We start from the raw sequence: 55,932 nt of genomic DNA, 5'->3' as shown, positions 1-55,932 counted from the left end.
GGACTGCGGGGCGCATACCTTCCCGTATGTTGAGTGCCGCAATAACAGCGCCCAGCTGGAACACGAAGCGACAACCTCGCGGATCGGCGAAGATCAGCTCTTCTACTGCCTGCAGCGCGGCATCAGCGAAGAGGATGCCATCTCGATGATTGTGAACGGCTTCTGTAAGGATGTGTTCTCTGAACTACCGCTGGAGTTTGCCGTGGAAGCACAAAAATTACTGGCGATCAGCCTCGAACACAGCGTCGGCTAAGGATTAAGGAAAGCACATGTTAAGCATTAAAGATTTACAGGTCAGTGTGGAAGATAAAGCGATCCTGCGCGGCCTGAGCCTTGAGGTCCGCCCGGGCGAAGTGCATGCGATTATGGGCCCTAACGGGTCGGGCAAAAGTACGCTGTCAGCCACCCTTGCCGGGCGCGAAGATTACGAAGTGGTCGGCGGTTCGGTCGACTTTAAGGGCAAAGATCTGCTGGAGCTGTCACCGGAAGAGAGAGCCGGGGAGGGCATTTTTATGGCCTTCCAGTACCCGGTAGAGATCCCAGGCGTCAGCAACCAGTTCTTCCTGCAGACCGCCCTGAATGCCGTGCGCAAATACCGCAGCGAAGAGGAGCTGGATCGCTTTGATTTCCAGGATCTGATGGAAGAGAAGATCCAGCTGCTGAAGATGCCGGAAGATCTGCTCACCCGCTCGGTCAACGTCGGTTTTTCCGGCGGGGAGAAGAAGCGCAACGACATTCTGCAGATGGCGGTGCTGGAGCCGGAGCTGTGCATCCTCGATGAAACCGACTCCGGGCTCGATATCGACGCCCTGAAAATCGTCGCCGACGGCGTTAACGCCCTGCGCGACGGCAAGCGGTCGTTTATCATCGTCACCCACTATCAGCGCATCCTTGATTACATCAAACCCGATTATGTGCATGTGCTCTATCAGGGGCGGATTGTGAAATCGGGTGATTTTACGCTGGTCAAACAGCTGGAGGAGCAGGGCTATGGCTGGCTTAGCGAACAGCAGTAACGCGCTGCAGCAGTGGCACCGCCTGTTTGAGGCACAGGGCGGAACCCGCTCTGAACAGGCCCAGCAGCACCTGCAGCAGATGCTGCGCCTCGGGTTGCCGACGCGTAAGCACGAAAACTGGAAATATACCCCGCTGGAAGGGTTGCTTAACGGCGAGTTTGTTTCCCGACCCGCCAGGGTGGCAGCGAGCGATCGGGATGCCCTGGCGCTTACTCTCGACGCCACGCGGCTGGTCTTTGTTGACGGACGCTTTAGTCCGGAACTGAGCGACAGCACCGACGGCAGCGGGTTTGAGGTGACCATTAACGACGAGCGGCAAAGCCTGGCGGCACCGGTTCAGCCGGAGCTGTTCCTGCATCTGACCGAAAGTCTGGCCCAGAGCGTGACGCATATCAGCGTGAAACGTAACGCCCGTCCTGAAAAGCCGCTGCTGCTGATGCACATCACCCAGGGACTTGAAGGTGAAGAGATCAACACTGCTCACTCTCGTCACCATCTGGAACTGGCGCAGGGCGCAGAAGCAACCATCATTGAGCATTACGTGAGTCTCAATGAGATGCACCATTTCACCGGCTCGCGCCTGACCATGAACGTGGCGGCCAACGCCCGGCTGCACCATATCAAGCTGGCTTTCGAGAACGCGGCGAGCCACCACTTCGCCCATAACGACCTGTTGATGGCCGCCGATGCGACGGCATTCAGCCACAGCTTCCTGCTGGGGGGCGCAGTACTGCGCCATAACACCAGCACCCAGCTTAACGGCGAAAATACGACCCTGCGCATCAACAGCCTGGCGATGCCGGTGAAATCTGAAGTGTGCGACACCCGTACCTGGCTTGAGCACAACAAGGGCTACTGCAACAGCCGCCAGCTGCATAAAACCATCGTCAGCGATAAGGGGCGGGCCGTCTTCAACGGGCTAATCAACGTGGCGCAGCACGCCATCAAAACCGACGGTCAGATGACCAACAACAATCTGCTGATGGGGCGACTGGCGGAGGTGGACACCAAACCGCAGCTGGAAATTTACGCCGATGATGTGAAGTGCAGCCACGGCGCCACCGTGGGGCGGATCGACGATGAGCAGATGTTCTATCTGCGCTCCCGCGGGATCGATAAGCAGGCGGCCGAGAAGATGATTATCTACGCCTTTGCCGCCGAACTGACCGAAGCCCTCGACGATGAAACGTTAAGACAGCAGGTGCTGGCGCGTATCGGCCAGCGTCTGCCTGGAGGTGTGGCATGATTTTCCCTGTAGAGAAAGTGCGGGCGGATTTTCCTGTCCTGACCCGTGAAGTAAACGGTCTGCCGCTTGCCTATCTCGACAGCGCCGCCAGCGCGCAAAAGCCCACGCAGGTGATCGAGGCCGAGGCGGAGTTTTACCGGCATGGTTACGCGGCGGTGCACCGGGGGATCCACACCCTCAGCGCCGAGGCGACGCAGCGGATGGAGAATGTCCGTACCCGCGCGGCAACATTTTTAAACGCCCGCTCGCCGGAGGAGCTGGTCTTTGTGCGCGGTACCACCGAAGGGATCAACCTGGTGGCGAACAGCTGGGGCAGCGCCGAAGTGCACGCGGGCGATAACATCCTCATCAGTCAGATGGAGCACCACGCCAATATCGTGCCCTGGCAGATGCTGTGCGAGCGCGTCGGGGCGGAACTGCGGGTTATCCCGCTTAACGAGGATGGCACGTTACAGCTTGAACAGCTGGATACCTTGCTGGATGAACGCACCCGGCTGGTGGCCATTACTCAGATCTCCAACGTGCTGGGTACCGAAAATCCGGTGGCGGAGATTATCGCCAAAGCCCACCAGGTGGGGGCGAAAGTGCTGATTGATGGCGCCCAGGCGGTGATGCACCATACGGTGGATGTCCAGGCGCTGGACTGCGACTTCTATGTCTTTTCCGGCCATAAGCTCTACGGGCCTACCGGTATCGGCGTGCTGTACGTCAAAGATGAGATTTTACAGGCGATGCCGCCGTGGGAAGGGGGCGGGTCGATGATCGCCACCGTCAGCCTGAGCGGAGGCACAACCTACGCCCGGGCGCCGTGGCGCTTTGAGGCGGGCACGCCTAACACCGGCGGCATTATCGGGCTGGGCGCGGCGATGGAGTATGTGTCAGGCATCGGCCTTGATGCTATCGCCGAATATGAACAGATGCTGATGCGCTACGCTCTGGCGGAACTTGCCAGCGTGCCGGATCTCACGCTGTATGGCCCGGCGGACCGTCAGGGTGTTATTGCCTTTAACCTTGGCAAACACCACGCCTATGACGTGGGCAGTTTTCTCGATAACTACGGGGTGGCGGTGCGAACCGGACACCACTGCGCTATGCCGCTGATGGCGTTTTATCAGGTACCGGCGATGTGCCGCGCATCGCTGGTGATGTACAACACACTGGAAGAGGTCGACAGACTGGTGGCCGGGCTGAAGCGTATCCACCAGCTGCTGGGCTAAAAAGAGGGCAAGAGATGGCTGCATTGCCAGACAGAGATAAATTGCTGCGTAATTTTACGCGTTGCGCAAACTGGGAAGAGAAGTACCTCTACATCATTGAGCTGGGGCAGCGTCTGCCTGCCCTGAGCGAAAGCGACCACGTCCCGGAAAATAGTATTCAGGGGTGTCAGAGCCAGGTGTGGATAATAATGCACCAGAATGAAGCCGGGGTGATTGAATTAGCGGGCGACAGTGATGCGGCAATAGTCAAAGGCCTTATTGCCGTCGTGTTTATTTTATATCAGCAGATGTCCGCCCAGGATATTGTCGCTTTTGACGTCCGCCCGTGGTTTGAAAAAATGGCGCTCACCCAGCATTTAACCCCCTCCCGATCCCAGGGGCTTGAGGCGATGATCCGCGCAATCCGCTCCAAAGCCGCCAACATTAGCTAAACTATCAGGACAGCCCTCATTCTGCTCCGCGAGACGGCTCCCGCCTCGCGGATTTTTCAGCTTTCTGACGTTCTGTCAGTGAATAAGGAATCTCAGTATGAAGCGCGCGTCTTTATTAACTCTCATTCTTTTAGGTTCGCTCAGCGCGCTTAATAGCGCCCGGGCGGTGGATTATCCTTTGCCACCGGCGGGTAGCCGGTTAATCGGGCAAAATCAGACCTATGTTGTTCAGGAAGGTGATAATAACCTGCAGGCCATTGCGCGCCGATTTAATACCGCTGCGCATTTAATACTCGAAGCCAATAATACTATCGCCCCGGTCTATCCGGCGCCGGGAACGGTGATCACCATTCCGTCGCAAATGTTGCTGCCGGATACCCCTCGGGAAGGGATTGTGGTGAATCTGGCGGAGCTGCGGCTCTACTTCTATCCCCCGGGTGAAAATAGCGTGCAGGTCTATCCGCTGGGTATTGGACAGCTGGGGCTGGACACGCCGGTGACCACCACCCGCATCAGCCAGAAGATCCCGAATCCGACCTGGACGCCAACTGCGGGCATCAGAGCGCGCTCGCTGGCCCAGGGCATCAAACTGCCGCCGGTAGTACCCGCAGGGCCAAATAACCCGTTAGGACGCTTTGCGTTGCGTCTGGGCGTGGGTAACGGTGAATACCTGATCCATGGCACCAGCGCGCCGGACAGCGTGGGGCTGCGCGTCAGTTCCGGTTGTATGCGTATGAATGCGCCGGATATCAAAGCGCTCTTCGCCCAGACCTCTGTCGGCACGCGGGTGCAGATCATCAATGAGCCGGTGAAGTTCTCGGTTGAGCCGGACGGTAAGCGCTACGTTGAAGTGCATCGTCCGCTCGCGACGATGGAAGGAGAGAATCCGCAAACGCTGGCGATCGCCCACTCCAGTGCGCTTGCATCCTTTATGTCGCAGAGTGGCAGCGATAAGACGTTAGTGAACAAAGCGTTGTCGCGTCGGGCGGGTATCCCGGTGGAGGTCTCGACAGGTGCCGGGGCGAATGTGAACAGTAGTGGGCTTTCAGCGAAGAACACGCTTTCGTCGGTGGGGCATGAACAGGCGATTCAGTAAAGCGAAATGCGGGGCAAAAAAAAATGGCGCACAATGTGCGCCATTTTATTAACACAGGTACTATTACTTACGGTATTTAGTAGCCTGGTTGTCCAGACGCTGGTTAGCGCGAGCTGCGTCGTCTTTAGCAGCCTGAACGTCGGAACGCATTGCGTTCACGTCGTTGCTCAGCTGGTCAACTTTAGCGTTCAGAGTCTGAACGTCAGAAGACAGCTGATCGATTTTAGCGTTGCTGGAGCAACCTGCCAGCAGAGTAGAACCCAGGATTACCGCGCCCAGTACCAGTTTAGTACGATTCATTATTAATACCCTCTAGATTGAGTTAATCTCCATGTAGCGTTACAAGTATTACACAAAGTTTTTTAGGTTGAGAATATTTTTTTGATGGGAATATGCCTATTTTTGATCGTTCGCTCAAAGAAGCACCTGTTTTGACTATTTCATGAAAAATATTGTGTTAAAACAGACAATTTTCATCGGATTCATCTTAGAAAACGACCCCGTTAAATAGAAAAACCCGATTTGCTTTTTTAATAACTTTGGCTGATAGCGGAAATAAAAAAAGCGCCCCGAAGGACGCTTTTTATACAAACTAATTCGTTCGAAATTATTACAGCACGTGAACAGATGCGGTATTAGTGGTGCCGCTTGGAACCAGTGCACCAGAAACCATCACCACAACGTCGCCTTTCTGCGCCAGGCCACGTTCAACCAGCTGCAGGGCCACTTCTTTACCCAGGCGGTAGAAATCGTCAGTAGAGGCGATCTCTTTTACCAGGTGTGGAACCACGCCTTTGCTCAGCACCAGCTGACGCGCAGTGGTTTCGTTGGTGGTCAATGCCAGAATGGTCGCGTCCGGGAAGTATTTACGCACTGCGCGAGCTGATTTACCGCCCTGGGTGGCGACGACAATCAGCGGTGCTTCCAGTTTCTCGGCGGTTTCTACCGCGCCACGGCACACGGCTTCGGTGATGCGCAGTTTACGGCTGTCGTTGTTGTAATCCAGACGGCTTTTCATCACGCGGTCGGTACGCTCACAGATGGTCGCCATGATAGAGACCGCTTCCAGCGGGTACTTACCTTTAGCCGATTCGCCAGAGAGCATTACCGCATCGGTACCGTCGAGGATGGCGTTCGCCACGTCGCCAGCTTCTGCGCGGGTAGGGCGTGGGTTTTTGATCATGGAGTCCAGCATCTGCGTTGCGGTGATAACCACTTTACGCGCGCGAACACACTTCTCGATCATCATCTTCTGCGCGAAGATCACCTCTTCAACCGGGATCTCAACGCCCAGGTCACCACGCGCAACCATGATGCCGTCAGAGGCTTCGAGGATTTCGTCGAAGTTGTTCAGGCCTTCCTGGTTTTCGATTTTGGAGATGATCTGGATGTTTTCGCCGCCGTGGGCTTTCAGGTGCTCACGGATTTCAACAACGTCAGAACGCTTACGGATAAAGGAAGCTGCAACGAAGTCAACGCCTTGCTCGCAACCGAAGATCAGGTCCTGTTTGTCTTTCTCAGCCAGGGCTGGCAGCGCGATGGAAACGCCTGGCAGGTTAACGCCTTTGTTTTCGCCCAGGTCGCCGTTGTTCAGCACTTTACAGATAACTTTGTTACCTTCGATAGCGGTGACTTCCATACCGATCAGGCCGTCGTCCACCAGAACGGTGTTACCGACGGACAGGTCGCTGGTGAAGCCTTCATAGGTCACAGCAACGATTTCACTGTTGCCGACAACAGACTTGTCTGTAGTGAAGGTGAAAGTCTGTCCCGCTTTCAGCGAAACGTCGTTGCCGCCTTCCAGTTTAATGGTACGAATTTCTGGACCTTTGGTATCCAGCAGGATTGCTGCTTTTTTACCGGTCTTGCTCATCACGTTGCGCAGGTTCTGGATGCGCTGGCCGTGTTCAGCATAGTCACCGTGAGAGAAGTTCAGACGCATCACGTTCATGCCGGCGTCCAGCATTTTGGTCAGCATCTCTTCAGATTCGGTTTTCGGGCCGATGGTGCAAACAATTTTCGTCTTTTTCATGACAGTCTTAGTCTTTAAGTTGGGAAGGATATGGAAATCTCGCTCCGGGGGCGCAGAGCCCTGGAGTCAAACCTGTGTTGCGAAATTTTTTATGGCACGCAGTAAGGATAGGTGACATCAATTGAGCGTGCAGAAGAATGTGTGCCTGTGTTTCAGCCCAGGGAGAGAGGTTAAGTTGTATGCGTTGTTTTTTGTAGTCCAAGCGCTGAAACCATTCATCAGAAGACAGGCGCGCATTATACGCTGAAAGATGCGCAAAAGGAAAATGAAAACAGCGTTTCAAAAATTATATATGCAGTTTTACAAGGGGTTGTTATCAATGCGTTAAGGTTGACCGCGTAGATGTTGCACTCGCGAAAAACCTTCAGGCAAATGCCCCATTTTTATGGCGTTTCGCTATGGCGACTTTTTAGCTATCGATTGCAGAAAATTAGCAAAGGCCTTCTCCCCAGGTGTCACGCCTCTTATCACTCAAAGTTATAAGATATTCCTTTTCATTCATTCAAAAGCTAATAACGCCTGTTTACTATCGTTTGGACATCCATACTGCTAAACCGCCACAGGCGAACGGATTACCCGAAGAATGATTGTACTCAGGAATATTTCGAAGATTTTTGACAACGGAAAAGTGGCGCTGACAGCCGTTGATAACGTGAACCTGACGATAGAGCAGGGGCAAATTTATGGAATTATTGGCTACAGCGGCGCGGGTAAAAGTACCTTAATCCGCCTGCTCAATGGCCTGGAAAAGCCGACCACCGGCAGCGTGACGATTAACGGACACGACATCTCCGCGGCGAAAGGTGAAACCCTGCGCCAGGCGCGGCTGAAGATCAGTATGGTGTTTCAGCACTTCAATCTGCTGTGGTCGCGCACCGTGAGCGAGAACATCGCCTTTTCAATGCAGATTGCCGGGGTGCCTAAAGCCAAAATCAAAGCCCGCGTGGCAGAACTGGTTGAGCTGGTGGGGCTGAAAGGCCGCGAACAGGCTTATCCGTCTCAGCTTAGCGGTGGGCAAAAGCAGCGCGTGGGCATTGCCCGCGCGCTGGCCAACAACCCGGACGTGCTGCTCTGCGACGAGGCCACCTCGGCGCTGGATCCCCAGACCACCGATCAGATCCTCGATCTGCTCCTCGACATCAACCGTCGTTTTAAGCTCACCATTGTACTCATCACCCATGAGATGCACGTGGTGCGCAAAATCTGTGACCGCGTGGCGGTGATGGAAAACGGCAAAGTGGTGGAAGAGGGCGACGTGCTGCAGGTCTTTACCCATCCCCAGCAGCCGATTACGCAACAGTTTGTGCGTCAGGTCAGCCAGTACGCCGAAGACGAAACCTTTAACAGCGAGCTGGCAAACGAACTGGAAGGCACCGTTATTAAGCTGACCTTTACCGGCCACAGCACCCACAAACCGGTCGTCGGGGAACTGACGTTGCGCTACGGCCTGCCGTTTAACATCCTGCACGGCAAAATGACACAAACCGCCCACGGCGTCTTCGGCCAGCTCTGGCTGCACGTGGTGGCAACAGATGAACAACTGAACAATATCCTCGCCGATTTGCAGCACAGTGATATTGAAGGCGAGGTAATTAAACATGGCTGAGAATCTCTTCCCGCACCTGAAATGGGACCAGCTCTGGGCCGCCACCCTGGAGACGCTGTATATGACCGCGCTCTCCGGCGTTGCGACTTTTGTGCTCGGGCTTGTCCTCGGTCTGGCGCTCTTTTTAACCGCACGCGGTGGCATGTTCCATAACCGCACGGTCTACAGCGTCATTTCGATTGTGGTGAACGTCTTCCGCTCCATCCCGTTCATCATTCTGATTGTGCTGCTGATCCCCTTCACCAAAACCGTGGTGGGGACCATCCTCGGGGCCAACGCCGCACTGCCTGCGTTGATCGTCGGTGCCGCGCCGTTCTACGCCCGTCTGGTGGAGATCGCCCTGCGTGAAGTGGACAAAGGGGTGATCGAGGCGACGCGCTCAATGGGTGCCCGTCTGAGCACCTTAATTTTTCGGGTTTTACTGCCGGAATCCTCACCAGCCCTGGTCTCAGGGATCACGGTGACGCTGATTGCCCTGGTGAGCTACAGCGCCATGGCGGGGGTGATTGGTGCCGGTGGTCTGGGAAATCTGGCTTATCTGGAGGGATTCCAGCGCAACCATGGTGACGTCACGCTGGTGGCAACGGTGACCATTTTGATCATCGTTTTCATTATCCAGTTCTGCGGCGACATCATTACTTCCATTCTTGATAAAAGATAAACACAACAATACACAGGAACCATCATCATGAAAAAGACACTGACGTTGATCGCCGCAGCAACCCTGAGCGCCCTGAGCTTTGCCTCCTGGGCTGATACCCTGACCGTGGGAGCCTCCAACACCCCGCACGCCGAAATTCTGGAGCAGGCGAAGCCGATTCTGGCGAAACAGGGTATCGATCTGGAGATCAAACCGTTCCAGGACTACATCCTGCCGAACACCGCGCTGGCGGGTCGTGACATCGATGCCAACTACTTCCAGCACATTCCATACCTCAACAGCGTGCTGAAAGATCACGCCGGGGATAAAGAGTACGATTTCGTCAGCGCCGGGGCGATCCACATCGAGCCAATCGGTATCTACTCCAAAAAATACAAGTCGCTGAAAGATCTGCCGGAAGGCGGCAAAATCATCATGCGTGATGCGGTCTCTGAAGAGGGACGTATCCTCTCTATCTTCGAGAAAGAGGGCGTGATCAAGCTGAAGCCGGGCATCGACAAAGTGACCGCGCGCATCAGCGACATCGTTGAGAACCCGAAAAAGCTGCAGTTCACCCCGAACGTAGAAGCCTCCCTGCTGCCGCAGATGTATAACAATGACGAGGGCGCGGCGGTTGTCATCAATGCCAACTACGCCATTGACGCCGGTCTGGACCCGGTTCACGACCCGATTGCGGTGGAGAGCGGTGAAAACAACCCGTACGCCAACATCATCACCGTTCACCGTGGCGATGAGAAGAAGAAAGACATCGTGGCGCTGGTGGACGTGCTGCACTCTAAAGAGATCCAGGACTGGATCCGCACCAAGTATAAAGGCGCGGTGATCCCGGTTAACAACTGATTTATCCGTTTGATTTCAAAGCCCGGCGAGTCTCTCGTCGGGCTTTTTTGTATAACGGCGATGAATCTATTAAGCTGGCCTTTTAAGGCAACGGAGTGAAAGTCATGGGCAATGTAACCAAAGACGAAGCGCTGTATCAGGAGATGTGTCGCGTGGTAGGCAAAGTCGTTCTTGAGATGCGCGATTTGGGGCAGGAGCCGAAGCATATCGTCATCGCCGGGGTACTACGCACCGCACTGGCAAACCAGCGGGTGAAACGCAGCGAATTAACCACCCAGGCGATGGAAACCGTCGTTAAAGCGCTGGCCGGTTAAGCCGCCAGCGTTTCGCCAGCTGTTCAACGCCACAGCACAGCAGGTAATAGACCACGCCAGTAAAAATAAAAATAGCCGCCGGGTAGATCTGCACCCGGTTGTTCACCTGGCCTGCCACGGTGGTCAGCTCCGGCACGTTGACAATAAAGGCCAGTGAGGTGTCCTTCAGCAGGCTGATAAAAATCCCCATTAGCGAAGGCAGGGTGTTGCGCAACGCCTGCGGCAGCAGGAGTAACCCCAGCGTTTGCAGCGCGCCAAACCCCTGGGCCTGAGCGGCTTCATATTGTCCCCCAGGCAACGCATTCAGCCCGGCCAGCACGGAGTGCATCACGGCGGCGGCGGTAAACCACGCCAGCGCGAGAGTAACGGTCAGCGCCCCCGGCAGATCGCCTCCGGTGATGAGGGGTAACAGATACCACAGCCAGAAAATGACAAAAATCAGCGGGATGCCGCGGATAATCTCAGCCCACAGGAACAGGGCTTTGCGCAGGCCACCCGGGAAACGCCACGCCAGCCCCGCCAGCGCTATTCCAGCCGGGAACGCCAGCGCCGCGGCACCCAAAGCCATCAGTAGCGTCAACAGCACGCCGCCCGGCTCTCCGGTCGCAGTCCGTCCCCAGAGCAGATAATCCAGGTTATCGGTAATGACAGTAAGTCCGGCTAACATCTCTCTTCACTCCGGGGGGTGATGGCGGCTTTACGGCGCCGTTCGGTTGAAGGTCCCAGTCTGGTCAGCAACACCCCCATCGCCACGCCGGTGAGCAGGTACAGTACCGTGCCGATGCTGAAAGCCTCCAGCGCGTGGGCGTTATAGCTCTCTGTCTGCCGCACCTGGTAGGTGAGCTCCGCAAAGCCGATGCCGCTTGCCAGCGAAGAGAGTTTCATCAGATTGAGGTACTGACCCACCACCGGCTGCCAGGCGTTCGCCAGCCCCTGCGGCAGCAGGATATACCGCAGCAGCGGCCAGGGGGAAAAGCCCTGCGCCAGGGCGGCTTCCCGCTGCCCGGCGGAAACGGCGCGTAGCCCGGCGGTGATCTCCTCTGTCAAAAAGGCCGAGGTAAAGACCCCCAGTCCCCAGGCGGAGCAGAGAAACTCTGGCGTAAACCACCAGACCTGACCCGGCAGCACCGCCCAGGCATGATCGTCCATCACAAAGGTGCGAAACCCCTGCGGCAGCCCGTTCCAGGCGGCGAAATACCAGAACAGCAGCTGCACCAGCAGGGGCGTATTGCGAAACAGCGATACCCACAGGGCGACGATATGCGCGCCGATGCGCCCCCCGGCGAGACGCAATCCCAGAGAGGCGAGAGTAATAAGGCTGGCGACCACCATCCCTGCCAGCGTCACCCACAGGGTGGTGAGAAAACCGGACAAGATCCACTGCAAGGGCTGGCCGGTCAGCACCCCTTGCCAGTCGAGGTTGGGCATCACACCCCTCCCGGATGCAGCGGGTTAAGCACCTTCTGCAGAAAACGCTGGGTGCGCGGATGGGCAGGATGCTGAAAGAACTGTTCCGGCGGAGCCACCTCCAGAATGTGCCCGCCATCGATGAACACCACCCGGTCGGCAATCTCCCGGGCAAACTGCATCTCATGGGTGACCACAATCATGGTGATCCCGCTGTGGGCAAGGGCTTTCATCACCAGCAGCACTTCGCCAATCATCTCCGGATCGAGGGCCGAGGTGGGCTCGTCAAAGAGGATGATCTGCGGCGAGGAGGCCAGGGCCCGGGCGATCGCCACCCGCTGCTGCTGCCCACCGGATAACGCCTCCGGATAGTGATCGGCTTTATCCGCCATCCCCACCTGCGCCAGCAATCTATCGGCGCGGGTGTCGGCCTCTGCCGAATGCCAGCCATGAACGTGCCTCAGCGCCAGGGCGATGTTTTGTCGGGCCGTCAGATGGCTGTAGAGATTAAACTGCTGGAAGACAAAACCGACCCGGCTGCGTAGCTGGCGCAACGCCTGGCGGGGGAGCTGGCGCGTAGATTTCCCGTCAATCAGGATGTCGCCGGAGGTGAGATCTTCCAGCTGGTTGATCAGGCGAATCAGCGTCGATTTACCGGAACCCGACGGGCCGAGAATAGCGACCACCTCACCGGGCGTCACGCTGAGGTTGATGCCTTTCAGCACCGGGCGGTCGCCGTAACGTTTCACCACCTCGCAAAAGGTGACGCTGGCCTGTTGCAGATGTGAAAAATCCGCGGCACGGGCCGCGGAGCGAGAGAATAAACCTGACAGCATATTACTGGGCTTCTATTTTAAAGGCGCGAGGCTGCGGGGAGGGCGTCTGTGGACCAAACCAGGCATCGTAGATTTTTGCCGCGTCGCCTGTATTCTCCAGCTTCACCAGCTCATCGTTCACCACCTTTAACAGCGCGGTTTCGCCTTTTTTCACCCCGACGCCAATCTCTTCTTTACTTAGCAGATCCGGGAGGATCTTAAAGTTGGCTTTATCCGGCGCCTGGGCCAGCAGACCCGCCAGAATGGTGCTGTCCTGGGTGATCGCCTGCACGTTGCCGTTGCGCAACGCCGTCAGCGCCAGCGGAATATCGTCATAAGAGAGCACGCGGGACTGCGGGAAACGCTGATGCAGCGCCTGCTCCCCGGTGGTGCCTTTTACCGCCCCGATACGCGCCTTGCTGTAGGCCTCCAGTTTATCCGCGCCCTTGGCCGGAACCAGGAACTGCTGCCCGGTCACGAAATAGGGGGTCGAAAAGTCGATCACCTGCGCCCGTTCCGGGGTGATGGTGATATCCGCCACAATCAGATCCGCTTTCCCGGACTGTAGCAGCGGGATGCGGTTTGCCGGGTTAGTGGCGACCAGCTCCAGTTTTACCCCGAGTGATTTTGCCAGCGCTTTGGCGAAGTCGACGTCATAGCCGACGATTTCGTGGCTTTTTGCATCAACCGATCCAAACGGCGGATTGGCATCAAACGTTGCGACTTTCACCACACCCGCCGCCTTAATATCCGCCAGCTGGTCTGCCTGGACCTGGGTGGAAACCATCCCGACAGCGGCCAGTAAAGCCAGTGCCAGCGTCCGTTTTGTGTGTATTGCCATAGGTTCCTCTGCTTCTGTTTTTATTTTGTCCTCATACGCTCCCATACCCGGCGCAGGTAGCCAAATGCCAATATTGTCTTTGCTTAACGAAAAAAATCATTAGTGAACAGCGCGTTACCCAGCGGTTAAAGCAGCGTTGCTTTTGCGCCTGGCGCAAATCCTCTGCCGGAATCGGCATTTCCATCGCCGACGGATTGCTGTTGTACTGCTTTCAGGTTGAGCACATGAGGAACAGGGCAATGGACAAACTGATGAGTACGTTACGGCGGTTTTTTACCGCACGATCGGAAGAGAACAGCGCGCAGCGTATTATTGAATCCATTCTGCCTGTCGCCAGCCTCTACGGTGTGGATATCGCCAATATTGACCCGGAGTGGTTCCATGACCAAACGCCACGCTGAACACCGCCTGGTGCGGGAAACATACTGGAATGAGGTGTGCGTTCTTCACCGCACCATCTGCCATTCTGGACGCTAACATCCAAAAATCGCCGCAAGTTTTGTCCACGGCTTAGCTTCCTGCTAAGGTCTCTGGCGTCCTTTTTCTGCGCCAGTTAAATGAATGAACAGCAAAAACTATCTACAACGAGGGCTCCTGTTTTGGCTCACGCTCTGCCTGCTCAGCAGCGTGCTGCTGTATGCCGAGCAGATCCGCCGTCAGTACTGGGCACTCGACCGGGAATTTGCCACGGCGTTTACGGAGATCGGCGCGGTTCTCACCCAGAATGAGTCAGTGCTGCCGCTGTTGAATGGCGATGAAGATCTGACGGCGCTGCGTAAAAAATTCCCGCAAATACTCGACCTGCAAACCACCTCTGGTCGCGCACTCGACGCCGCCCGGGTTGAACCGGTGACGGGCACGCAGTACTGGCTCTACAACCCCTGGCGACAGATCCGGGTGCTGATTGACCCTTCGCCGGTCCTTAACGCCTGGCCCCGCTTTTCCCGCCTCACCCTGAATCTCTCCGGTGAGGTGCAGCCACCGCCAACAGAGGCTTTCTGGCACTGGCAGCGACAGTTTTCTCAGCATACCCAGCAGTTTATTCTGCTGGTCGAGGCCCAACCGGCGTGGCTGAGCGTGGCGCTGCTGCCGTTTGTCCTGCTGTTTGCGGGCTGGGCTATTGTGGTCGCGGCGGGTGGCGTGATCCTCTGGCAGCGTAAGCAGCGCCAGAACGCCGACCAGCGCGCCTGGTACTATCAACATGCCCGGCTCAATACCCTGGGGGAGATCACCGCGGGCATTGTGCATGAGATCAACCAGCCTCTCACGGCGGTGCAGACCTGGATCCAGGGGGCGCAGCGCCAGGTGCGCCAGGATAACCCTGCGGCGGTTGCTCAGGCGCTGGGCTCGGCGCTGGTGCAAACCCAGCGCATTAGCGCGCTGCTGACCCGCTTTCGTGAGCACGTGACCCAGGAGGCTGTCACCTTAGAAGCAGTAGATCTGGCCGAGTGCTGGCGGCATGTCAGTAACCTGCTGGAGCATGAGCGCACCGCCAGTCCTGTTCGTCTTACCCATGATTTCGCCGCCGATGCCCGCACGCTCTGCGCCGACCGGCTGTGGCTGGAGCAGGTGCTGCATAACCTGCTCAGCAACGCTATTCAGGCCCAGCAGGAGCGCGCCGCAGGATGGGTGCATATCCGCAGCCATCGCGAAGGCGAACGCATCCATATAGCGATCACTGACGGTGGCCCGGGCTTTACCCCGGAAGCGCTCCACAACGCCTTTATGCCTTTTTATAGCGGGCGAGAGGGCGGCACGGGGCTGGGAATGACCTTAACGGAGTCGTTGGTCACCCGGATGAATGGCACGCTGGCTCTGGATAATGCCCCGGAGGGCGGGGCCAGGATCAGATTGCAGTTTGCTCACCACGGAGGTCAGGTAAATGGATAACGTCATCTGGTTGATTGATGATGATGCGTCAGTCAGAGAGTCGCTGGTTTTTCTTTTCACCGGTATGAACTGGCATGTGGAGCCTTATGACAGTATTGCTGCATTTACCGCGGCGCAGGGGGCGGAAAAATCCCTGACCGGCTGTCTGCTACTGGACATGCGCATGCCGGGCAAAGGTGGGCTCGCCTGGCTGGAGGAGGGGGTATGGCCGTGGCCGCTGCTGCCGGTGATCCTCATGACCGGTCATGGCACCATTGATGCCTGCCGCCGCGCGTTTCACAACGGCGTGTTTGAATTTTTCACCAAGCCGCTGGATGCTGACAGGCTGATCGAATCCATCACCGCCGCCCTCGCCGAGAGCCAGCGGCGCCTGGGCGTCTGGCAGGAGGCCACGCGGGTCCGAGCGCGGTTTGAACAGCTCACCACCCGGGAGCATGAGGTGCTGCAGGCGCTCATGGAAGGCAGCAGTAATAAAGCGGTCGCCGCCCGGCTTAATCTCTCCCCAAGGACAGTGGAAGCGCACCGGGCGGCGGTGTTCGCCAAGCTGGGCGTCTCAAGTCTGGTGCAGGCCATCCGGGAATATGACAAATTACAATCCGTATAACTACCAGGATCACCGCGTAGTCAACCGAATAACATTTCATCGCACGACTGGATACGCTGCAAGGGTTCCCACTTACAAGAGGATGTGCGATGAAAAAGTTAATGATGGCGGCAGCGTGTGTAGCAGGGATGGTCAGCGTATCGGCGCATGCACAGTCTGTGGCGCAAAAAAATCTCTCCCTGGCCCAGGCGAATGCGTTAGCCAGCGCGGCGATCCAGGCCTGCACAGCAAAAAATTATCAGGTCAGCGTCACAGTGGTGGATCGCGCCGGGGTGGTAAAAGCGGTGCAGCGCACGGATAACGCCGGTCCGCACACCCTGAAAGCCAGCGAAATGAAAGCCTTTACCGCCCTCAGCACCAAAAACGCGTCGGGGAAGGTGATGGAGTCTGCCCAGAGCAACGCGGGCGCGCAGAACCTGCGCGATATCCCGGGCTTGCTGCTGCTGGCGGGAGGAGTACCGGTCAGGGAAGGGGATGAGGTGATTGGCGCCATCGGCATTGGCGGCGCGCCGGGTGGTCATCTGGATGAAGCCTGCGCGCAGCAAGCCATTGATGGCCTGAAGAAGTCGTAAAAACGCCCGGCGGCGCTGCGCTTACGCGGCTCTGAGGGAAGGGTGTTGTAGGCCGGGTAAGCGTAGCGCCACCCGGCATAAAACTAAAAGCCCCGACGCGAGTCCGGGGCTTTTTACATCAGATCTTGCAGGCGTCGCCGCAATCATCATCCGCTACGATCGCCTGGGCTTTTTTATCCGCATCTTCAAGGCGTTCAGCGTTACGTTCTTCGGCTTCGTCCAGCCCGTCAAACACCAGATTGTTGAGATCAATTTCCATCGTTTACCTGCTTTGTTCGGTTTTTGTTCCAGGTCGTATTATAGAGCAAAACAGAGGGAGGAGGCACCCCAGCGCACATAAGGATAATCCTTGCCATACTGATGACTCACCCGGACTCAGGAGGCGTTGTGATCGTCTTATGTAAAACCTGCGGCACGTCTTATGACGCCGACCACGAACCGCAGCACTGTGCCATTTGCGAAGATGAGCGCCAGTATGTACCCGCGACCGGCCAGGAGTGGCTTGATTTTTCCGCCCTGACCCGCACGCACACCAACAAGTGGCAACAGCTTGAACCCGACTTATTGGGTATCAAAACCGTGCCCGCGTTTGCCATCAACCAGCGCGCGATCCTGCTGAGAACCGCGCAGGGTAATGTGCTGTGGGACTGCATCGCCAATCTCGATCCCGCCACCCGGGCGCTGGTGAACGCGCTGGGCGGTATCGACGCCATCGCCATCTCGCACCCGCACTACTACACCACCATGCAGGATTGGGCAGCGGCCTTTAACGCCCCGGTATACCTGCACGCCAGGGATCGGCAGTGGGTGATGAGGAGCAGCCCGGCGCTGCGCTTCTGGGAGGGGGATTCGCTGGAGATCGTCCCTGACGTGACGCTGCACCGACTGGGCGGCCATTTTGCCGGCGGGACGGTGCTGCACTGGCACCGCGACGGCGGTATTCTGCTGGCCGGGGATATTCTGCAGGTCACGCCGGGCAAAGATGCGGTGTCGTTTATGTGGAGCTACCCGAACATGCTGCCGCTCCCGGCAGGCGTCGTGGCTGAGATCGCCGCCCGGCTGGAAAAGGTTTCCTTCGAACGCCTCTACGGCGCCTTTGAAGGCCAGAACATTTCCGCGAACGCGCGGGAGATTGTCATGCGGTCGGTCCAGAAATATATTGCTTGTCTGAAGTCGTGACCGGTGGGTAAACTCAAAAAACCGTGATCTCGATCATGCCTGTAACAATCACAAAAAAATGAGACATTGCTATGCAACATATCATTGAAGGTTTTCTCAGCTTTCAAAAAGAAATTTTTCCGCAACGTAAAGACCTTTTCCGCAGTCTGGCGTCCAGCCAGAATCCCAAAGCGCTGTTCATCTCCTGTTCTGACAGCCGCCTGGTGCCGGAGTTAGTGACCCAGCAGGAGCCGGGACAGCTCTTTGTCATTCGCAATGCTGGCAACATCGTTCCGCCTTTCGGGCCGGAGCCGGGCGGTGTATCCGCCACCATCGAATATGCGGTGGTCGCCCTGGGCGTGACCGATATCGTGATCTGCGGTCATTCTAACTGTGGCGCGATGAAGGCGATTGCCGACAACGCCAACCTCGAGCCGATGCCTGCCGTCTCTCACTGGCTGCGCTACTCCGATGCGGCGAAAGCGGTGGTGGAAAAGAAAACCTGGGAAACCCCGACCGACAAGGTTAACGCCATGGTGCAGGAGAACGTCTTCGCCCAGCTGAGCAACATCAAAACCCATCCTTCAGTGGCGGTCGGCCTGCGTAACAACGCCATTCGCCTGCACGGCTGGGTGTACGATATCGAAAGCGGCGAAATTCGCGCCCTGGATAAAGAGACGAAAACCTTCGTTTCGCTGTCCGAAAATCCTGGCGTTTACTTCGAGTAACACGCCGCATTCAGGGCGGGCGATCCCGCCCTGATTCCGTTTACGGTAGCGCCTCAAGTTTCAGACCCGCGCGCTTCGCCGTTTCCGGCAGCAGATCCGCCGCCGTGACGTACCCGTCCGGATCCAGACAGCGGTTTGCCGCTCTCGCCTGTTGCAGTATCTCTTCATCCCAGTAGACGCGCTTACGCTGATCGCCCTCGGTAGTCAGAATGCACTCCATGTCGCCATCCAACGCGCGATAACGCCGCCAGCTGTTGGCCGGAACCGAAATGACCGAACGCTCAGGGGCGACAATGCTCACCTCTTCGCCCTCTTTATTCCAGGTCACCTCCAGCGTCCCTTTAAAGACCATGATCACCTGTACGTCCGGGCAGAGGTGGCGACCCACCACATGCTCCGCGGCCAGGCGCAGCCACTCAACGGAAAAACCGTGCGGGTTAACGATAGCTGGCGCGGCGTGTTTATCCTGGCTGATACCAAAGCCGATCGCCGGGGCGATCTCGCCGCCGTGGCCGGGCAGGACCGAATCGAGTAACCCCGCCGCCGACCAGCGCCGATCGTCCCCGGTCACCGCCCGCTGGCGCATCTCCTCCACGGAGTAGTGGCGCAGGGCGGCGATCTCTTCTGCAGGCAATGGCGCCAGCAGTCCTGCCGGTTCCGGAAGGGTATCGCCCGCATTCACGTCGATAAGCATGTTGTCTTTGCTCAGATAGAGGCCATACTCGCTGGCCGCGTTCAGAATCGACGGATGCCAGATAATTCCCCCCGTGTTATTTCCCCCAAGCACCGTGTAGACCATGCCGCAGGTCTCTTCTTTACTGACATTGGTAAAGCCGCGGAAGATCCAGGTGGGAATGGAAAGAATGGCCGGGGCGCTGAACTCGGCTTCATTTTCGCCGTTGGCTCCCCAGCGAAAACGCCACGTGCCCTCGTGAATCAAGAACACTTCGGCGGTGAAATGCAGATGCAGGTTATTGGTCACCCCTTTTGGCATCGCCGCGGCGCCGATATTAAAGCCGTGCGGCTCCGGGATATTGACCACCTGAGCGGAGGACTGGGTCACGCCCGGGCCAATAAAGGAGTAGTTCTGTTTCAGGTGGGAGCCGGGGAGCTTGCAGTCGATAAACGCAAGATTGCAGGACACCATATCTTCAGGGGCAACCAGACGGCTGCGGGCCAGTTCGGGGCTAATGTGACGTGCTTTCATCTTTTCTCCTGTTAATAACCTGATGCGCCGGTAGTGGGGAGTGCATTGCCCCGCGCCAGGGCGATGGCTTCGCGTGAGGCGCGGCCAAGTTGCATGACATCGTTCGCCGGGGTGACAAACTGGAAACCTTCGCTAATGCGCCGGGCGGCAGCCTCACCCGAGGTGCAAAAGATCCCGGCGATTTTATTCCACTGACGACACCGGCTGACGACCCGCTCGATGGCGGCCAGTATCTCAGGGTGACGGGATTCGGCGCTGGCGCTGCCGGTCAGGGTCAACGACAGATCGTTCGGGCCGATGAAGACCCCATTCAGTCCGTCGGTGGCGAGGATGGCATCCAGGTTCGCCAGCCCGTCCCGGGTTTCGATCATCGCCAGGGTCAATATTTCGTCGTTGGCGTGCTGCGGATAATCCGCGCCACCGTAGAGCAGCCCCCGGGCAGGGCCAAAGGAGCGGTTGCCCAGCGGCGGATAGCGGCAGGCGGCCACAAAACGGCGAGCCTCTTCGGCCGTGGAGATCATCGGGCAGATAATGCCGTAGGCACCCGCATCCAGCATGCGCATGATCTGCGCCGGATCGTTATCCTGCACCCGCACCAGCGGTACCGCCGGGGTGGCGGAGAGGGCCTGCAGCATGGAGAGCGCGCTGGCGAAGTCAATCATGCCGTGCTGAAGATCGACGGTGACCGCATCGAAACCCTGATGGCCGGCGATCTCCGCGCTGTAGCCCGACGGGATGGCCAGCCAGCCGTTAATCATGGCGCTGCCGTCGGGCATTGCCTTGAGTCTGTTTTTACGCATCTAAACACTCCTGGATCCAGTGACGTAGCGGGTGAGCAACCTCATCCGGCGCTTCCAGCAGGGTGAAATGTCCGGCTGAGGCGAGGGTGACAAGCGTCGCCTGAGGCGCACTCTCAATAACCCGCTGGTGGTGAGACGGCGTGCAGATGGGATCGTGCAGGCCGTTGATAACAACGATGGGGCAGGCGAGGGCCGGGAGCGCCCCGCGATTGTCCCGCCGGGTAATGGCGATTTCAGTCTGCGTCGCCAGGGTGTCGGGCCCGCACTCCCCGGCCATCTGGCAAATCAGATCGTGCAGGGCGGCATCCTGCGTGCGCGTTGGGGCAACGTATTTCGGCCACAGGCTGGCGGAGAGCCAACTCATTACACCCTGCTGTCGCGCCACGCGTACCGCCTCGCGTCGGGAAGCCGCATTTTCTGGCGCATCGGCAAGGGGATTGACCGACAGCAGCGCCAGCCCGGCGATACGCTGTGGCGCGTCGGCGACCATCTGCAGGGCCACAATCGCCCCCAGCGAAAAGCCAGCCAGCAGGAAGCGCGGCGGCAGTTCGCGCAGCAGGTTTCGCGAGGCGTCTGCCGCCGACGTCGCGTCGGTCAGCGTAATGCAGAGCACGTCAGAGAGATTGAGTCTGTGGAGCAGCGGCTGCCAGAGACGCGCGTTACAGAGCGTGCCGCTAATCAGCACCAGCGGCAGGGCGTGATTATCCACAATCTTACTCCTCAGGTTGCGGTCCAGCCGCCGTCGACCATCAGTGCGCTGCCGGTGATCATCGCTGCGGCGCCGGAGGCCAGGAACACCACCGGACCCATCACATCTTCGACGGTACCGGTGCGTCCGAGCTTGATATTCTCCAGCACGTAGTGGCGAAAGGCCGGGTCGGCCAGCGACGATGCGGTCAGCGCCGTCTCAATAAAGGTCGGGCAGAGGGTATTAACCCGGATCCCTGCCTCACCAAGCTCCAGCGCCATGGCTTTGGTTAACCCTTCCAGCGCAAATTTCGACGCACAGTAGACGCTGCGCTTAGGGCCGCCGACGTGCCCCATCTGGGAGGAGATGTGGATGATCGAGCCTGCTATTCGCTCCTCACGCATCCGGGCGGCGATCCGCTGGCTGACAAAAAAGGTCGCCCGCAGGTTGATCGCCATCACCGCATCAAAGTTCGCCTCGCTGACCGTCAGAAACGGTTCGTGGCGAGCCAGCCCGGCGCTGTTGACCAGAATGTCGAAGGCGGGCAGGGCTTTGGTGACGGCCTTCACCTGGGCGACATCGGTGATATCCAGCGCCACCGGACGCAGCAGCATTCCGCGTTCGGCGGCGAGGGTGGCAGCCGCATCCAGCGTCTGGCGATCCCTGGCGGCAATCCACACCTCTGCGCCACTCTGCGCCAGAGCGACAGCGCAGGCGAAACCCAGCCCGCGGGAGCCGCCCGTCACCAGGGCCCGCTTTCCCTGCAGGCCGAAGGAGGGCATCTCAGGAAACGCCATGACTTACACCTTCTCTCTGATCGGCGCCGGGGTGGCGTAAGGCACCTCCACCTGGCCGTAGCGGCGGACGCGGATATTGGCCTGCTCAGCATGTCCGGCGAAGCCTTCCAGCAGCGAGAGGCGCGAGCAGTAGCTGCCGATCTCGGCGGTGGCTTCATCGCTGAGGACTTTCTGCCAGGTGCAGGTTTTCATGAATTTCCCCACCCACAGGCCGCCGGTGTAACGCGCCGCTTTTTGCGTGGGCAGCGTGTGGTTGGTGCCGATCACCTTATCGCCATAGGCAACGTTGGTGCGCGGGCCGAGGAACAGGGCGCCGAAGTTAGTCATATTGGCCAGGAACCAGTCGTCCCGGGCGGTCATGACCTGAACATGCTCAGAGGCGATGCGGTCGGCTTCCGCGAGCATCTCTTCGTAGCTGTCGCAGACGATGATCTCCCCATAATCGCGCCACGCCTGGCGGGCGATATCAGCGGTGGGCAGTTTTTCCAGCAGACGATCGATCTCGCGCAACGTCTCTTTGGCAAGGGCCATCGAGTTGGTCAGCAGAATGGCAGGCGTGGTCACACCATGCTCGGCCTGTCCCAGCAGGTCGGTAGCACACATTTCGGCGTCAACGGTGTCGTCGGCAATGACCAGCGTCTCCGTCGGACCGGCAAAGAGGTCAATCCCGACCCGGCCAAAGAGCTGGCGTTTGGCCTCCGCCACAAAAGCGTTACCAGGCCCGACCAGCATATCGACCGGCGAGAGCGAATCGGTGCCCAGCGCCATCGCACCGATGGCCTGAATCCCTCCCAGCGCATAAATTTCCGTGGCACCGGCCATTTTTTGCGCCGCGACGATTGCGGGAGCCGGTTCGCCGCCGAACGGCGGCGCGCAGCTCACGATGCGGGAGCAGCCCGCCACGTTGGCGGTGATAATCGACATATGCGCTGAGGCCAGCAGGGGATATTTCCCGCCCGGGACATAACACCCTACCGCATTGATGGGAATGTTTTTATGCCCGAGAATCACCCCCGGACGGGTTTCAATTTCCAGATCCCGCAGACATTCTTTTTGAGCGCGGGCGAAATTAAAGACCTGCTCCTGCGCAAATTCGATATCGTGAATATCCTGGCGGCTCAATTTATTGATACAGGCATTAATTTCCGCGTCGCTCAGGCGATAATCATGACGGTCATAGCGATCAAACTTAATAGATAATTCGCGGATGGCTTTATTACCGCGTTTTTCAATATCCGCCAGAATAAGCTCTACCGTTTCCCTTATTTGACGCTGCGCATCCTGACGTTCCTGAACCGGTTTACTGGTTTTAAGCATATAAGCCACAATCTCTTCCTCGCATAATTAAGATGACAACTATCCTCCCGGCGGGCCGGGATAAATGTTTGGGTGATAAATATTACTGGTCGCGCGCGGGCGCGAGTGGGGCGTTAAGGGATAATTCCGCAGACGGCGGCGTTTTACGGCTATTCACCCAGCGCACGGAGAGCGGGGTGGCAATGGCCGCGATAACCGACAGGGCAGCAATAAAGAGATAGCCGGACGACAGATTAATGTGCTGCATCATCACGCCCATGATCACCGGCCCGGCAAACATGCCGCAGGAGTAGATGGTCTGGAACAGACCCATGCGCGTGGACTGCTCATCGGAGGTGGTGTTAACCACGCTCAGGGACATAAAGGCCGCGAACGCCATCCCGAAGGAGAAGCCCGCCAGCGCCTGTAACAGATAGATGACATACATATTGCTGGTGAAGGGGATGCCTAAGGTCGACACCACCTGCAGGACAATGCCCAGCACCGCCGTCTTCATCAGCCCAAGGCGCTGATAAAAGAGGCTGCTGCACAGGGCGATGGCGAGGGCGTAGAAGATCAGATGGATGTTACTCAGCAGGGTTAAGATCCCGGCACGCCCGCCTAACTGCTCGGCATAGATCGGCGTCAGCGTATCGCGGGTAGCAAAAGGCACCAGGATGACGAGGGTCGCCAGAATACCAATCAGCCACACCGAACGATCGGCCAGTTGCAGGCGGGCACCGGCGATACAGGCTTTCAGCGTCGGGGCTTTGATCGGATCGTGTACATCCTGGATGCGGGTGGTGAGAAACAGCGCCACCAGCGCCGAGACGCAGGAGACGAAAAATGCGATGTTGTTCTCAAAATAGTGAATCAACAGGCCCCCGATGCAGTTGCCGAGAAACACCCCCAGCGGTCCCGCCAGCGCCAGAAAGGCCACCGCAGCAGGGGCATCTTTGCGGTCGAAATAGCGAATAAACAAAATGTTGTAGAGCACCCAGGTGGCAGCGGTGACGCCGTCAGCCGCCTTCGCCAGATAGAGGGTGAGGGCGTTAGGCTCTAGCCACGCCAGTGGCCAGGCGATAATCGGCAGGACCAGCGCCCCCTGGATAAAGATTTTTCGACTCTTCACCACATCGGAAACAATCCCCAGTGGAAAGCGGATCAGCAGCGTGGCGAGGCCGCTGGCCCCCATGATGATCCCCATCACCTGCGGCTCCATCCCCTGGTTGATCATCATCGGGGCCAGGAACGCATCAATGCTGTGAATACAGATAAAAAACAACACGCTGATGATAAAAAAGAGCCGGGCTTCGGGGCGGCGTAACAGTGCTCGAAACATGGTTGTGAACCTCTTAAAACGTAATGGGTTAAAACCAGTCAAGTACAACGTTTACCGGCTCAATCCCTTTGGATACTGACCAGGCTGCCCGGTACAATTGACGGTGTGAATATTGCTCTGCATACGTATTCAAAAATTGAAGTTACGAAAAGGTTTCAAATTTGTAAAGGTCGTTTATCACCATTGTGAAAAAAATAATTTAGGCTGTTGCATACGCATGCAAACATGGTGTAAGTATAAAAAGTACCCGCTTCCTGCGGCGCGGTGACAGGGAATAGCCCTGCCACAAGCGCCGATGAGGGGAGTAACAGGGATAAGGAACTCACGGTAATGAAACGTAAGACTTTTACAGCGGTGACCTCTCAACAGGTGGCGCAGCTGGCGGGAGTATCACAATCGGCGGTGTCCCGCACCTTCACGCCGGGGGCGAGCATCTCACCGGCAACGCGTGAGAAGGTGCTCAAGGCGGCGCGTGAGCTGGGCTATCGACCTAACGCCATCGCCCGCTCGCTTAACACGGCCCGCTCACGGATCATCGGCGTGGTGATCTCCTATTTTGATAACCAGTTTTATCCCCAGGTGCTTGAGGCGCTGGCGCAAAAGCTGGACACCCTTAACTATCACCTGCTGCTGTTTGTCGGCGATCGCGACGGGAATGTTGACCGGATTTTCGACCAGATCATGCAGTATCGGGTAGACGGCATCGTGCTGGCTTCGGTCACCCTGTCGCTTGACCTCTCCCAGGAGTGCCTTGCCGCCGGGATCCCGGTGGTGCTGTTTAACCGCAGCGAAGAGAGCGGAATGGCGTCGAGCGTCAACAGCAATAACGAGGCGGCATCCCGCCAGATTGCCGAATTTTTACTGGCGGCAGGACATAAACGCTTTGCCTACGTAGGTGGGGTGGCGGACTCGTCCGTCAACATCGCCCGTCACCGCGGGTATTTGCAGGCTTTGCAGGAGCAGGGCATTGACGATGTCCGGGTGGTGAACGGCAATTACGATGCCCAGGAGACGGCCCGTGCGGCCTATGCGCTCTTCTCCGCATCCCCCGCGCCGGACGCCATTTTTGTCGCCAATGACCATATGGCGGTGATCGTCATGGACGTGGCGCGCTACGAGTTTGGCCTGCGCATCCCGGAAGATGTCTCGATTGTGGGATATGACGACATCGGCCCCTCCGGCTGGGCTTCCTATGCATTAACCTCCGCGTCACAGCCCGTCGAGGCGATGGTCAGCGCCACGGTGGAGCTACTGATGAAGCAGATCGACAGCGGTACGATCGAGCCTGAACAAATTACCGTGCCGGGCAAACTGGTGGTACGCCACTCCGCACGCCGACCGCATGCGGGGGCTATCGACGCCGAGGGTTATTACATGTTCCAGACGCAGGAGGACAAATGAGCAGATTGCCGGGCTTCAGCCCTCAGTTCGATTCCATCCAACAGTTTATTCTCACCCTGACGCATGTGGTCTGGGAACAAAAGGATATCGGTCAGCTTGCCGACTTCTACGCTACGCCGGTGGTCTTTATCACCCCGGAAAAACAGCTGACCGATCTGCCGCAGTTTATGCGCCTGACCCTGGAGGCGATGCACAGCTTTCCCCAGCGCACCGTGCTGACCGAGGACATTCTGGCGACCGAGAATCCCGGTAATGAGTACTACGCCGCCCAGCGTACCATCGCCTGCATTCGCCATATGGGCGAAGGCTTCTTCGGCGCACCCAGCGGCAAAACCCTCTGGGTGCGCACCTGGGCCGACCGTATCTGTGCCGACGGCGCGGTGCGCCAGGAGTGGCTTTTGCAGGACAGAGCGGCGATTGTTGCTCAGCTCGGACTTAACGTGCAGGAATTTGCGCGCAATCTGGCGGGCATGCAGGAGCAGCTGGGTATTCCCCGGGCGACCGCCGAAACGCTGGACGCCCGCTGGGCGGGTGGCCCGGAGGGGGATGATGTCGAAGGGCCGATTGCCGGGGTAGTGGAGCGCTATCTTATCATGTGGGCGGGCGGGAACAGCGGCACCGTGCCGGGTCTGTATCATCCTGCCGCCACGCTCTATGCGCCGGGCCACTGCAGCGGCACGGGAGAGCAGGAGATTGCCGCGCTACTGTCGGGATACCGCGCCTCCTTTGCCGACAGCGAAGTGCAGCTGCACCACCTTATCGTACGCCGGGACCCTGGCGAGCCGGTGCGCATTTCGCTGCGCTGGTCGCTCCTGACCTGGCACGACGGATATGGCAAGTTTGGCGTGCCGACCCGTAAACCGGTATCGATCACCGGTATCAGTCAGCTTGAATTACGCGATGGTTTAATTATTCGCGAATATCTTGGTATTGATGAATTAGCTATCTGGTCGCAAATCGTGAATTAACCGGAGGTCCGCCTCCGATATATTTCTTACCTGAACGATTTTAAATCCGCCGCAATAAATATTGCGGCTCCATTCTCCATCCATTCCGGGTGCGGGATCGTATTGTCTGAAAACAGAAGCAGGGGTTTATATGTCTTCAACTGAAGCAACAAATAAAGCACCAGCCGTACCTGAAAAAAATAATAAGCTCACCCGTGATGAACCGGTATTACAGGTTGAGCGTCGCGACTTTATTGATTTAGTGCCGGAGAAACGTCCGCGGGCGCAATCATTACGTGGGTTCGATGAGTGTTATACCGATATTGTCGATTATATTGTCCGTTGCACCCATAAAATATGGGATGAACGCGACGTGGGGTTAATTTACACCCACTATACGCACAACTGCGTCTTATATAACGCGCTGGGTACTCTCTATACCCGCGAGCAGGTGGTGCAGGATACGCTGCAACGCCTGGTGGCTTTTCCGGAGCGCCGCGGCATGGCGACCCAGGTGATCTGGAACGGTAACGACGTGGACGGTTTCTACACCTCGCACCTGGTGACCGGCAGCGGGCGCCATACCCAGTTCAGCCACCTCGGCAAACCGACTAACCGAACGTTCGTCACCCGCACCGTGGCCGACTGCATGATCCACGAGAACAAGATCTATCGCGAGTGGGTGGTGAGCGACAACATGTCGCTGATGAAGCAGCTGGGACTGAACACCGATGAAATCGCCTTTAACATGGCGAAAGAGCAGTTCGACAAGGGCTTTCGCGTTACCGACATCGGTGAAAACGGCCGCATGCTGGGGCAGTATCCGCCGGAGATGGTCTGTGATGTCTCCATCGCCCATACCGACACCGAAGAGCAGTGCCTGCGCTGGATGCACGAAATCTATAACCGCCGGATGCTCGGCAAGATCAAAGAGGTCTACGCGCCGAACGTTCAGTGGCACGGCCCGCTGATGAAAGAGCTGTACGGCACGGCATCGGTGACGCACCAGACTTTGGCCCTGATCGGCATGATCCCTGACGGCGCCTGGCTGCCGCAGCACATCTGCTCCAACCCGTGCGACGAAGGCGGCACGAAAGTAGCGATACGCTGGATCATCGAGGGCCATCACCTGGGCTACGGCGAGCTGGGTAAACCGACCGGTAAACGTCTGTTCGTGATGGGGATGTCTCACTACCACATTATCAACGGCAAAATTGTCGACGAGTGGGTGCTTTACGATCACCTGGCGCTGCTGGCACAAATCAAACTGGGTCAAATGGAGGAAGCATAATGTCTGTACAGTCAATTGTTGACCAGGTGAGCTGGATCAAACGTCCCCAGGGGCAGGATGCGCAGGCCGACAAATCGTTAACCGACACGGTCGGTGGCATTATTGCGCGGGTAAAGGACGAGGGCGACGCGGCCCTGAGAGATTTCTCGCGGCAGTTTGATAAGGTGGTGCCCGCGCAGTTTGAAGTCACGGCCGGGGAGATTGAGACCGCGCTGCGCGAGATGGACCCACAGACCCGCCGCGACAGCGAGTTTGCCATCGCCCAGGTCAGGCGCTTTGCCGAGGCCCAGCTTGCCACCATGCAGCCGCTGGAGGTGGAAACTCTGCCTGGCGTGCATCTGGGGCACCGCATTATTCCGGTTCAGACGGTGGGGTGTTATGTGCCGGGGGGCCGCTATCCGATCCTCTCCGCGCCAGTGATGTCCATCGTGCCCGCCACGGTTGCCGGGTGCGAGCAGATTATCGCCTGTCTGCCGCCCGCGGCGCACCCGTCGATGATTGCGGTCTGTCACCTGGCCGGGGCGCACCGGATCTTTAAAATTGGCGGTGCTCAGGCGGTGGCGGCCATGGCCTGGGGAACGGAGAGCGTACCGGCGGTGGATAAAATTGTCGGACCGGGCAACGCCTTTGTGAACGAGGCCAAGCGCCAGGTGTTTGGCAAAGTGGGGATTGACGCTCTGGCGGGGCCGAGCGAGATCTTCACCGTTGCCGACGACAGCGCCGATGCGCGCATTATTGCCGCCGATCTGCTGGCGCAGGCCGAGCATGATGTTCACACCCGCGTCGGGCTGGCGACCACCAGCCGGGCGATCGCCGAGGGGGTGCTGTCAGAAATTGAGCGCCAGCTGATGACGCTGCCTACCGCCGCGACCGCGGGCGAAGCCTGGCGTCGTCAGGGTGAAATCGTGGTCTGCGACAGCGAAGAGCAGTTGATCGCCTTTGCGGATCATATGGCGACCGAGCATCTGCAGGTCCATACCCGCGACCCGCACAGCACGGCAGCGAAAATCCGCAATTACGGCTCGCTGTTTATCGGCCAGAACGCCAGCGTGGTCTTCTCGGACAAATGTTGCGGCACCAACCACACCCTGCCAACCATGGCGGCGGCACGATACACCGGCGGGCTGTGGGTGGGAGCTTACGTTAAAATCTGTACCCATCAGTGGATCGACGAGCAGGGCATCGCGGCGATTGCGGAACCGGCCATTCGCCAGAGCCGTACCGAGGGGATGCAGGGGCACCGTCGCGCCGCGGAGATCCGTCTGCATCCGGAAGCGCTGGATGCCATCACCTCCGGACTGCGGGACTGATTGCAACGGGAGACCGGCGCGCTGCGCTGGCCTCCGGCATGACTGTGAAGAGGACGATATGCAAAAGAGTCGGTTGATTCCTCCCCGGGATGCCCCCGAAGAGATAGCCCGGCGGCTGGCGATCATTGCCGGGCAGCCGCAGCTGAACGCAATCCTCGGCATCAACCCGGAGGCGCAGGCCCAGGCGCACCTCTGCCAGTCGCAGCGGCGTCGCGGCCAGACGTTGGGGCCGCTGCACGGCGTGCCGCTGGTGGTCAAAGATAATATCGCCTGCGCCGGACTGCCGGTAACGGCAGGGTGTCAGGCCCTGGCCGCGCTTCGGTCCACAGGGGATGCGCTGGTGGTGCGCCGTCTGCGGGCTGCCGGGGCGATTATTCTGGCCCGGGCCAATATGTCCGAGTTTGCTTTCGACGTCCGCTCCCGCAGCTCGCTTGGCGGCGATGTGCATCACCCGCTGTTTTTGGGCATTACGGCAGGCGGCTCCAGCGGCGGCAGCGCGGCGGCGGTGGCGGCAGGAATGGCGGAGGGGGCGCTGGGTACTGATACCGGCGGCTCGATCCGCATCCCGTGCAGCTATACCGGGCTGGTGGGGTTAAGACCGCGGGTGCGCAGGGGGCAGATGGAGGGCATCGCGCCGCTCTCCCTCAGTAAAGACACGGTGGGGCCGATGGTACATAGCGTGCAGGATGCGGCCCTGCTGCACTGGATTATCCACGGCCAGACGCCACGGACCCTTGAATCCGTTTCGCTGAAAGGGGTGCGTTTTGGGGTGATCCGCACCCTGGAAGGGAGCGATTCGCACCAGGGAGAGGTATGGCATGCCGCCCTCGCGCAGCTTGCGCGTCACGGCGCAACGCTTACGGAGATCGATCTGCCGATACTGCACGACGTGGAGAGAGCAATCTGCCTGAGCCTGTTCGAATTTCGCGTGGGGTTCGATGCCTGGTTAAAGCAGCATCCGGGGGCGCCGACGGATCTGCATACCATTGTGGCATCCGGGCAATTTTTGCCGGAGTTTTTACCGCTCCTGACCCAGATGCTCGCCTGCGATACACTGAAAACCCCGGCGTGGCGCGCCGGAAGAGAGTTGCGGCGTCGGTTGCGCCACACCCTTGGTCAGGTAGCAGAGCAGGCGGGGATCGACGCGTACCTTTACCCAACGGTGTGCCGTATACCCGACAGCCTGGAGAAGATGCCGCCCGGATGTGCACCTGAGCTGGCGGCCATCAGCGGTTTCGCCGCTATCACGCTTCCTTGCGGCAGAACGCGCAGCGGCTTTCCTGTGGGGCTGGAAATTCTCTCTCCCGCAGCCGATGAATCGCCGCTGCTGGCGTTGGCCGCCGCCTGCGAAACCGCCTTTACTCCGCCATAAGCGGCAACCGCCTGCGTACGCGGGAGGCGGGCTGAACGGCGGCTTTCGCCATCGCTTCGCCGATCTCCGCGCAGGCCACCAGACCCTGGACAAAGGGGCGATCGTGCATCAGATAGGGCAGGGCGCCGAAGGCGATGCGCCCGCGCAGGTACTCCGGTGCCAGCAGGGTGTAATCGTCGCCGACGTCGGGGATATCTTCTCCCGCAGAGACAAGCTGTTCGCGCAGGGACGGAAACGGCAGGTCTTTGCTTTTCAGCGCTTTCTGCCCGCGGGCGTCGATAAAGGTATCAAAGATCCAGCGTTTACCCTCGGCGTGAATGACCGTCCGGTTCCCTTCTGCGGTCAGTTCATACTCGTTGCCCAGCGCCTCGATGCTGATGATACCCGCCTCGCGCAGGGCCAGCAGTCGGCGCACCGACCGTGAAGGGATCGCCGCATAATTGTCGATAAACACCCGCGCCAGCCCCGTTTTAAAGCGTTCTCTGTCGGTCTCATCCAGGTAGGGCACAATCTTTTCTACGGCCTCATGCAGCCGCAACACGGTGTAGCGCCACGGCAACGTGTGGTGGTCCCGCTTGTTGCGCTCCACTTCATCCAGGTTAGAGACCGCCCAGCGGAACGGGCCATGCTTCTGGCGATCGGCAAACCAGGCGTCGCGGATGCTGTCGGCGGTGAGGGTGTCCAGGGCGATCGCCTTGCTCCACTGCGGGTCAGCCTGCGTCAGCTCTTCAATCATCAGCATAAATACCCGGTCGAGCAGGCCGGTGGTGCCCTGCTGGATCGCCGCCTCGATGGCCGTTTCCGTGACCACGGTTAACGGCTCGTAAGGGATAGGACAGTAGAAATCGGCTTCGGGCAGGATGCCAGAGCGGGACATCAGCACAATCTTCAGCGCCTCGCTCTTCTCATCGAGCCGGTAGTGGATCTGCTCGTCATCGGTCTCAATGAATTTGCCATGCTGTACGGCGACGGCCATTGCCGCGTCCAGCCCGCTCAGGGAGGTACCTAAAATGCCCACCTTGCCCGCGCCGATGCTGGCCTCCATCAGCCCGGACCAGGGGCTCGGGAAGAAGTCGCGTGAAGAGGTATCTTCGTCCGGCCAGACGTGGCCGGTGGCGATCACCGCCAGATCGAACTGGTCAGGAGTGAGTTTGCCGTCGGTCCAGATGCTCACCCCCTCGGCGCTGGCCAGCAGATCGCTCACCTGGCAGGACTCCTGGACAGTGATCTCGAAGCCCTGTTTTCGTGCCTGCGCGATGAGCGTCTGGAACTGGTCACGGAAATACTGGCCCAGCAGAATACGCGGCAGGAACTGTCGGTCGTGCAGGGTAGATTTCTGCACGCCGTAGCGCGCAAGATGCGCCTCACTCTGGGTGCGCAGCCACGCGAGGTAGGTGGAGAAAAGGGGCGGGATCTCAATGCTGGCGATATTGGCCAGCATCATGCGCGAGTTATCTTCATCGCTATAGGGCATCCCGACGCCGGCCTCTTCAGCCTGTTCATAAACGGTGACGGAAAGCGGTGTATTCAGTTTCAGAAGAGAAAAGAGGGTATAGATCCCTGTGGGACCTGCTCCGACAATGGCAATTTTTTTCATTGTGTTTACCTGCTGTTTTTTACCGAATCCATGGGAAAAATGCTATGCAGGTTAAGTGTGGTAGAAAACGGGTGATGAGCAACTCAGAAACGAAGCGAAAGTGATAAATCAGAGAAGAAGAGGGATTGCACCATTTCAGAACTGAAATGGTGCGTCCGAGTGGACTCGAACCACCGACCCCCACCATGTCAAGGTGGTGCTCTAACCAACTGAGCTACGGACGCAGAATGGTGCGTTCAATTGGACTCGAACCAACGACCCCCACCATGTCAAGGTGGTGCTCTAACCAACTGAGCTATGAACGCATTGTTGTGTGTGACAACGGGGACGGATATTAGCGGCAGTGGTCGCATGAGGCAAGAGGCAAACCGCAATTTTCTTTCAGATTTCACGCGATTGCTCTATTCCCGCGCAAAATGAAGAGAAAGTAGCCGCCCGCAGGCGGCTGGCGGGTGATTAACGCGCAGCGCGTTGCAAAATCACGCTGGATGGCTGGCGCTGTAAAAAACGCATGCGCAGCATCATCATAACGGCGGCGGAGGTCAGACCGATGATAAAGCCCATCCAGAAACCGGCCGGGCCCATACGATCCACCACCAGATCGGTGAGCGCCAGAATATAGCCGCTTGGCAGACCCAGCACCCAGTAGGCGATAAAGGTGATAAAGAAGATCGAACGCGTATCTTTATAACCTCGAAGCACGCCGCTGCCGATCACCTGGATTGAATCGGAGAGCTGGTACACGGCCGCGAGCAGCATCAGATGTGAGGCCAGCAGCACCACTTCCGGGTTGTCGTTATAGAGCAGGGCGATCTGCTCGCGCAGCGTGACGGTGAACAGCGCTGTGCAGACGGCCATGCACATGCCTACGCCAATGCCGGTCCGGGCTGCGATTTTCGCATCCAGCGTGGAGCCCTGTCCGAGGCGATAACCGACGCGAATGGTTACCGCGGCAGCAAGCGACAGCGGCAGGACGAACATCAGCGAGCTGAAGTTAAGGGCGATCTGGTGCCCGGCCACATCCACAATCCCCAGCGGGGAGACGAGCAGGGCGACCACCGCGAACAGCGTCACTTCGAAGAAGAGCGCCAGCGCGATAGGCAGGCCCAGCTGCACCAGCCGTTTGACCACCTCCATGTCCGGCTGGCTGAAACCCGCTTTGCTACGGATATCACGCATGGAGCGGGCACGCTTCACATAGGAGAGCATGCCGAAGAACATCACCCAGTAGACTACCGCCGTGGCAACGCCGCAGCCGATGCCGCCCAGTTCAGGCATGCCGAAATGACCGTAAATAAAGATGTAGTTCACCGGGATATTGACCAGCAGGCCGATAAAGCCCAGCACCATGCCCGGTTTGGTCTTCGCCAGACCTTCACACTGATTACGCATCACCTGGAAGAATAAATAACCCGGCGTCCCCCAGAGAAGGGCGCGTAAATAGCCGACGGCTTTATCCGCCAGGGCCGGGTCAATATTGCGCATGGCGTGAATAATATAGCCCGCGTTCCACAGCACCAGCATGATCAACACCGAGACCAGACCGGCCAGCCAGAAGCCCTGACGGATCTGATGGGCGATACGATCCCGCCGCCCGGAGCCGTTAAGCTGAGCAATCACTGGCGTCAAGGCCAGCAGGAGGCCGTGGCCGAAGAGAATAGCCGGTAGCCAGATAGAGGTCCCGATGGCTACCGCGGCCATATCGGTGGCGCTGTAGCCACCCGCCATAACTGTATCGACGAACCCCATTGAGGTCTGGGCGATTTGCGCGAGTATCACCGGGATTGCCAGAGCTAATAACTGACGCGCTTCAATCATGTACTTCTGCACGTGAACACCTTTGGTATTGTTGTTATTTGAATGCAAAAAAAGCCGCTGCGAAAAACAGCAAGAAGAAGATGCGGGGAAGTCCAGCTATTGTAGCGGGGATAAGCTAATTATCTAGTGAAAAAATCGCCAGAAAAGGTGGGTACTGGCAACCTCTATTTTCAACTGTTATTGTGGTGGGATTAAACGGTGTTAACACCGAAGGAACAAACAGGAGTCGTAAGCATGTTTACTGGTATTGTGCAGGGCACCGCGAAACTGGTGGCCATTGATGAAAAACCCAATTTCCGTACCCACGTCGTCGCCCTGCCGGACGAGATGCTCGATGGGCTGGAGACTGGGGCATCGGTTGCACACAACGGTTGTTGCCTGACGGTGACCGAAATTAACGGTAATCTCATCAGCTTCGATTTAATGAAAGAGACGCTGCGCATTACCAATTTGGGCGACCTGGTTGAGGGCGATATTGTTAACGTGGAGCGCGCCGCGAAATTCAGCGACGAAATTGGCGGGCATTTAATGTCAGGCCATATTATGACTACCGCGGAAATTGCCAAAATCCTCACCTCAGAAAATAACCGTCAAATCTGGTTCAAGGTGCAGGATCCTTCATTGATGAAGTACATCCTCTATAAAGGCTTTATTGGCGTGGATGGCATTAGTCTGACCGTTGGTGAAGTGACACCTACCCGATTCAGTGTCCACCTGATCCCGGAGACGCTGCAGCGCACGACTCTCGGCAGCAAAAAGCTGGGGCACAGAGTGAATATCGAAATCGACCCGCAAACCCAGGCGGTGGTCGATACCGTGGAGCGCGTACTGGCGGCGAAAGAGGCCGCCGCTATCCAGCAGACGCTCAACGACGCATGATAAAAAAGACCCCGGCAAGCCGGGGTCTTTTTTAGCGGGGCACCCGCAGGCCGTGCTCCACGCCGCGGCTGAATACCACCTGCCACAGTTGAATATCACGGGCGCGAAACGCACCGGCGCAGGCGTTCAGATAGTAGCTGAACATCCGTTTAAATCGTTCAGAATAGTTGTCGGCGATCTCCGGCCAGCTGGCAAGGAAGCGCGCATGCCAGGCCATCAGGGTAGTATCGTAATCAGCGCCAAAATTATGCCAGTCCTCCATTACAAAATGGGCTTCGCTGGCATTCGCAATCTGGCGAACTGAGGGCAAACAGCCATTCGGAAAGATGTACTTGTCTATCCAGGGATCAACGTTATGGTCGGTTTTTCGTGAGCCAATGGTATGCAGCAGGAACAGGCCATCCGGCTTCAGGTTACGATCCACCACGTTGAAATAGGTGTTGTAGTTTTTTGGCCCCACATGCTCGAACATCCCTACCGAGACAATGCGATCGAACTGATCGTGCAGATCGCGGTAGTCCTGTAACAGGATGGTGACATCCAGCCCGGCGCAGCGCGCCTGCGCCATGCGTTGCTGCTCCGCTGATATGGTCACACCGACCACGCTGACGCCATAGTGCTGCGCCATAAACTCCGCCAGCCCGCCCCAGCCGCAACCGATATCCAGTACCCGCATACCGGGCTGCAGTTGCAGTTTTTCGCAGATGAGGCGCAGTTTATCCTGCTGGGCCTGCTCAAGGGTGGTGGCCTCTTTCCAGTAACCGCAGGAGTACTGCATAGCCGGGTCGAGCATACGGCTGAACAGGTCATTGCCAAGATCGTAGTGCTCTTTGCCGACAATCCAGGCGCGCTTTTTACTTTGCAGGTTGAACAGGCGGGCAGTAGCGATGCGCAGGGTATCCTTCAGGTGGCTGGGCAGCTGTGTTTCCAGACCCGCTCGCAGAACCTTATGGAAAAAGATGTCCAGCCGTTCGCACTCCCACCAGCCGTCCATATAGCTCTCGCCGAGACCCAGTGAGCCCTGCTTCAGGACGCGTTTAAAAAAATCGGGGTGTTTAACTTGTAGATCGGAGGATGCCGGGCCGTTGATGGTGATACCCGCGCGGCTCAGCAATTCATTGACTATCCGGAACCAGTCATCATTCCGGATGCTGACTTCTTCTATACACGATGAACTCATAGCTTCTCCATCACCTGATGTGATCAGAACCCATAAACAGCGTAGACGCTCTTCATGGAGAGTGAGAAATTTCACGGTGCAACCCGTGAGGCTAATATCCGACGTAGAACAGAGGAAGGGAGAGGACCCTTGCCGAAAGGCCATCCATGGTAAAACGGGAGCAATCCGGCTCCCGTTAACACTTAATAATTTTAGTATTTATCAGAAAGCTTTAGCCAGTATAGGACTGATATCCTGGTGATTCAACAGGATATTGTTAGCACGCTAATTATTTATCCTGTCAGGCGTGGGAAGACTCTGCCTGCGGGCTCTCATCCTGCTGGCCCACAGGGAGATACTGCATCCGATAGCCAAGCGCGGCCAGCACGACGGTCGCCACCATCACGCTGGTGGTGGTCAGCAACGGGGTGGCAATCAGCCAGGAGACCAGCAGGCTCGCGAGGAAACAGAGTCCCAGCTGCAGGGTGTTCTGCAGTGCCGCCGCGCTGCCGGTTGCCTGCGGGAAGGGACGCAGCGCCTGCGCTACCACGATAGGGTAGATGGCGCCGTTCGCCACTGCCATCAGGCAGAAGGGGGCCAGCAACGCCGCCAGGCTGACGCCCGGAATAAACCCGATCGCCCAGGTACCGATCACGCTGACGGCAAACAGGCCCAGCAGCCACGGCAGCATCTGGTGACCCGGCCATTTTTGCAGGGCGGCGCGGCAGCCGTAACCCCCAATCAGGAAGGCGATAGTCTGCGGCACATAGCTCAGTCCGATCGCCGCCGGGCTGTAGCCCATATCGCTGAGGATAAACGGCGAGCCGGTCAGCCAGGCGAAGAAGCTGGCGGAACAGGCGGCGTAGATCAGTACGTTACCGCGGTAGATCCGGGAGCGAAGCAGGGTGAAGAAGGTCACGCGGGAGGTTGGCTGCGCCTCTTTTACCGTCACTGGCTTCAGGAAAAAGGCCGGGATCATCAGCACCAGGGTAATGGCAAACAGCACCGCAAAAATGGCCTGCCAGCTGAAATGGGCGAGGATCCAGCTGCCGAGCAGCGGTGCCAGCGCTGGCGACAAGCCAACCAGCGGCATGATGGTGGCGAAAATGCGGTTGGTTCGCGATGCCGGGTAGTAATCGGTCACCAGCGCCTGCCAGGTCACCGCCGCGGCGCAGACCCCCACCGCCTGGATAAAGCGCAGCACCAGCAGCCAGGTGGCGTCGCGTACCCACAGCATACCGAGGCAGCCGAATGCAAAGATGGCTAAGCCGGCCAGCAGTACCGGCTTGCGTCCGAAGCGGTCAGACATCGGTCCCCAGAGCAGCTGCGCGAAGGCAAAACCGGCCAGGAAGAGGCTCAGGCTGGCGCTGATGGCGGCAGCCGGGGTTTGCAGATCCGCCTGCATGATGGCGAACGCAGGCAGGTACATATCGGTGGCGAGGAAGCCCAGCACGCTCAGGCCGCCGAGCCAGACTAAAAATCCTTTCCCGGGTTGCATGGTTTTATTGTCCTTATGGATGCAGGTTTAGGTAGCCGCTGAGTGTAGGCAGTGCAATCCCGCTTGTGAAACGCTAATATTTGGCGGTTGCATTCAAATTTTTTGCAGGCAGAAAATGTGGTCAGAATATTCCCTTGAAGTGGTGGATGCCGTGGCGCGTAACGGCAGTTTCAGCGGCGCGGCACAGGAGCTACATCGTGTCCCGTCAGCCATCAGCTATACGGTGCGTCAGCTTGAGGAGTGGCTGGCGGTGCCGCTATTTGAACGGCGACACCGTGATGTGGAGCTGACGCCTGCCGGGCTGTGGTTTCTGAAGGAGGGGCGTTCTGTTATCAAAAAAATGCAGATCACCCGCGAACAGTGTCAGCAGATTGCCAACGGCTGGCGCGGGCATATCTCCATTGCGGTGGATAACATCGTTCGTCCCGAGCGCACCCGCCAGATGATCGTCGATTTTTATCGCCACTTCGCTGACGTTGAGCTGCGTGTCTCCCAGGAGGTCTTTAACGGTGTCTGGGATGCGCTGGCGGATGGCAGGGTGGAGATGGCGATCGGCGCGACCCAGGCGATACCGGTGGGGGGGCGCTACGCGTTTCGCGATATGGGGATGCTGAGCTGGGTCTGCGTGGTGGCGAGCCACCATCCGCTGGCCGCGCTTCCCGGCCCGCTCAGCGATGATACCCTGCGCAACTGGCCGTCGCTGGTGCGGGAAGATACCTCCCGCTCGCTGCCGAAACGGATCACCTGGCTGCTGGATAACCAGCGGCGGATCGTCACCCCGGACTGGGAATCCTCTGCGACCTGCCTGTCGGCCGGGCTGTGCGTGGGGATGGTGCCGGTCCATTTTGCCCGGCCCTGGATAGACAGTGGCAAATGGGTGGAGCTGACGCTGGAAAACCCCTTCCCGGATGCGGCCTGCTGCCTCACCTGGCAACAAAACGACATGTCACCGGCGCTGGCGTGGCTGCTGGATTATCTGGGGGACAGTGAAACGATGAACAGGGAGTGGTTGCGGGAGCCAGAGGTACTGGCTCCCTGAGCGGATCAACGGCGGTAGTCGCGGAACGGGCCATCGGCGACGGAGCGGCGTTCGATCAAACGCGGATGCACTTCAATGGACTGCGACTCTTCACGTTTATTGACGATACGGTCGAGCAGCATGTTAAAGGCGGTCTCGCCCAGCGAATCTTTTGGCTGGTGGATGGTGGTCAGCGCCGGGGTGAAGAAACGGGCGTTGCGCACGTTATCATACCCGATCAGCGAAACGTCCTGCGGAACGCGCAGGCCCATCTCGTCAGCGGCACACAGGGCACCCATCGCCATAACATCGCCGCCGCAGAAAATAGCGGTCGGACGCGGCGTCTGGGAGAGGATCTGCTGCATGGCGCGATAGCCGGACTCCGGTTCAAAGTCGCCCTGGACGATCCAGTTTTCCGGCACCGTGATTAAGGCTTCTTCCATCGCTTTCATAAAACCGGCCAGACGACCGGCACCGGTGTTGCGCTCCAGCGCGCCCGGGATGACGCCGATATCGCGATGCCCGCGTTCGATCAGATAACGTCCGGCCATGTAGCCACCTTCAAAGGCGTTATCAATGACCGAGTCGGTGAAGTCCGCTTTCGCTTCGCCCCAGTCCATCACCACCATCGGGATATTGCGATACTCTTCCAGCATCTTCAGCAGCGGCTCCGGGTATTCCGAGCACATTACCAGCAGGCCGTCGACGCGCTTTTGCGCCATCATCGACAGATAGGCCCGCTGCTTCTCCAGGCTGTTCCAGGCGTTGCCGAGGATCAGGGTGTAACCTTTCTGGAAGCAGTTTTTCTCTACCGCTTCAATAATTTCTGCGAAGTAGGGGGCTTCGCTGCTGGTCGCCAGCAGGCCGATCGATTTGGTGTGGTTCACCTTCAGACTACGGGCGACGGCGCTCGGAGAATAGTGCAGCTCTTTGATCGCTGCCCAGACGTTGTTACGCGTCTCTTCCGCCACAAAGCGGGTTTTGTTAATAACATGTGATACGGTTGTAGTGGAAACGTTTGCGCGTTTCGCTACGTCTTTAATTGTTGCCATCAGATGTCACTCCAGACCATATCTTAAGCTCCTGAAAAACCAATAGGTAAACGTTTGCCTTCACTCGCCCTAATTGCGCAATTTGAATTGCGGTACGCCGGGAAAACGACACAGGACGTCAGGAGGGGGTCAATGGCCGGTACGCTAATAAATTTAGCGTGGAATTTTGGCTGATCTTGACCAAAAGGGGAAGAGTAAAAATCGATATCAATCTAAATCCAGCAAGATTTTTACCCTGAACTGTGCAAAAATGAGCAAGCTCACTCTTCGTAGGGTGATTAAAAGGAGAAAAATTGATGAGTACCGATCTTAAGTTTTCGCTGATTACCACCGTTATTGTTCTGGGTCTGATCGTTGCCAGCGGTCTGACGGCTGCGCTGCACTGATATTTGCGAGGGAGCTAACGCTCCCTCGTCTCCCTTCTGCTATTGTTACGCGTCCGGCAAAAATCTTTTGCCAAATTGTTAACTTCTCATTTTTTGTGATTGATGTCATGCTTTCGCCTTCATTGTTCTGTGTCGCCTGACGACACGGTATCCGGAGTTGAAGTATGAAAATCAATTTTCCGCTGCTGGCCCTGGCCATTGGCGCATTTGGCATCGGCACCACCGAGTTTTCTCCAATGGGACTGCTACCGGTTATCGCCCGGGGTGTGGATGTCTCTATTCCCGCTGCGGGCATGTTAATCAGCGCCTACGCTATCGGCGTAATGGTAGGGGCACCGCTGATGACCTTGCTGCTTTCCCATCGCGGCCGTCGTAATGCGCTGATTTTCCTGATGGCGATCTTTACCGTCGGTAACGTGCTGTCGGCGCTCTCCCCGGATTACACCACCCTGATGCTGTCGCGTATTTTGACCAGCCTCAATCACGGCGCCTTCTTTGGCCTCGGGTCGGTGGTCGCCGCAAGCGTAGTGCCGAAGCATAAACAGGCCAGCGCCGTAGCAACCATGTTTATGGGGCTGACCATCGCCAATATTGGCGGCGTACCCGCCGCAACGTGGATGGGCGAAGCCATCGGCTGGCGGATGTCCTTCCTGGCGACGGCGCTTTTGGGCGTGGTCTCGATGGTCGCGCTCTTCTTCTCCCTCCCTGCGGGTGGCGCGGGCGAAAAGCCGGATGTGCGTAAAGAACTGGCGGTGCTGATGCGCCCGCAGGTGCTTTCCGCCTTACTGACCACGGTTCTCGGTGCCGGGGCAATGTTCACCCTCTACACCTACATTGCGCCCGTTCTGCATGACATTAACCAGGCGACGCCAGCTTTTGTTACCGCGATGCTGGTGCTGATTGGCGTCGGTTTCTCCCTCGGCAACTTCCTGGGCGGCAAGCTGGCGGACCGCTCCGTAAGCGGCACCCTGAAAGGCTTTCTACTGCTGCTGATCGCGATTATGGTGGCGATCCCGTGGCTGGCACGTAATGAAGTGGGGGCGGCGTTCGCGATGGTGGTATGGGGGATGGCGACCTTTGCGGTGGTACCGCCGCTGCAAATGCGCGTGATGCGGGTGGCAAGCGATGCGCCAGGGTTATCCTCTTCCGTCAATATCGGGGCGTTTAACCTGGGGAATGCGCTGGGTGCGGCGGCGGGTGGTGCGGTGATCTCCGGCGGGCTGGGGTACAGCTTTGTTCCGGTGATGGGGGCCATCATTGCCGCGCTGGGGCTTCTGCTGGTGCTAATGGCCGACAGAAAACAACCTGAACCGGTTTGTGCCGCCGAATAAGACCAAAACGCAGAAGGCCCGGCCTTCTGCGTTTTTCGTTATGCCGCGAAGTTCTTCGCAACAAATTCCCAGTTTACCAGCGCCCAGAAGTGCTCGAGGTAGTTCGGGCGCGCATTACGGTAATCGATGTAGTAAGCGTGTTCCCATACATCCACCGTTAACAGTGGGGTAGCGTTGCTGGTCAACGGCGTGCCCGCATTGGACGTGGAAACGATGGCCAGTTTCCCGTCCGCCTCTTTCACCAGCCAGGTCCAGCCCGCGCCAAAGTTTTTCACCGCGGCGTCGGTAAACTTCGCTTTAAATTCCGCAAAGCTACCAAAGGTGGCGATGATGGCGTCAGCCAGATCACCCGTCGGTTCACCACCGGCCTGAGGCGCCAGGCAGTGCCAGTAGAAGGTGTGGTTCCACACCTGCGCGGCGTTATTGAAGATGCCGCCCTCAGAACTACGCACGATCTCTTCCAGGGTTTTCCCTTCAAATGGGGTGCCGGCGATCAGGTTATTCAGGTTGGTGACATAGGTCTGGTGATGTTTGCCGTAGTGGTACTCCAGGGTTTCCGCAGAAATATGCGGGGCCAGAGCTTCTTTTGCATACGGTAATGCAGGTAATTCAAACGACATTGCTTCTCTCCTTATTATAGTGAACCATCCAATAACCATATTGAATGTAAGGATAGAGTAGCAAATTGAAAGACCCTACAAAAGAGGAACTTACCCCGCAGGCTTACCCGCGGGGCAGGGGGTTAACGCAGCGTGCTGGGCTTCATCACGCGGCGAGCGCCAACGTAATGGCGCTGCCAGTACTCTTCGCTCAGGGAGGTGATCTGAATATCCTGGCCGGTACGCGGCGACTGAATAAATTTGCCGTTGCCAACGTAGACACCAACGTGATCGGCGGTGCCGCGACCCTGGGTGCGGAAGAACACCAGATCGCCGCTTTCGAGCTCACCGCGATCCACCGGGGAGGCGTCACGCAGATGGTACATTTCGTTGGCGGTACGCGGAATGCGGAACTTAACCAGATCTTTATAGGCGTAATAGACCAGGCCGCTGCAGTCGAAACCGGTACGCGGTGAGCTGCCGCCCCAGCGATACGGTTTACCAATCTGGCCCATTAGCTTATTTAGCGCCGTTTTCTGCGCTTTTTGCACCCGGACTTTATGCGCTTCGGCAAGGGTCGTGGTCTTGCTGGTTTTCACGCACTGCGCTTTATGGCCTTTACGGGAAGTACATTTTTCTGTCACAACGCGCGAAGCGGTTTGAGTTGTACGGGGCGCGCTGCGGGAGGAATTTTTGCTTTTCTTACTGGAGGTGGCTGGCTGTGTTTTAGCGAGGCTGCTTTTTTTGCTGCTGCTCTTTTTACTGGCGGTGCTTTTTTTGCTGGTGCTCTCTTTCTTCGTGGTTTTGCCGCTGCTGCTTTTTTTCTTCGGTTCGGTGGCTTTTGCCAGATGCGTTTTGTGGGCGGCAGAAGGCCGCGCCTGCTCTGAGGCGTTTGCCACCGGCGTGAAGGTGAGAGATGAAAACAGCAAAGCACAGAGCGTGATCGAGAATTTATTTATTCGCGCCACTGGGCATTCCCCTGGTAATAGCTGGATATAAATTATCCTGCGTCTGATTTACAAAACTTGTCGATTCTAATCTATAAAAAGCCCCTGCGTTAATAAACTTTTTGCATCTAAAACTGCGTTTCGTTAGCAAGTGCAAAAAAACAGAATTTCAACCGGTTGATTTGTACATTCGCTGAGCAAAGACGCAGGGGGGAACGGGATAAGGTAGTTTTACAATGCAACTTTACGTCACGCGCGGTAAAATCCTGTACGTGACGAAAATGTTATTTTCCGTAGTCGGCCTGAAACGCTACAATGTCAGACTATTGCCGTAACAGAAGTAAAAGGAAGCAAGACATGAGCACTACTATTGAAAAAATTCAGCAGCAGATTGCTGAAAACCCGATCCTGCTGTACATGAAAGGTTCTCCGAAACTGCCTAGCTGTGGTTTCTCCGCTCAGGCGGTGCAGGCGCTCTCTGCCTGTGGCGAACGTTTTGCTTACGTTGATATTCTGCAGAACCCGGATATCCGCGCTGAGCTGCCAAAATACGCTAACTGGCCGACCTTCCCGCAGCTGTGGGTTGACGGTGAACTGGTTGGCGGTTGCGACATCCTGATTGAGATGTATCAGCGCGGCGAACTGCAGCAGCTGATCAAAGAGACGGCTGCGAAGTACAAATCTGAAGAGCCAGGCGCCGAGTAATCTCGCGCACGGTAAATAAAAAAGCGACCTTCCGGTCGCTTTTTTTATGCGTTGTTGCCAACATCTGGCAGCGGCCAGCCGCCGAGACGCTTCCAGCGGTTAACGATTTCGCAAAACAGTTCCGCCGTGCGTTCGGTATCGTACAGGGCGGAGTGCGCCTGTGTGCCGTCAAAATCGATACCGGCGGTAATACAGGCTTTCGACAGCACGGTTTGCCCCAGCGCCAGCCCGCTTAAGGCCGCGGTATCGAAGGTCACAAACGGGTGGAACGGATTACGTTTCAGCGACGCCCGCTCGGCGGCAGCCATCATAAAGCTGTGATCGAAGGTAGCATTGTGCGCCACCATGATCGCGCGATTACAGTTCTGCTCTTTCATGCCCTTGCGCACCATTTTAAAGATGGCATGCAGCGCGTCATATTCACTCACTGCCCCACGCAGCGGGTTATGCGGATCAATGCCATTAAATGCCAGCGCCTCAGGCTGCAGGTTCGCCCCTTCAAAGGGTTCAACGTGAAAATGCAGCGTGGTATCCGGCAGCAAATTGCCCTGTTCATCCATCTTCAACGTGATGGCGGCAATTTCCAACAGCGCATCGGTTTTGGCGTTAAATCCAGCGGTTTCGACATCAATCACGACAGGATAAAAACCACGAAAACGGTCGCACAGACCGGTAAGTTGAGCGTTATCGGACATCTGGATCTCTTACAAGGGGAAAAAGCAGTGCGTATTATGGCAAATTTTGAGGCGAGATGCAGTAAAACAACGGGCGCATGGCGCGCCCGTCAGGATCAGTTGCCCAGACCGCGACCGGCGTCTTTGGCTTCGATCAGTTCGATTTTATAACCGTCCGGATCTTCAACGAAGGCGATAACGGTGGTGCCGCCCTTAACCGGACCCGCTTCACGGGTCACGTTGCCGCCGTTGCTGCGGATCCGCTCGCAGGCTTCTGCCGCGTTATCCACTTCCAGGGCGATATGACCATAGGCTGTACCCAGCTCGTAGCTATCCACACCCCAGTTATAGGTGAGTTCGATAACCGCTTCGTCGCTCTCCGGGCCATAACCGACAAAGGCCAGGGAGTATTTGTATTCCGGGTTTTCGCTGGTGCGCAGCAGGGTCATGCCCAGCACGTTAGTGTAAAACTCGATGGAACGTTGCAGATCGCCAACGCGCAGCATGGTGTGAAGTAGGCGCATATTATCCTCTTAGCTTTTATCATCTTGAACAGAAACGATGTTTTAGTATAGCGGCGAAGTGTCGCCGCTATCAATGCGGGGGCTTATAAAGAGGGATAATCGGTGTAACCTTCCGCGCCGCCGCCGTAGAAGCTCTCCGGACGCTGCGGGTTCAGCTCGGCTTTGCGCTGCAGGCGAGCCACCAGGTCCGGGTTGGCGATATAGGCGCGGCCAAAGGCCACGGCATCGATCAGCCCTTTGTTAATCAGATCTTCGGCTTTCTCCGGTGTATAAGCCCCGGCGCCGATGATCACGCCCGGGAAGCGGTCACGCACTTTCTGACGGAAGGCATCGGTGTATGGCTCACCGCCCGCCCAGTCTGGCTCGGACATGTGCAGATAAGCGATGCCGCGTTTTGCCAGCTCTTCGATCAGGTACAGCGCGTCGGCTTCTTCGTTCGGGCCGTTATCCACGTTCTGGAAAGAACCGATTGGCGAGACGCGAATACCAATGCGATCCGCGCTCCACTCTGCAGAAACCGCATCAATCACCTCAAGCACCAGACGGGCGCGATTCTCAACGCTGCCGCCATACTGGTCAGTACGCTGGTTAGAGGAAGGCGACAGGAACTGGTGCAGCAGATAGCCGTGGGCCCCGTGCAGTTCAACCAGATCGAAACCAGCTTCGCGGGCATTGGCGACGGCCTGGCGGAAATCGTTCACGATCCCCGGGATCTCGTCCAGCTCCAGCGCACGTGGCGTGGTGGTGTCAACGCGAATGGCGTTGCCATTCTCATCGCGCAGGGAGGTGCGGGTCCCCGCATTGATCGCAGAGGCAGATACCGGCGCCTGACCGCCAGGCTGGATGCTGCTGTGGGAGATACGGCCAGTGTGCCACAGCTGAACCGCGATGCGGCCATCTTCAGCATGCACGCCGTCGGTGATTTTCTTCCACGCCGCGATCTGCTCCGGGCTGTGCAGGCCAGGGGCGCCGGCATAACCTTTTGCCTGAGCAGAAATTTGCGTGGCTTCGGAGATGATCAGTCCCGCGCTGACGCGCTGGCGATAGTATTCGCCCATCAGCGGCGTTGGGATATCGCCCGGCTCAATGCTGCGCAGGCGGGTGAGGGGCGCCATAAAGACACGGTTTGGTGCTTCGATTGCGCCCACCTTAAGCGGGGTAAACAATTTTTCAGCTGACATAAAGGCTCCTGAGTAGACCGGTCGTCTAGTAATTTGCGAAATAAAAACGCCTGTTAACTGCCAGGCGTAGCAATGATGGTTTTGACATGATCCAGCGCGCTCTCAAGCGGCAGCGCGCTGCGGGACATTTTGGCCTGCAGATTGGCCCCCAGCCACAGGGAGTAGAGCACCTGCGCCTGGGTGAGCGGTTCCCCGACGAAGGCCAGGGATTTCTCCTCCCGCCCCTTCGCCAGCGCCTGCGCCAGCAGGGTGATGACACCCGTGGCCCCTTTATCCATTGCCGTGCGCATATCTTCCGAGAGATCGCACACTTCAGCAGAGAGTTTTACCGTCAGACAGCCGCTGATAATGCCCTGGGCGCAGAACTGGGCCAGCGTCTCCTGATAATAAGCCAGAACACGATCGCGATAATTGCCCTGACCGCTGGCGAAGTGGCTGGCCAGACGCTGATGGTAATCCGCGTAATGCCGCTCCAGCAGCGCCACGCCAAACGCCTCTTTTGAGCGGAAGTAGTGATAAAACGACCCCTTCGGCACATCGGCGGTTTTCAGCAGCTCGCTCAGACCCATCCCGGTGAACCCGCGGTGCATGCAAAGACGCTCGCCGGTCGCAAGGAGTTGTTCGCGTGTATCGTGTTCAGTGTGCTTATTCATGTCGACAATGTAATAGACCAATCGGTCTATTGCAAGCCTTACGTTCGACGACAGGCGGTAAGCAGATCCATCTGCGGCTGATAGACGGAGGTGCGAATGTTCATCATCCCCAGCACCGTGGAGAAAAGATTATCCTGCGACACCGCCTCTTTCGCGGCCTGATTACGCAGGCACAGCGCATCCACGCCAAAATTCTTTTTATAGTCCTGCGAGAGCCAGAACATGAACGGAATGTGCGTCTGCTGCGAAGGTGCCAGCATATACGGCGTACCGTGCAGGTAAAGACCGTTTTCCCCCAGCGATTCGCCATGATCGGAGAGATAAACCAGCGCCGTGTTCATCGTCGCCTGACGCGCCTTCAGGGCGTCGATGGTTTTACTCACCACGCTGTCGGTATAGAGGATGGTATTGTCATAAGTGTTCATCAGCGCCTGGTGATCGCAATCCTGGATCTGGTTGGTGTCACAGGTCGGCGTAAATTTGCGGTACTGCTCCGGATAGCGCTGATAGTAGGCCGGGCCGTGACTGCCCATCAGGTGGATCACCAGCACCGTATCCTGTTTAAGCCCATCAAGGGTCTCATTCAGACGATAGAGGTTAACGTCATCAATACAGGATTTATCCTTACAGAACTGATCCAGCTTCCACTGGGTCATGTCGGTATGCGGGATGCGATTACAGGCCCCTTTGCAGCCGCCATCGTTATCACGCCACAGCAGGTTTACCCCGGCGTGGGCCAGCACATCGAGCAACCCTTCCTGATGATGGGCCAGATCGGCATCATATTTTTTGCGCGGCATTCCTGAGAACATGCACGGCACGGAGACGGCAGTTTCAGTGCCGCAGGAGGAGGCCTGCGGGAAGTTAATCATCTCCTGCTTTTCCAGTTCAGGGTTAGTGTCACGCCCGTAACCGTTGAGGGAGTAGTTTTCAGCCCGGGACGCCTCGCCAATCACCAGCACCAGCACGGTTTTTTTCTGCTGCGCCAGCAGCACCGGGCCTTTACGCGCGTCTTCCCCGAGATGGATGAGAGTCTGGTCGCCGGCAAACCAGCGCGCCTTGCTGTACTTAACGATGGCGCTGACGTAGTTCGCTGGCGTCACCATTTTGACGATGCCTTTGTTGTTGCGAAACAGCGAGGCGTAGTCCTTATAAAAGAGTGCGGCCACCAGAAGGATCACCACCAGGCTCGCGAGGATGGCCGCCACGCGCATCAACAGCGTCTGCCACCACTTACCCGGACGAATACGAATCAGCGCCAGCACGGCGGCTGGCACCAGCCCGGCGATCGCCAGCCACAGCACCAGCTGCGGAGTGATAAGCGCCGTGGCCTCCTGAGAGTTGGTCTCGAAGACGTTAACCATCATATTCTGGTCAATCACCGCCCCGTAGGTAAACATGAACCAGGTCGCCGCCGCGCATCCCAGAGTGAGCAACACCAGCAGCGGTTTGCGGATGAGTGGAATATTCAGAATGCTGAAGACGATGACCCAGCCGCAGAAAAGTACCAGCGGCACGGTCAGGGCAAAGACAAAATCATGCAGCCGGGCGGGGGCGATCACCTGCCAGCTGCGGTGAATAAAGAGGGCGTTTAACAGGGTAAACAGGAGCGCGCAGCCCAGCGTAAATTTTGTATCGTTACACTGTAACTTTTTTAACATCTGCATCATCGTCAACCAGCAAGAATAGTGATGAGGCGAGTATAGGGAGCGAAGATTAGTGAAACCTTAATGCCACAATTCTGTGGTTGACCTCTTGCGTAACCCCGGCTTAAGGTCTTCACTTTACTGAATCTTGGGTTTCGGGAGGTGCGTGTGGCTGAACAACTGGAGTTCTTTCCTGTCCAGAGCCCGTGCCGCGGTATTTGCCAGTCGGATGAGCGAGGGTTTTGTCGCGGCTGTATGCGCAGCCGGGAAGAGCGTTTTAACTGGCAGTCGATGAGCGATGCCCAGAAACAGGAGATCCTGCGCCTGTGCCGCCAGCGTCTTTTGCGTAAATTGCGCGCAAACAAGCCCCCTGAAGCTGAAGAACCTCAGCAGCCCTCACTTTTTTAGCGTCACAAACGCGTATACTCTCCCCAGACTTTTTTTAAAGGAAATTGGTATGGTTCAGCGTATTACCCTTGCCCCGCAGGGCCCGGAGTTTTCTCGTTTTGTGATGGGCTACTGGCGTCTGATGGACTGGAACATGTCCGCCCAGGAGCTGGCCAGTTTTATTGAAGAGCATCTGGATCTGGGGATCACCACTGTCGATCACGCCGATATTTATGGCGGCTACGAGTGTGAAGCAGCCTTTGGTGAGGCGATGAAGCTCTCTCCCGCGCTGCGTGAGCGTATGGAGATCGTCACCAAATGCGGTATCGCCACCACGGCGAAAGCGGAGCATGCCCTCGGCCACTACATTACCGACCGCGACCATATTATTCGTAGTGCAGAACAGTCCCTCACGAATCTGGCGACCGATCGCCTTGACCTGCTGCTGATCCACCGTCCCGATCCGCTGATGGACGCCGATGAGGTTGCCGAAGCCTTCCTCGCCCTGCACCAGAGCGGCAAGGTGCGCCATTTTGGCGTCTCTAACTTTACGCCAGCCCAGTTTGCCCTGCTGCAGTCGCGTCTGCCGTTCACCCTGGCGACTAACCAGGTTGAAATTTCGCCGGTTTATCAGCCGCTGCTGCTGGACGGTACCCTCGATCAGCTCCAGCAGCTGCGTATTCGCCCGATGGCCTGGTCCTGCCTCGGCGGTGGTCGCCTGTTTAATGATGATGCCTTCCAGCCGCTGCGCGATGAGCTGGCGAAGGTGGCCCAGGAGCTGAATGCCGAAACTATCGAGCAGGTGGTCTATGCGTGGATTTTACGTCTGCCATCCCAACCGCTGCCGATCATTGGTTCCGGCAAAATTGAACGTGTACGTTCAGCGCTGGCAGCAGAGCAGCTGAACATGACCCGCCAGCAGTGGTTCCGCATCCGCAAAGCCGCGCTGGGTTACGACGTGCCGTAATTCTCTATTTGTCTGACTTTCCGGTTAAAACGTTGCCCCTGGTATAAACTTAAGGGGCAAAAAATAACCAAGGAGGTCATATGAAGCGATTTACTCTGGCAGCGTTAACGCTGGTGGTTTGTGCAGGTGCGCAGGCTGCCAGCGAAGAAGTAAAGATGAACCTCGTCACCTCTCAGGGGATCGGCCAGTCCATCGGGACAGTCACCATCACTGAAACCGATAAAGGCCTGGAGTTTTCCCCGGATCTCAAAGCCCTCCCTCCGGGCGAACACGGTTATCACGTCCATGCCAAAGGCTCCTGCGAACCGGCCATGAAAGATGGCAAACCGTCCGCCGCTGAGGCCGCGGGTGGACACCTCGATCCCCATAACACCGGCAAACATGAAGGGCCGGAGGGGATGGGCCACTTAGGCGATCTGCCAGCGCTGGTGGTCAACAATGACGGTAAAGCGACCGACCCGGTCGTTGCCCCGCGCCTCAAAAAGCTGGATGAGGTAAAAGGCAAAGCGCTGATGATCCATGTCGGTGGGGATAATATGTCGGATCACCCTAAACCTCTTGGCGGTGGCGGGGAGCGCTACGCCTGCGGGGTGATTTGATCGCTGAGGGTGCCCGGTGCGGGTGCCTGTTCCAGCTGGGATAGCGAGCAGTGCAGTCGCCAGATCAGGGCCGCAAGCTCTTGTCCGGCGGGCTGCGGATGATGCGACAGAGTGTCACAGATACGCTGAAGCTCATCCAGCGTGGCGGCCAGGGGACGCTGCTGTACGCCGCGTTCGCTCATGATGTCACGCAGCAGTGAGACGGCGACGTCGCGCACCCGGGCCAGCGGATCCGAGCGCGTCTCCCAGTCCCGTAACTGCCAGACCACATGGCTGCAGTTCAGCAGCACCACTCCCCAACGCAGCAGCCAGCGTCGCGCCAGCGCATCCTGACTGTTATTGAGCTGGTTAACATGGTGATAGACCAGCGATTCATAGCCATTCTCGCTGAGCCGCGGCCTGCGGCTCAGCTGATCGACAAATCCGCGCCGCAATTCGCGAATGTGACGACGGCTCTTACGCGCATCGGAGCCCGGACGCAGCACCGCAAAGGCCAGCCACGTCAGCCCCACGCCAAGTATTTTTGCCAGGTTGTCATTGAGAAAATCGGCAAAGTCATACACCGGCGGGTTGGTCACTGAAATAAATGAACCCATAAAGACAATAAGCTGCCCCCACAGACCGGCGAGGGCGGGCATCTGCTGCTTCATAAGTTGCATGGTGGTCAGCAGCGGGAAGAGAAACAGCAGGAACAGCCAGAGGTCCGAGATCTGCACCATCAGACCAAACTTGACCACAAAGCTGAAGAGCGAGAGCAGGATTAGGGTGCGCAGCAGCAGCGTGAGCGAATTAAAGGGCGAGGCCGCCACCGAATAGAGCACGCTGCTGATCGCGGCCAGGGTCAGGGCCGCCCCCCCTGCATCCCACTGGGCGGCAATGGTCCAGGCGCCTACCAGGCTAAGGGCGCAAAAGGTGCGAAAGCCGCTCCAGAGCGCTTCCAGATTATCAGTATGCCGGGCCAGCGCCGGGCTGCGGGGAACGATAAATTCTGTTATCGGCGTCGCGGTTTCAACGGCTTTTATCCAGCGGCTGCTCTGTAGATACAGACGGCAGAAATAGCGTAGTCGCAGCCAGAAGGCACGATGGCGGTAATCCGCGTCGGTGCCTGGCCTCAGTGGAGCAAGGATCCGCGCCACGTTATAAAAATCGGCGTCAGGACGGGCAAGGGCGGCGAGGAGTTGATCGATAACCTCCCGGGTGTGGGCGGGCGGATTGGGCCAGTTCAGCAGCATGCGGCGCAGACTGGAGATGGCGCTGGTCATCCGAAGCTGCTGGTGGAGGAGATAATTAAGCAGGGCATTCTGGCGGCGAAAACGGTAGTGGCTCCAGAAAGCCTGGATACGCAGCAGGTTCATGGTCAGGATCTGGGCGATAACCTTCTCGTGGGCCAGGCGAATGGCATCGTTACTGTCGGGCTGCCATAGCAGGCTGGCGTGCTCCAGCAGCCGGGTGTGCATGGCTTTCAGCGCGGTGATGAGGGCTTTGCCGTCGGAGGTGCTGGGCAGGATCATCATCATCACCCCGCCGCTAAGGATGCCAATAATAACTTCGCACACGCGGGCCTGGGCGATATCCCACAGCTGGGTGGTGTCGAGAATATCAATGACCGGGAACGCGATGATCGCCGCGGTGTATCCAGCCAGCTGGAAGGCATAGGCGACGTTATTGGTGAAATGGGCGCAGGCCCAGGTGCAAAGCGCCAGCCAGGCCGCCATGCTGAACAGAAATAGCCACGGGTCGTTGAGCGTATGACCGGCAATAATCAGCGCAGCGGTGGCACCGAGCAGGCTGCCCGCCACGCGGCCAAGGCTTTTACTGATCACACCGCCAACGGTCGGGAAGCTGACCACCGCCGCCGAGGTCATCGCCCAGTAGGGTTCGTCGAGGTTAAGACAGTAGGCGACAGTGAGAGCCAGGCACATCGCTATCCCGTTGCGCAGGGCGTAGCGCCACTGCGCCGGGGTCGCCTTTATCCACGGCAGGTTGCGCCATGAAAAAGCGGGGAGGTTCACCGGGCGGTTCCCACAGAGACGGTACAGGTGGTGCCGGAGACCAGCGTCAGGTCAGGCGGTAGCTTGTCGAAACTGATGCGCACCGGGATGCGCTGCGCCAGCCTCACCCAGGGAATATTAGGTTTCACGTCGGGCACTAGCCCTGAATCGGTCTCCACGCTCTGATCGTAGATAGCCCGACCAATACTCGATACGTGACCCTGTAACGTTTGCGAACTGCTGTAGAGTACGATCTGCACCGGCGCACCCTCACGGATATGCCGGAGCTTGGTCTCTTCAAAATAGCCCACCACGTAAAAGGAGTGGCTGTCGACCAGGGCGAACACCGGCTGGCCCGTGGAGGCGTAATCACCCACCCGGGTTGAAAGATTGGTGACCCAGCCGTCCACCGGTGCTTTAACCACCGTCTGGGTCAATTGCCACTGCGCCTGTTTTAGCGTCGCTTCAGCCACCGCTACGTTGGCCTGCATCGCTTTGACGTTAATATTGGCGGTATCCAGATCTTCGGCGGAGATATATTTTTGCGACAGGTGGCGGCGCCGGTTCGCTTCATTATTGGCTTTTGAGAGATCGGACTGAGCTTTTGCCAGCTGCGCCTCGGCGTTAAGCACTGCAATATGGAACGGGGTCTGATCAATTCTGAAGAGCACCTCTCCCGCATGGACAAACTGGTTATCTTTAATGTGCAGGGTGGTAATCGTGCCGGAAACCTGGGGCGTCACGCTGACCTGCTCGGCGCGCACCTTTCCGTCCCGGGTCCAGGGGGACTGCATATAATAATTCCATAGCCACCATCCGGCGATAAGCGCCACGGCCAGAACCAGTAATGATGAAAAATATTTAATTGTTTTCATAAGCATAGTCACCACACAATGAGCAGAACCAGGCCCAGGCAGACTGCAAGGACGAATAACGAAAGATCCATCAGCATGGGGTGCCAGATTTCACCGGAATAGATCCAGTCGCGCAGCAAGCGGTGGGTGACCAGCCAGAGAATAAAACCCAGCATCACCGCTTTGAACAGAGGGGGAAAGTAAACCGAGGCACCTACTATCAGATCCTGAAGCGGTAACCCCGAGGCGTTAAGCGTGAACGTCACGTGCCGGTTCCTTTGCAAATTGGTCGTGGCCAAAAAGCGCGGCCGCATAACGCGCTGGGGCGTCACAACAAAGTGTAAATCAGACTCTCATCAAGGATGTATGCAGTATTGCATTTGTTTTGGCAATATAAATGCTGCACACTATTCTAAAATCAGTATAATAACTTAGCAAGCTAATTATAAGGAGATGAAATTGGAATCGCCACTAGGTTCTGATCTGGCAAGGTTAGTACGCATCTGGCGTGCTCTGATTGACCATCGCCTGAAACCTCTGGAATTGACACAGACGCATTGGGTCACGCTGCATAACATCCATCAGCTGCCACCCGACCAGTCACAGATCCAACTGGCAAAAGCGATTGGCATCGAGCAGCCATCACTGGTACGAACGCTCGATCAACTGGAAGAGAAGGGGCTGATTTCACGCCAGACCTGCGCCAGCGATCGTCGTGCCAAGCGGATTAAACTCACTGAGAAAGCCACCCCCATCATCACAGAGATGGAGGCGGTGATCAGCAAAACGCGCGGTGAGATCCTCTCAGGGATCACGCCCGCCGAACTGGAACTGCTGATGTCGCTGGTAGCCCGGCTTGAGCACAATATCAATGAGCTACAGTCCCGCGACTAACCTTTAAAAAAGCCTTGCGAACGCAAGGCTTTTTCTTTACTGGAACACGACCACCCGGTTACGTCCGCTCTCTTTTGCCTCGTACATCGCCTTATCTGCACGCCCGACGCACTCTTCCGCACTGATTTTCGCTATGGCGGTAAACACGCCCATACTGATGGTGATGGGCTCGGGAAGTTGTCCCTCCGAGCTGGCTTTATCGAAGCTGCTCAGTTTTAAGCGTATCCGCTCCGCAACCTGGCGCGCCGCTTCAGGGGGGGTATGGGTTAACAGCAGAACAAATTCTTCTCCCCCGATACGCGCCGCAACGTCATTTGGCCGGACGGAATCCATCAGCAGCTGGGCGACAAACTGCAACACCTTATCCCCCTGCAGGTGCCCGTAGCAGTCGTTGATGCGCTTAAAACGATCGAGATCGCTGACGATGACCGAGACCGGCTCCGTCGGGTTCACCGTATGAAGGGCGTGGTTCAGGGCATCATAAAAATAGCTGCGGTTGTAGAGGCGTGTCAGCGGATCGCGAATGGAGTTCTCGTAAGACTGTTGATATTTCAGGTGCGATTTTCGATACAGATTAAATACGTCGTAAAGCAGCACGAACATAATCAGCAGCGTGGCGACGGCTTCAAATAACCGTGCGCGATACCACGAGATATCTTCTGCCTGTCCACCTAAAAACAACATGGCAAGCGTGGCAATATAACAGAGGCATAAGAAATTCCCGCCCACCCAGAACAGATTGCGCACCCGCGTCGTACGCAACAATATCGCCAATGCAATAACCCAGAGCGTGATGAGCGTGATGTTAATGGGCCGTTTCCACAGCAACAGATATTGCCGGGTGTCGTTGTCGACCAAATCTAATGATAATAAAGCCACGTTGCTGGAGTAGAGCCAGGCCAGTATCAATATCAGGGCCGTAAAAATAAACATGCCTGAAATAATCGAAAGATGGAAAATTCGCGACAGTGGCCGGCTGCGGATAGCGTACAGCACAGCCGCAACGATAAAGAGCATGGCCATCAGCAGATGACGGAACGCAAAGTAGATCATGGCGTCGTTATAGTTAACGACGTTGAACTGATAAAGATCCAGCCAGGCCGGGAAGCTGGATAGCGTGCCCACCATCAACAGTGCGGAACCGATAAAGGCGAATGCAAAGGACATCAGATATAAACGCATTCTGTCGCACCAGTATTTCATTACCATAAAACAGGCGATGAACAGGTGAAATACCAGTAAAAAAATGGTGAGCATAGGAAAGAGAAACGGGGAAAATGACGCCGTCTTTCCGACCAGGCCAAAAAAAAGAGAGTGTAAAATTCCGATGACAATAAAGCAGCCCACAAAAAACTGCGCATACTTGTTCTTAATATAATGATTTATCGCAAGCATAAATATTTCAAATAAAGAAAAAACGATTTGCGAATCATCTCATAAGCGCAGGGGGAATACTTTGCGCAGGAACAAGCGGCACGAGAATTAAATATAAATAATGTGAATGTATTAAATTAATATATTTATATTAGTAATGCTTAATGGTGCGGGGCGTGATCGGATGACCACGCCCATAACGTTATTAACGTGGGGAGACGGTGACCTGGCTGCCGTTGCTGGCCAGTACCACACGTTGACCAGCAGCAAACCG

General features: G+C 57.4%; 61 protein-coding genes and 2 tRNA genes (2 of these 63 only partly in view). 30 read left to right on the top strand and 33 right to left on the bottom strand.

The window, feature by feature from the left end; genetic code table 11:
- From sufB to ldtE, 6 genes are all read left to right on the top strand, one after another.
- On the top strand, positions 1–253 hold the 3' portion of the coding sequence (gene sufB, locus B3X29_RS07925; RefSeq protein ID WP_103179323.1) for a Fe-S cluster assembly protein SufB. It extends 1,235 nt beyond the left edge of the window; the window shows 253 of its 1,488 coding nt (coding positions 1,236–1,488); its start codon lies off the left edge, out of view; its stop codon occupies positions 251–253.
- A gap of 16 nt (positions 254–269) precedes the next feature.
- Positions 270–1,016, top strand: coding sequence for a Fe-S cluster assembly ATPase SufC (sufC, locus tag B3X29_RS07920; protein WP_039029104.1), 747 nt, complete (start codon positions 270–272; stop codon positions 1,014–1,016).
- A complete protein-coding gene (gene sufD / locus B3X29_RS07915; protein ID WP_159339064.1) occupies positions 991–2,262 on the top strand; it encodes a Fe-S cluster assembly protein SufD in 1,272 nt (423 codons plus the stop codon). The genes sufC and sufD overlap by 26 nt, the downstream gene beginning before the upstream one ends.
- Positions 2,259–3,479 (top strand): cysteine desulfurase SufS, encoded by a 1,221-nt coding sequence (sufS, locus tag B3X29_RS07910; RefSeq protein WP_159339063.1) that lies wholly within the window; start codon positions 2,259–2,261, stop codon positions 3,477–3,479. The genes sufD and sufS overlap by 4 nt, the downstream gene beginning before the upstream one ends.
- 14 nt (positions 3,480–3,493) lie before the next feature.
- On the top strand, positions 3,494–3,910 hold the full coding sequence (gene sufE, locus B3X29_RS07905; RefSeq protein ID WP_103179326.1) for a cysteine desulfuration protein SufE: 417 nt from the start codon (positions 3,494–3,496) through the stop codon (positions 3,908–3,910).
- Positions 3,911–4,007: 97 nt separating this feature from the next.
- Positions 4,008–5,006 (top strand): L,D-transpeptidase LdtE, encoded by a 999-nt coding sequence (gene ldtE / locus B3X29_RS07900; RefSeq protein WP_159339062.1) that lies wholly within the window; start codon positions 4,008–4,010, stop codon positions 5,004–5,006.
- A 63-nt stretch (positions 5,007–5,069) separates the two neighbouring features.
- On the opposite strand, the gene lpp is transcribed toward ldtE, so the two are convergent.
- The 3 genes from lpp to B3X29_RS22645 all read right to left on the bottom strand — a co-directional run bounded on the left by lpp (position 5,070) and on the right by B3X29_RS22645 (position 7,240).
- A complete protein-coding gene (gene lpp, locus B3X29_RS07895; protein WP_001082307.1) occupies positions 5,070–5,306 on the bottom strand; it encodes a murein lipoprotein Lpp in 237 nt (78 codons plus the stop codon).
- Between the two features lie 310 nt (positions 5,307–5,616).
- Positions 5,617–7,038 (bottom strand): pyruvate kinase PykF, encoded by a 1,422-nt coding sequence (gene pykF / locus B3X29_RS07890; RefSeq protein ID WP_103179328.1) that lies wholly within the window; start codon positions 7,036–7,038, stop codon positions 5,617–5,619.
- 7 nt (positions 7,039–7,045) lie between these two features.
- Positions 7,046–7,240, bottom strand: a complete 195-nt coding sequence (locus B3X29_RS22645; protein ID WP_418936632.1) for a hypothetical protein — start codon at positions 7,238–7,240, stop codon at positions 7,046–7,048.
- Positions 7,241–7,621: 381 nt separating this feature from the next.
- On the opposite strand from B3X29_RS22645, the gene B3X29_RS07885 reads away from it, so the two are divergent.
- The 4 genes from B3X29_RS07885 to fumD all read left to right on the top strand — a co-directional run bounded on the left by B3X29_RS07885 (position 7,622) and on the right by fumD (position 10,459).
- Positions 7,622–8,644, top strand: a complete 1,023-nt coding sequence (locus B3X29_RS07885; RefSeq protein ID WP_103179329.1) for a methionine ABC transporter ATP-binding protein — start codon at positions 7,622–7,624, stop codon at positions 8,642–8,644.
- Positions 8,637–9,305, top strand: a complete 669-nt coding sequence (locus B3X29_RS07880; protein WP_103179330.1) for a methionine ABC transporter permease — start codon at positions 8,637–8,639, stop codon at positions 9,303–9,305. Before B3X29_RS07885 ends, B3X29_RS07880 begins: the two co-directional genes overlap by 8 nt.
- 27 nt (positions 9,306–9,332) lie before the next feature.
- Positions 9,333–10,145, top strand: a complete 813-nt coding sequence (locus tag B3X29_RS07875; RefSeq protein WP_039029111.1) for a MetQ/NlpA family ABC transporter substrate-binding protein — start codon at positions 9,333–9,335, stop codon at positions 10,143–10,145.
- A gap of 104 nt (positions 10,146–10,249) precedes the next feature.
- Complete coding sequence (gene fumD, locus B3X29_RS07870) at positions 10,250–10,459, top strand: fumarate hydratase FumD (RefSeq protein WP_014831602.1); 210 nt, start codon at positions 10,250–10,252, stop codon at positions 10,457–10,459.
- Here the strand turns inward: fumD and B3X29_RS07865 are convergent.
- Genes B3X29_RS07865 through B3X29_RS07850 form a run of 4 tightly spaced genes read right to left on the bottom strand, consistent with a single transcriptional unit; the run spans position 10,440 to position 13,522 of the window.
- On the bottom strand, positions 10,440–11,126 hold the full coding sequence (locus B3X29_RS07865) for an ABC transporter permease subunit (RefSeq protein ID WP_103179331.1): 687 nt from the start codon (positions 11,124–11,126) through the stop codon (positions 10,440–10,442). The genes fumD and B3X29_RS07865 overlap by 20 nt on opposite strands.
- Entirely contained in the window at positions 11,120–11,890 is a 771-nt protein-coding gene (locus tag B3X29_RS07860) for an amino acid ABC transporter permease (RefSeq protein WP_159339061.1), read from the bottom strand. The genes B3X29_RS07865 and B3X29_RS07860 overlap by 7 nt, the downstream gene beginning before the upstream one ends.
- Complete coding sequence (locus tag B3X29_RS07855; protein ID WP_156654369.1) at positions 11,887–12,702, bottom strand: amino acid ABC transporter ATP-binding protein; 816 nt, start codon at positions 12,700–12,702, stop codon at positions 11,887–11,889. Before B3X29_RS07855 ends, B3X29_RS07860 begins: the two co-directional genes overlap by 4 nt.
- Position 12,703: 1 nt before the next feature.
- A complete protein-coding gene (locus B3X29_RS07850; RefSeq protein ID WP_159339060.1) occupies positions 12,704–13,522 on the bottom strand; it encodes an ABC transporter substrate-binding protein in 819 nt (272 codons plus the stop codon).
- Positions 13,523–13,761: 239 nt separating this feature from the next.
- On the opposite strand from B3X29_RS07850, the gene B3X29_RS07845 reads away from it, so the two are divergent.
- From B3X29_RS07845 to B3X29_RS07830, 4 genes are all read left to right on the top strand, one after another.
- Positions 13,762–13,923 carry a hypothetical protein gene (locus tag B3X29_RS07845; protein ID WP_168192014.1) on the top strand — a complete coding sequence of 54 codons (162 nt, stop codon included), beginning with the start codon at positions 13,762–13,764 and terminating at the stop codon, positions 13,921–13,923.
- Between the two features lie 160 nt (positions 13,924–14,083).
- Complete coding sequence (locus tag B3X29_RS07840; protein WP_290517698.1) at positions 14,084–15,412, top strand: sensor histidine kinase; 1,329 nt, start codon at positions 14,084–14,086, stop codon at positions 15,410–15,412.
- The gene (locus B3X29_RS07835) at positions 15,405–16,016 is read left to right on the top strand and encodes a response regulator transcription factor (protein WP_159339058.1); all 612 of its coding nucleotides are present in this window, start codon (positions 15,405–15,407) and stop codon (positions 16,014–16,016) included. The genes B3X29_RS07840 and B3X29_RS07835 overlap by 8 nt, the downstream gene beginning before the upstream one ends.
- An 89-nt stretch (positions 16,017–16,105) precedes the next feature.
- Entirely contained in the window at positions 16,106–16,588 is a 483-nt protein-coding gene (locus tag B3X29_RS07830; RefSeq protein WP_103179337.1) for a GlcG/HbpS family heme-binding protein, read from the top strand.
- A gap of 118 nt (positions 16,589–16,706) precedes the next feature.
- Here B3X29_RS07830 and B3X29_RS07825 read toward each other — a convergent pair whose 3' ends face one another.
- Positions 16,707–16,847 carry a hypothetical protein gene (locus tag B3X29_RS07825; protein WP_032617828.1) on the bottom strand — a complete coding sequence of 47 codons (141 nt, stop codon included), beginning with the start codon at positions 16,845–16,847 and terminating at the stop codon, positions 16,707–16,709.
- A 128-nt stretch (positions 16,848–16,975) separates the two neighbouring features.
- Here B3X29_RS07825 and B3X29_RS07820 point away from each other — a divergent pair, with 128 nt between their 5' ends.
- A complete protein-coding gene (locus B3X29_RS07820) occupies positions 16,976–17,767 on the top strand; it encodes an MBL fold metallo-hydrolase (RefSeq protein ID WP_159339057.1) in 792 nt (263 codons plus the stop codon).
- A 71-nt stretch (positions 17,768–17,838) separates the two neighbouring features.
- Positions 17,839–18,474, top strand: a complete 636-nt coding sequence (locus B3X29_RS07815; protein WP_103179339.1) for a carbonic anhydrase — start codon at positions 17,839–17,841, stop codon at positions 18,472–18,474.
- A gap of 40 nt (positions 18,475–18,514) precedes the next feature.
- Here the strand turns inward: B3X29_RS07815 and B3X29_RS07810 are convergent, their stop codons facing one another.
- From B3X29_RS07810 to B3X29_RS07785, 6 genes are all read right to left on the bottom strand, one after another.
- Complete coding sequence (locus B3X29_RS07810) at positions 18,515–19,681, bottom strand: cupin (protein ID WP_159339056.1); 1,167 nt, start codon at positions 19,679–19,681, stop codon at positions 18,515–18,517.
- Positions 19,682–19,692: 11 nt separating this feature from the next.
- Positions 19,693–20,481, bottom strand: a complete 789-nt coding sequence (locus B3X29_RS07805; protein ID WP_159339055.1) for an HpcH/HpaI aldolase family protein — start codon at positions 20,479–20,481, stop codon at positions 19,693–19,695.
- On the bottom strand, positions 20,474–21,190 hold the full coding sequence (locus B3X29_RS07800; RefSeq protein ID WP_236560442.1) for an alpha/beta fold hydrolase: 717 nt from the start codon (positions 21,188–21,190) through the stop codon (positions 20,474–20,476). Before B3X29_RS07800 ends, B3X29_RS07805 begins: the two co-directional genes overlap by 8 nt.
- Positions 21,191–21,201: 11 nt before the next feature.
- Positions 21,202–21,966: an SDR family NAD(P)-dependent oxidoreductase gene (locus B3X29_RS07795; RefSeq protein WP_159339054.1), complete on the bottom strand. Its 765-nt coding sequence runs from the start codon at positions 21,964–21,966 to the stop codon at positions 21,202–21,204.
- 3 nt (positions 21,967–21,969) lie between these two features.
- Entirely contained in the window at positions 21,970–23,292 is a 1,323-nt protein-coding gene (hisD, locus tag B3X29_RS07790) for a histidinol dehydrogenase (RefSeq protein ID WP_201304713.1), read from the bottom strand.
- A gap of 73 nt (positions 23,293–23,365) precedes the next feature.
- Positions 23,366–24,604: an MFS transporter gene (locus B3X29_RS07785; RefSeq protein WP_159339053.1), complete on the bottom strand. Its 1,239-nt coding sequence runs from the start codon at positions 24,602–24,604 to the stop codon at positions 23,366–23,368.
- A gap of 330 nt (positions 24,605–24,934) precedes the next feature.
- Between B3X29_RS07785 and B3X29_RS07780 the strand changes: the two genes are divergently transcribed.
- From B3X29_RS07780 to B3X29_RS07760, 5 genes are all read left to right on the top strand, one after another.
- Complete coding sequence (locus B3X29_RS07780; RefSeq protein WP_159339052.1) at positions 24,935–26,005, top strand: LacI family DNA-binding transcriptional regulator; 1,071 nt, start codon at positions 24,935–24,937, stop codon at positions 26,003–26,005.
- The gene (locus B3X29_RS07775; RefSeq protein WP_159339051.1) at positions 26,002–26,973 is read left to right on the top strand and encodes a nuclear transport factor 2 family protein; all 972 of its coding nucleotides are present in this window, start codon (positions 26,002–26,004) and stop codon (positions 26,971–26,973) included. Before B3X29_RS07780 ends, B3X29_RS07775 begins: the two co-directional genes overlap by 4 nt.
- A 130-nt stretch (positions 26,974–27,103) precedes the next feature.
- A complete protein-coding gene (locus tag B3X29_RS07770) occupies positions 27,104–28,243 on the top strand; it encodes an ester cyclase (RefSeq protein ID WP_103823897.1) in 1,140 nt (379 codons plus the stop codon).
- Complete coding sequence (gene hisD / locus B3X29_RS07765; RefSeq protein WP_159339050.1) at positions 28,243–29,553, top strand: histidinol dehydrogenase; 1,311 nt, start codon at positions 28,243–28,245, stop codon at positions 29,551–29,553. The genes B3X29_RS07770 and hisD (B3X29_RS07765) overlap by 1 nt, the downstream gene beginning before the upstream one ends.
- 58 nt (positions 29,554–29,611) lie before the next feature.
- On the top strand, positions 29,612–30,925 hold the full coding sequence (locus B3X29_RS07760) for an amidase family protein (RefSeq protein WP_159339049.1): 1,314 nt from the start codon (positions 29,612–29,614) through the stop codon (positions 30,923–30,925).
- Here the strand turns inward: B3X29_RS07760 and B3X29_RS07755 are convergent.
- From B3X29_RS07755 to mdtK, 4 genes are all read right to left on the bottom strand, one after another.
- The gene (locus B3X29_RS07755; RefSeq protein WP_159339048.1) at positions 30,912–32,522 is read right to left on the bottom strand and encodes an FAD-NAD(P)-binding protein; all 1,611 of its coding nucleotides are present in this window, start codon (positions 32,520–32,522) and stop codon (positions 30,912–30,914) included. The genes B3X29_RS07760 and B3X29_RS07755 overlap by 14 nt on opposite strands.
- A gap of 147 nt (positions 32,523–32,669) precedes the next feature.
- Positions 32,670–32,746: transfer RNA gene (locus B3X29_RS07750), tRNA-Val, on the bottom strand.
- A 4-nt stretch (positions 32,747–32,750) separates the two neighbouring features.
- A tRNA-Val gene (locus B3X29_RS07745) sits at positions 32,751–32,827 on the bottom strand.
- 151 nt (positions 32,828–32,978) lie between these two features.
- Complete coding sequence (gene mdtK, locus B3X29_RS07740) at positions 32,979–34,352, bottom strand: MdtK family multidrug efflux MATE transporter (protein WP_159339047.1); 1,374 nt, start codon at positions 34,350–34,352, stop codon at positions 32,979–32,981.
- Between the two features lie 222 nt (positions 34,353–34,574).
- Here mdtK and B3X29_RS07735 point away from each other — a divergent pair, with 222 nt between their 5' ends.
- A complete protein-coding gene (locus B3X29_RS07735; protein WP_103179352.1) occupies positions 34,575–35,219 on the top strand; it encodes a riboflavin synthase subunit alpha in 645 nt (214 codons plus the stop codon).
- 31 nt (positions 35,220–35,250) lie between these two features.
- Here the strand turns inward: B3X29_RS07735 and cfa are convergent, their stop codons facing one another.
- Complete coding sequence (gene cfa / locus B3X29_RS07730) at positions 35,251–36,399, bottom strand: cyclopropane fatty acyl phospholipid synthase (protein ID WP_103179353.1); 1,149 nt, start codon at positions 36,397–36,399, stop codon at positions 35,251–35,253.
- 280 nt (positions 36,400–36,679) lie between these two features.
- Entirely contained in the window at positions 36,680–37,876 is a 1,197-nt protein-coding gene (punC, locus tag B3X29_RS07725; RefSeq protein WP_159339045.1) for a purine nucleoside transporter PunC, read from the bottom strand.
- 115 nt (positions 37,877–37,991) lie between these two features.
- Between punC and punR the strand changes: the two genes are divergently transcribed.
- Positions 37,992–38,915, top strand: coding sequence for a DNA-binding transcriptional activator PunR (gene punR, locus B3X29_RS07720; RefSeq protein WP_103179355.1), 924 nt, complete (start codon positions 37,992–37,994; stop codon positions 38,913–38,915).
- 5 nt (positions 38,916–38,920) lie between these two features.
- On the opposite strand, the gene purR is transcribed toward punR, so the two are convergent.
- Positions 38,921–39,946, bottom strand: coding sequence for an HTH-type transcriptional repressor PurR (gene purR, locus B3X29_RS07715; protein ID WP_103179356.1), 1,026 nt, complete (start codon positions 39,944–39,946; stop codon positions 38,921–38,923).
- A gap of 296 nt (positions 39,947–40,242) precedes the next feature.
- Between purR and B3X29_RS07710 the strand changes: the two genes are divergently transcribed.
- Both B3X29_RS07710 and B3X29_RS07705 read left to right on the top strand, forming a co-directional pair.
- Complete coding sequence (locus B3X29_RS07710; protein WP_103179357.1) at positions 40,243–40,332, top strand: YnhF family membrane protein; 90 nt, start codon at positions 40,243–40,245, stop codon at positions 40,330–40,332.
- Between the two features lie 164 nt (positions 40,333–40,496).
- Complete coding sequence (locus B3X29_RS07705) at positions 40,497–41,663, top strand: MFS transporter (protein ID WP_103179358.1); 1,167 nt, start codon at positions 40,497–40,499, stop codon at positions 41,661–41,663.
- A 38-nt stretch (positions 41,664–41,701) separates the two neighbouring features.
- Here B3X29_RS07705 and sodB read toward each other — a convergent pair whose 3' ends face one another.
- Positions 41,702–42,283 carry a superoxide dismutase [Fe] gene (gene sodB, locus B3X29_RS07700; protein ID WP_159339043.1) on the bottom strand — a complete coding sequence of 194 codons (582 nt, stop codon included), beginning with the start codon at positions 42,281–42,283 and terminating at the stop codon, positions 41,702–41,704.
- 122 nt (positions 42,284–42,405) lie between these two features.
- On the bottom strand, positions 42,406–43,230 hold the full coding sequence (locus B3X29_RS07695) for a C40 family peptidase (protein ID WP_156654384.1): 825 nt from the start codon (positions 43,228–43,230) through the stop codon (positions 42,406–42,408).
- A gap of 336 nt (positions 43,231–43,566) precedes the next feature.
- On the opposite strand from B3X29_RS07695, the gene grxD reads away from it, so the two are divergent.
- The gene (gene grxD / locus B3X29_RS07690) at positions 43,567–43,914 is read left to right on the top strand and encodes a monothiol glutaredoxin 4 (protein ID WP_032617810.1); all 348 of its coding nucleotides are present in this window, start codon (positions 43,567–43,569) and stop codon (positions 43,912–43,914) included.
- A 44-nt stretch (positions 43,915–43,958) separates the two neighbouring features.
- On the opposite strand, the gene rnt is transcribed toward grxD, so the two are convergent.
- The 5 genes from rnt to eptA all read right to left on the bottom strand — a co-directional run bounded on the left by rnt (position 43,959) and on the right by eptA (position 48,613).
- A complete protein-coding gene (rnt, locus tag B3X29_RS07685; protein ID WP_103179361.1) occupies positions 43,959–44,609 on the bottom strand; it encodes a ribonuclease T in 651 nt (216 codons plus the stop codon).
- Between the two features lie 95 nt (positions 44,610–44,704).
- Positions 44,705–45,112 carry a lactoylglutathione lyase gene (gloA, locus tag B3X29_RS07680; RefSeq protein ID WP_103179362.1) on the bottom strand — a complete coding sequence of 136 codons (408 nt, stop codon included), beginning with the start codon at positions 45,110–45,112 and terminating at the stop codon, positions 44,705–44,707.
- Positions 45,113–45,195: 83 nt separating this feature from the next.
- The gene (locus tag B3X29_RS07675) at positions 45,196–46,293 is read right to left on the bottom strand and encodes an alkene reductase (protein ID WP_114315181.1); all 1,098 of its coding nucleotides are present in this window, start codon (positions 46,291–46,293) and stop codon (positions 45,196–45,198) included.
- Between the two features lie 53 nt (positions 46,294–46,346).
- The gene (locus B3X29_RS07670; RefSeq protein ID WP_159339041.1) at positions 46,347–46,946 is read right to left on the bottom strand and encodes a TetR/AcrR family transcriptional regulator; all 600 of its coding nucleotides are present in this window, start codon (positions 46,944–46,946) and stop codon (positions 46,347–46,349) included.
- 38 nt (positions 46,947–46,984) lie between these two features.
- The gene (gene eptA, locus B3X29_RS07665) at positions 46,985–48,613 is read right to left on the bottom strand and encodes a phosphoethanolamine transferase EptA (protein ID WP_159339325.1); all 1,629 of its coding nucleotides are present in this window, start codon (positions 48,611–48,613) and stop codon (positions 46,985–46,987) included.
- A 147-nt stretch (positions 48,614–48,760) separates the two neighbouring features.
- Between eptA and B3X29_RS07660 the strand changes: the two genes are divergently transcribed.
- From B3X29_RS07660 to sodC, 3 genes are all read left to right on the top strand, one after another.
- The gene (locus B3X29_RS07660; protein WP_103179366.1) at positions 48,761–49,000 is read left to right on the top strand and encodes a DUF1289 domain-containing protein; all 240 of its coding nucleotides are present in this window, start codon (positions 48,761–48,763) and stop codon (positions 48,998–49,000) included.
- Positions 49,001–49,049: 49 nt separating this feature from the next.
- A complete protein-coding gene (locus B3X29_RS07655) occupies positions 49,050–49,946 on the top strand; it encodes an aldo/keto reductase (RefSeq protein ID WP_156654386.1) in 897 nt (298 codons plus the stop codon).
- Between the two features lie 80 nt (positions 49,947–50,026).
- Positions 50,027–50,545 carry a superoxide dismutase [Cu-Zn] SodC gene (sodC, locus tag B3X29_RS07650; protein ID WP_103179368.1) on the top strand — a complete coding sequence of 173 codons (519 nt, stop codon included), beginning with the start codon at positions 50,027–50,029 and terminating at the stop codon, positions 50,543–50,545.
- On the opposite strand, the gene B3X29_RS07645 is transcribed toward sodC, so the two are convergent.
- From B3X29_RS07645 to B3X29_RS07635, 3 genes are read right to left on the bottom strand one after another with little or no spacing between them, the layout of a single operon-like run.
- The gene (locus B3X29_RS07645; RefSeq protein ID WP_159339039.1) at positions 50,524–52,557 is read right to left on the bottom strand and encodes an FUSC family protein; all 2,034 of its coding nucleotides are present in this window, start codon (positions 52,555–52,557) and stop codon (positions 50,524–50,526) included. The genes sodC and B3X29_RS07645 overlap by 22 nt on opposite strands.
- Positions 52,554–53,417, bottom strand: coding sequence for an HlyD family secretion protein (locus tag B3X29_RS07640; protein WP_156654388.1), 864 nt, complete (start codon positions 53,415–53,417; stop codon positions 52,554–52,556). The genes B3X29_RS07645 and B3X29_RS07640 overlap by 4 nt, the downstream gene beginning before the upstream one ends.
- 2 nt (positions 53,418–53,419) lie before the next feature.
- Complete coding sequence (locus B3X29_RS07635; RefSeq protein WP_103823914.1) at positions 53,420–53,656, bottom strand: DUF1656 domain-containing protein; 237 nt, start codon at positions 53,654–53,656, stop codon at positions 53,420–53,422.
- Positions 53,657–53,843: 187 nt separating this feature from the next.
- On the opposite strand from B3X29_RS07635, the gene slyA reads away from it, so the two are divergent.
- Entirely contained in the window at positions 53,844–54,284 is a 441-nt protein-coding gene (slyA, locus tag B3X29_RS07630; RefSeq protein ID WP_290517672.1) for a transcriptional regulator SlyA, read from the top strand.
- A 36-nt stretch (positions 54,285–54,320) separates the two neighbouring features.
- Here slyA and B3X29_RS07625 read toward each other — a convergent pair whose 3' ends face one another.
- Together B3X29_RS07625 and slyB are read right to left on the bottom strand one after the other, a co-directional pair.
- Complete coding sequence (locus B3X29_RS07625; protein ID WP_159339037.1) at positions 54,321–55,679, bottom strand: sensor domain-containing diguanylate cyclase; 1,359 nt, start codon at positions 55,677–55,679, stop codon at positions 54,321–54,323.
- A gap of 184 nt (positions 55,680–55,863) precedes the next feature.
- Positions 55,864–55,932, bottom strand: the 3' portion of a protein-coding gene (gene slyB / locus B3X29_RS07620) for an outer membrane lipoprotein SlyB (RefSeq protein ID WP_103179374.1). It continues 399 nt past the right edge of the window; 69 of the gene's 468 nt are visible here — the last part of the coding sequence; its start codon lies off the right edge, out of view — the gene reads right to left on this strand; its stop codon occupies positions 55,864–55,866.

The organism is Leclercia sp. UBA5076, assembly GCF_002416465.1.
Taxonomy (GTDB): Bacteria; Pseudomonadota; Gammaproteobacteria; order Enterobacterales; family Enterobacteriaceae; genus Enterobacter.
The sequence above is the reverse complement of the archived record's forward strand: the minus strand, read 5'-3'. Positions and strand labels throughout refer to the sequence as shown.

Coding starts and splice junctions, on each gene's coding strand:
- B3X29_RS07830 (WP_103179337.1), top strand. CDS start 16,106: ATGAAAAAGTTAATGATGGCGGCAGCGTGTGTAGCAGGGATGGTCAGC.
- punR (WP_103179355.1), top strand. CDS start 37,992: ATGTGGTCAGAATATTCCCTTGAAGTGGTGGATGCCGTGGCGCGTAAC.
- B3X29_RS07795 (WP_159339054.1), bottom strand. CDS start 21,966: ATGGCGTTTCCTGAGATGCCCTCCTTCGGCCTGCAGGGAAAGCGGGCC.
- B3X29_RS07840 (WP_290517698.1), top strand. CDS start 14,084: ATGAACAGCAAAAACTATCTACAACGAGGGCTCCTGTTTTGGCTCACG.
- B3X29_RS07640 (WP_156654388.1), bottom strand. CDS start 53,417: ATGCTTATGAAAACAATTAAATATTTTTCATCATTACTGGTTCTGGCC.
- B3X29_RS07880 (WP_103179330.1), top strand. CDS start 8,637: ATGGCTGAGAATCTCTTCCCGCACCTGAAATGGGACCAGCTCTGGGCC.
- B3X29_RS07755 (WP_159339048.1), bottom strand. CDS start 32,522: ATGAAAAAAATTGCCATTGTCGGAGCAGGTCCCACAGGGATCTATACC.
- B3X29_RS07835 (WP_159339058.1), top strand. CDS start 15,405: ATGGATAACGTCATCTGGTTGATTGATGATGATGCGTCAGTCAGAGAG.
- grxD (WP_032617810.1), top strand. CDS start 43,567: ATGAGCACTACTATTGAAAAAATTCAGCAGCAGATTGCTGAAAACCCG.
- sodB (WP_159339043.1), bottom strand. CDS start 42,283: ATGTCGTTTGAATTACCTGCATTACCGTATGCAAAAGAAGCTCTGGCC.
- fumD (WP_014831602.1), top strand. CDS start 10,250: ATGGGCAATGTAACCAAAGACGAAGCGCTGTATCAGGAGATGTGTCGC.
- gloA (WP_103179362.1), bottom strand. CDS start 45,112: ATGCGCCTACTTCACACCATGCTGCGCGTTGGCGATCTGCAACGTTCC.
- B3X29_RS07845 (WP_168192014.1), top strand. CDS start 13,762: ATGGACAAACTGATGAGTACGTTACGGCGGTTTTTTACCGCACGATCG.
- slyA (WP_290517672.1), top strand. CDS start 53,844: ATGAAATTGGAATCGCCACTAGGTTCTGATCTGGCAAGGTTAGTACGC.
- punC (WP_159339045.1), bottom strand. CDS start 37,876: ATGCAACCCGGGAAAGGATTTTTAGTCTGGCTCGGCGGCCTGAGCGTG.
- ldtE (WP_159339062.1), top strand. CDS start 4,008: ATGAAGCGCGCGTCTTTATTAACTCTCATTCTTTTAGGTTCGCTCAGC.
- B3X29_RS07885 (WP_103179329.1), top strand. CDS start 7,622: ATGATTGTACTCAGGAATATTTCGAAGATTTTTGACAACGGAAAAGTG.
- B3X29_RS07825 (WP_032617828.1), bottom strand. CDS start 16,847: ATGGAAATTGATCTCAACAATCTGGTGTTTGACGGGCTGGACGAAGCC.
- hisD (WP_159339050.1), top strand. CDS start 28,243: ATGTCTGTACAGTCAATTGTTGACCAGGTGAGCTGGATCAAACGTCCC.
- B3X29_RS07855 (WP_156654369.1), bottom strand. CDS start 12,702: ATGCTGTCAGGTTTATTCTCTCGCTCCGCGGCCCGTGCCGCGGATTTT.
- eptA (WP_159339325.1), bottom strand. CDS start 48,613: ATGCAGATGTTAAAAAAGTTACAGTGTAACGATACAAAATTTACGCTG.
- B3X29_RS07760 (WP_159339049.1), top strand. CDS start 29,612: ATGCAAAAGAGTCGGTTGATTCCTCCCCGGGATGCCCCCGAAGAGATA.
- B3X29_RS07810 (WP_159339056.1), bottom strand. CDS start 19,681: ATGAAAGCACGTCACATTAGCCCCGAACTGGCCCGCAGCCGTCTGGTT.
- B3X29_RS07735 (WP_103179352.1), top strand. CDS start 34,575: ATGTTTACTGGTATTGTGCAGGGCACCGCGAAACTGGTGGCCATTGAT.
- rnt (WP_103179361.1), bottom strand. CDS start 44,609: ATGTCCGATAACGCTCAACTTACCGGTCTGTGCGACCGTTTTCGTGGT.
- B3X29_RS07850 (WP_159339060.1), bottom strand. CDS start 13,522: ATGGCAATACACACAAAACGGACGCTGGCACTGGCTTTACTGGCCGCT.
- B3X29_RS07670 (WP_159339041.1), bottom strand. CDS start 46,946: ATGAATAAGCACACTGAACACGATACACGCGAACAACTCCTTGCGACC.
- B3X29_RS07785 (WP_159339053.1), bottom strand. CDS start 24,604: ATGTTTCGAGCACTGTTACGCCGCCCCGAAGCCCGGCTCTTTTTTATC.
- sufE (WP_103179326.1), top strand. CDS start 3,494: ATGGCTGCATTGCCAGACAGAGATAAATTGCTGCGTAATTTTACGCGT.
- cfa (WP_103179353.1), bottom strand. CDS start 36,399: ATGAGTTCATCGTGTATAGAAGAAGTCAGCATCCGGAATGATGACTGG.
- sodC (WP_103179368.1), top strand. CDS start 50,027: ATGAAGCGATTTACTCTGGCAGCGTTAACGCTGGTGGTTTGTGCAGGT.
- B3X29_RS07805 (WP_159339055.1), bottom strand. CDS start 20,481: ATGCGTAAAAACAGACTCAAGGCAATGCCCGACGGCAGCGCCATGATT.
- B3X29_RS07705 (WP_103179358.1), top strand. CDS start 40,497: ATGAAAATCAATTTTCCGCTGCTGGCCCTGGCCATTGGCGCATTTGGC.
- B3X29_RS07815 (WP_103179339.1), top strand. CDS start 17,839: ATGCAACATATCATTGAAGGTTTTCTCAGCTTTCAAAAAGAAATTTTT.
- B3X29_RS07875 (WP_039029111.1), top strand. CDS start 9,333: ATGAAAAAGACACTGACGTTGATCGCCGCAGCAACCCTGAGCGCCCTG.
- lpp (WP_001082307.1), bottom strand. CDS start 5,306: ATGAATCGTACTAAACTGGTACTGGGCGCGGTAATCCTGGGTTCTACT.
- purR (WP_103179356.1), bottom strand. CDS start 39,946: ATGGCAACAATTAAAGACGTAGCGAAACGCGCAAACGTTTCCACTACA.
- sufC (WP_039029104.1), top strand. CDS start 270: ATGTTAAGCATTAAAGATTTACAGGTCAGTGTGGAAGATAAAGCGATC.
- B3X29_RS07865 (WP_103179331.1), bottom strand. CDS start 11,126: ATGTTAGCCGGACTTACTGTCATTACCGATAACCTGGATTATCTGCTC.
- B3X29_RS07655 (WP_156654386.1), top strand. CDS start 49,050: ATGGTTCAGCGTATTACCCTTGCCCCGCAGGGCCCGGAGTTTTCTCGT.
- B3X29_RS07775 (WP_159339051.1), top strand. CDS start 26,002: ATGAGCAGATTGCCGGGCTTCAGCCCTCAGTTCGATTCCATCCAACAG.
- B3X29_RS07770 (WP_103823897.1), top strand. CDS start 27,104: ATGTCTTCAACTGAAGCAACAAATAAAGCACCAGCCGTACCTGAAAAA.
- B3X29_RS07780 (WP_159339052.1), top strand. CDS start 24,935: ATGAAACGTAAGACTTTTACAGCGGTGACCTCTCAACAGGTGGCGCAG.
- pykF (WP_103179328.1), bottom strand. CDS start 7,038: ATGAAAAAGACGAAAATTGTTTGCACCATCGGCCCGAAAACCGAATCT.
- sufS (WP_159339063.1), top strand. CDS start 2,259: ATGATTTTCCCTGTAGAGAAAGTGCGGGCGGATTTTCCTGTCCTGACC.
- B3X29_RS07675 (WP_114315181.1), bottom strand. CDS start 46,293: ATGTCAGCTGAAAAATTGTTTACCCCGCTTAAGGTGGGCGCAATCGAA.
- sufD (WP_159339064.1), top strand. CDS start 991: ATGGCTGGCTTAGCGAACAGCAGTAACGCGCTGCAGCAGTGGCACCGC.
- B3X29_RS07625 (WP_159339037.1), bottom strand. CDS start 55,679: ATGCTTGCGATAAATCATTATATTAAGAACAAGTATGCGCAGTTTTTT.
- B3X29_RS07710 (WP_103179357.1), top strand. CDS start 40,243: ATGAGTACCGATCTTAAGTTTTCGCTGATTACCACCGTTATTGTTCTG.